General features: G+C 72.0%; 47 protein-coding genes and 1 pseudogene (1 of these 48 only partly in view). 19 read left to right on the top strand and 29 right to left on the bottom strand.

Annotated elements, in window-relative coordinates; all coding sequences use genetic code 11:
* Positions 1–55 precede the first annotated feature (55 nt).
* On the bottom strand, positions 56–580 hold the full coding sequence (locus CHR28_RS22700; protein WP_094055521.1) for a MarR family winged helix-turn-helix transcriptional regulator: 525 nt from the start codon (positions 578–580) through the stop codon (positions 56–58).
* A 106-nt stretch (positions 581–686) separates the two neighbouring features.
* Between CHR28_RS22700 and CHR28_RS22695 the strand changes: the two genes are divergently transcribed.
* A complete protein-coding gene (locus tag CHR28_RS22695) occupies positions 687–1,640 on the top strand; it encodes an EamA family transporter (RefSeq protein ID WP_256984346.1) in 954 nt (317 codons plus the stop codon).
* Positions 1,641–1,740: 100 nt separating this feature from the next.
* Here the strand turns inward: CHR28_RS22695 and pepN (CHR28_RS22690) are convergent, their stop codons facing one another.
* Entirely contained in the window at positions 1,741–4,323 is a 2,583-nt protein-coding gene (gene pepN, locus CHR28_RS22690) for an aminopeptidase N (protein WP_094055520.1), read from the bottom strand.
* A gap of 197 nt (positions 4,324–4,520) precedes the next feature.
* Between pepN (CHR28_RS22690) and CHR28_RS22685 the strand changes: the two genes are divergently transcribed.
* Positions 4,521–5,000, top strand: coding sequence for a DUF1203 domain-containing protein (locus tag CHR28_RS22685; protein WP_094055519.1), 480 nt, complete (start codon positions 4,521–4,523; stop codon positions 4,998–5,000).
* Between the two features lie 83 nt (positions 5,001–5,083).
* Here CHR28_RS22685 and CHR28_RS22680 read toward each other — a convergent pair whose 3' ends face one another.
* Entirely contained in the window at positions 5,084–6,103 is a 1,020-nt protein-coding gene (locus tag CHR28_RS22680; RefSeq protein ID WP_094055518.1) for an aspartate-semialdehyde dehydrogenase, read from the bottom strand.
* A gap of 361 nt (positions 6,104–6,464) precedes the next feature.
* Between CHR28_RS22680 and CHR28_RS22675 the strand changes: the two genes are divergently transcribed.
* Both CHR28_RS22675 and CHR28_RS22670 read left to right on the top strand, forming a co-directional pair.
* A complete protein-coding gene (locus tag CHR28_RS22675; protein WP_094055564.1) occupies positions 6,465–6,995 on the top strand; it encodes an RNA polymerase sigma factor in 531 nt (176 codons plus the stop codon).
* 1 nt (position 6,996) lies between these two features.
* Entirely contained in the window at positions 6,997–7,779 is a 783-nt protein-coding gene (locus tag CHR28_RS22670; protein ID WP_256984345.1) for a hypothetical protein, read from the top strand.
* A 63-nt stretch (positions 7,780–7,842) separates the two neighbouring features.
* Here CHR28_RS22670 and CHR28_RS22665 read toward each other — a convergent pair whose 3' ends face one another.
* Positions 7,843–11,133, bottom strand: coding sequence for a S8 family serine peptidase (locus CHR28_RS22665; RefSeq protein ID WP_094055517.1), 3,291 nt, complete (start codon positions 11,131–11,133; stop codon positions 7,843–7,845).
* A 221-nt stretch (positions 11,134–11,354) separates the two neighbouring features.
* Between CHR28_RS22665 and CHR28_RS22660 the strand changes: the two are divergent.
* Positions 11,355–11,853, top strand: a pseudogene (locus tag CHR28_RS22660) (NUDIX domain-containing protein).
* A gap of 418 nt (positions 11,854–12,271) precedes the next feature.
* Positions 12,272–14,029 (top strand): TIGR03767 family metallophosphoesterase, encoded by a 1,758-nt coding sequence (locus CHR28_RS22655; RefSeq protein WP_094055516.1) that lies wholly within the window; start codon positions 12,272–12,274, stop codon positions 14,027–14,029.
* A gap of 114 nt (positions 14,030–14,143) precedes the next feature.
* On the opposite strand, the gene CHR28_RS22650 is transcribed toward CHR28_RS22655, so the two are convergent.
* Both CHR28_RS22650 and pepN (CHR28_RS22645) read right to left on the bottom strand, forming a co-directional pair.
* On the bottom strand, positions 14,144–15,187 hold the full coding sequence (locus CHR28_RS22650) for a hypothetical protein (RefSeq protein WP_094055515.1): 1,044 nt from the start codon (positions 15,185–15,187) through the stop codon (positions 14,144–14,146).
* Between the two features lie 195 nt (positions 15,188–15,382).
* Positions 15,383–17,959 (bottom strand): aminopeptidase N, encoded by a 2,577-nt coding sequence (gene pepN / locus CHR28_RS22645; protein WP_094055514.1) that lies wholly within the window; start codon positions 17,957–17,959, stop codon positions 15,383–15,385.
* A 137-nt stretch (positions 17,960–18,096) separates the two neighbouring features.
* On the opposite strand from pepN (CHR28_RS22645), the gene CHR28_RS22640 reads away from it, so the two are divergent.
* Positions 18,097–18,732: a mycothiol-dependent nitroreductase Rv2466c family protein gene (locus CHR28_RS22640; protein ID WP_094055513.1), complete on the top strand. Its 636-nt coding sequence runs from the start codon at positions 18,097–18,099 to the stop codon at positions 18,730–18,732.
* 25 nt (positions 18,733–18,757) lie between these two features.
* On the opposite strand, the gene CHR28_RS22635 is transcribed toward CHR28_RS22640, so the two are convergent.
* Genes CHR28_RS22635 through CHR28_RS22590 form a run of 10 tightly spaced genes read right to left on the bottom strand, consistent with a single transcriptional unit; the run spans position 18,758 to position 28,610 of the window.
* Positions 18,758–18,979, bottom strand: a complete 222-nt coding sequence (locus CHR28_RS22635) for a hypothetical protein (RefSeq protein WP_094055512.1) — start codon at positions 18,977–18,979, stop codon at positions 18,758–18,760.
* Positions 18,979–20,025 (bottom strand): glycerophosphodiester phosphodiesterase family protein, encoded by a 1,047-nt coding sequence (locus CHR28_RS22630; protein ID WP_094055511.1) that lies wholly within the window; start codon positions 20,023–20,025, stop codon positions 18,979–18,981. The genes CHR28_RS22635 and CHR28_RS22630 overlap by 1 nt, the downstream gene beginning before the upstream one ends.
* A 26-nt stretch (positions 20,026–20,051) precedes the next feature.
* Entirely contained in the window at positions 20,052–21,476 is a 1,425-nt protein-coding gene (locus CHR28_RS22625; protein WP_094055510.1) for an FGGY-family carbohydrate kinase, read from the bottom strand.
* Between the two features lie 19 nt (positions 21,477–21,495).
* On the bottom strand, positions 21,496–22,527 hold the full coding sequence (locus CHR28_RS22620; RefSeq protein WP_094055509.1) for a 2-hydroxyacid dehydrogenase: 1,032 nt from the start codon (positions 22,525–22,527) through the stop codon (positions 21,496–21,498).
* A complete protein-coding gene (locus CHR28_RS22615) occupies positions 22,524–23,603 on the bottom strand; it encodes an ABC transporter ATP-binding protein (RefSeq protein WP_094055508.1) in 1,080 nt (359 codons plus the stop codon). The genes CHR28_RS22620 and CHR28_RS22615 overlap by 4 nt, the downstream gene beginning before the upstream one ends.
* Positions 23,581–24,405, bottom strand: a complete 825-nt coding sequence (locus CHR28_RS22610; RefSeq protein WP_094055507.1) for a DeoR/GlpR family DNA-binding transcription regulator — start codon at positions 24,403–24,405, stop codon at positions 23,581–23,583. Before CHR28_RS22610 ends, CHR28_RS22615 begins: the two co-directional genes overlap by 23 nt.
* A complete protein-coding gene (locus tag CHR28_RS22605) occupies positions 24,402–25,490 on the bottom strand; it encodes an ABC transporter ATP-binding protein (protein WP_094055506.1) in 1,089 nt (362 codons plus the stop codon). The genes CHR28_RS22610 and CHR28_RS22605 overlap by 4 nt, the downstream gene beginning before the upstream one ends.
* Positions 25,487–26,311 carry a carbohydrate ABC transporter permease gene (locus tag CHR28_RS22600; RefSeq protein ID WP_094055505.1) on the bottom strand — a complete coding sequence of 275 codons (825 nt, stop codon included), beginning with the start codon at positions 26,309–26,311 and terminating at the stop codon, positions 25,487–25,489. Before CHR28_RS22600 ends, CHR28_RS22605 begins: the two co-directional genes overlap by 4 nt.
* Positions 26,308–27,186: a carbohydrate ABC transporter permease gene (locus tag CHR28_RS22595; RefSeq protein ID WP_094055504.1), complete on the bottom strand. Its 879-nt coding sequence runs from the start codon at positions 27,184–27,186 to the stop codon at positions 26,308–26,310. Before CHR28_RS22595 ends, CHR28_RS22600 begins: the two co-directional genes overlap by 4 nt.
* A 2-nt stretch (positions 27,187–27,188) precedes the next feature.
* Positions 27,189–28,610, bottom strand: coding sequence for an ABC transporter substrate-binding protein (locus tag CHR28_RS22590; RefSeq protein WP_094055503.1), 1,422 nt, complete (start codon positions 28,608–28,610; stop codon positions 27,189–27,191).
* A 156-nt stretch (positions 28,611–28,766) separates the two neighbouring features.
* Between CHR28_RS22590 and CHR28_RS22585 the strand changes: the two genes are divergently transcribed.
* Both CHR28_RS22585 and CHR28_RS22580 read left to right on the top strand, forming a co-directional pair.
* Positions 28,767–30,248, top strand: coding sequence for an FGGY-family carbohydrate kinase (locus tag CHR28_RS22585; RefSeq protein ID WP_094055502.1), 1,482 nt, complete (start codon positions 28,767–28,769; stop codon positions 30,246–30,248).
* A gap of 102 nt (positions 30,249–30,350) precedes the next feature.
* On the top strand, positions 30,351–30,974 hold the full coding sequence (locus CHR28_RS22580) for a histidine phosphatase family protein (protein ID WP_094055501.1): 624 nt from the start codon (positions 30,351–30,353) through the stop codon (positions 30,972–30,974).
* 111 nt (positions 30,975–31,085) lie between these two features.
* Here the strand turns inward: CHR28_RS22580 and CHR28_RS22575 are convergent, their stop codons facing one another.
* The 8 genes from CHR28_RS22575 to CHR28_RS22540 form a co-directional block, all read right to left on the bottom strand.
* Positions 31,086–31,733 (bottom strand): superoxide dismutase, encoded by a 648-nt coding sequence (locus tag CHR28_RS22575; RefSeq protein WP_094055500.1) that lies wholly within the window; start codon positions 31,731–31,733, stop codon positions 31,086–31,088.
* A gap of 135 nt (positions 31,734–31,868) precedes the next feature.
* The gene (locus CHR28_RS22570) at positions 31,869–33,251 is read right to left on the bottom strand and encodes an amino acid permease (RefSeq protein WP_094055499.1); all 1,383 of its coding nucleotides are present in this window, start codon (positions 33,249–33,251) and stop codon (positions 31,869–31,871) included.
* 120 nt (positions 33,252–33,371) lie between these two features.
* A complete protein-coding gene (locus CHR28_RS22565) occupies positions 33,372–34,265 on the bottom strand; it encodes a TauD/TfdA dioxygenase family protein (protein ID WP_094055498.1) in 894 nt (297 codons plus the stop codon).
* A gap of 17 nt (positions 34,266–34,282) precedes the next feature.
* On the bottom strand, positions 34,283–35,623 hold the full coding sequence (locus CHR28_RS22560) for an LLM class flavin-dependent oxidoreductase (protein ID WP_094055497.1): 1,341 nt from the start codon (positions 35,621–35,623) through the stop codon (positions 34,283–34,285).
* Positions 35,620–36,393 carry an ABC transporter ATP-binding protein gene (locus tag CHR28_RS22555; RefSeq protein WP_094055496.1) on the bottom strand — a complete coding sequence of 258 codons (774 nt, stop codon included), beginning with the start codon at positions 36,391–36,393 and terminating at the stop codon, positions 35,620–35,622. Before CHR28_RS22555 ends, CHR28_RS22560 begins: the two co-directional genes overlap by 4 nt.
* Positions 36,369–37,226, bottom strand: coding sequence for an ABC transporter permease (locus CHR28_RS22550; RefSeq protein WP_179272527.1), 858 nt, complete (start codon positions 37,224–37,226; stop codon positions 36,369–36,371). The genes CHR28_RS22555 and CHR28_RS22550 overlap by 25 nt, the downstream gene beginning before the upstream one ends.
* A complete protein-coding gene (locus CHR28_RS22545) occupies positions 37,223–38,281 on the bottom strand; it encodes an ABC transporter substrate-binding protein (RefSeq protein WP_094055495.1) in 1,059 nt (352 codons plus the stop codon). Before CHR28_RS22545 ends, CHR28_RS22550 begins: the two co-directional genes overlap by 4 nt.
* Before the next feature lie 231 nt (positions 38,282–38,512).
* Positions 38,513–39,616, bottom strand: coding sequence for an ROK family protein (locus CHR28_RS22540; protein ID WP_256984342.1), 1,104 nt, complete (start codon positions 39,614–39,616; stop codon positions 38,513–38,515).
* Positions 39,617–40,160: 544 nt separating this feature from the next.
* Here CHR28_RS22540 and CHR28_RS22535 point away from each other — a divergent pair.
* Positions 40,161–40,742, top strand: coding sequence for a biotin transporter BioY (locus CHR28_RS22535; RefSeq protein ID WP_094055494.1), 582 nt, complete (start codon positions 40,161–40,163; stop codon positions 40,740–40,742).
* A gap of 136 nt (positions 40,743–40,878) precedes the next feature.
* Here the strand turns inward: CHR28_RS22535 and CHR28_RS22530 are convergent, their stop codons facing one another.
* Positions 40,879–41,604 (bottom strand): hypothetical protein, encoded by a 726-nt coding sequence (locus CHR28_RS22530; RefSeq protein ID WP_094055493.1) that lies wholly within the window; start codon positions 41,602–41,604, stop codon positions 40,879–40,881.
* A gap of 241 nt (positions 41,605–41,845) precedes the next feature.
* On the opposite strand from CHR28_RS22530, the gene CHR28_RS22525 reads away from it, so the two are divergent.
* Positions 41,846–44,092 (top strand): serine/threonine-protein kinase, encoded by a 2,247-nt coding sequence (locus tag CHR28_RS22525; protein WP_256984341.1) that lies wholly within the window; start codon positions 41,846–41,848, stop codon positions 44,090–44,092.
* Positions 44,093–44,189: 97 nt separating this feature from the next.
* Here the strand turns inward: CHR28_RS22525 and CHR28_RS22520 are convergent, their stop codons facing one another.
* Positions 44,190–45,668, bottom strand: a complete 1,479-nt coding sequence (locus CHR28_RS22520; protein WP_094055491.1) for an amino acid permease — start codon at positions 45,666–45,668, stop codon at positions 44,190–44,192.
* A gap of 277 nt (positions 45,669–45,945) precedes the next feature.
* On the opposite strand from CHR28_RS22520, the gene CHR28_RS22515 reads away from it, so the two are divergent.
* Together CHR28_RS22515 and CHR28_RS22510 are read left to right on the top strand one after the other, a co-directional pair.
* Positions 45,946–46,431 (top strand): ribose-5-phosphate isomerase, encoded by a 486-nt coding sequence (locus CHR28_RS22515; protein ID WP_094055490.1) that lies wholly within the window; start codon positions 45,946–45,948, stop codon positions 46,429–46,431.
* A 319-nt stretch (positions 46,432–46,750) separates the two neighbouring features.
* The gene (locus CHR28_RS22510; RefSeq protein ID WP_094055489.1) at positions 46,751–47,560 is read left to right on the top strand and encodes an Fpg/Nei family DNA glycosylase; all 810 of its coding nucleotides are present in this window, start codon (positions 46,751–46,753) and stop codon (positions 47,558–47,560) included.
* Positions 47,561–47,651: 91 nt separating this feature from the next.
* On the opposite strand, the gene CHR28_RS22505 is transcribed toward CHR28_RS22510, so the two are convergent.
* Positions 47,652–48,944 (bottom strand): GNAT family N-acetyltransferase, encoded by a 1,293-nt coding sequence (locus tag CHR28_RS22505; protein ID WP_094055488.1) that lies wholly within the window; start codon positions 48,942–48,944, stop codon positions 47,652–47,654.
* 162 nt (positions 48,945–49,106) lie between these two features.
* Here CHR28_RS22505 and CHR28_RS22500 point away from each other — a divergent pair, with 162 nt between their 5' ends.
* Together CHR28_RS22500 and CHR28_RS22495 are read left to right on the top strand one after the other, a co-directional pair.
* Positions 49,107–50,285 carry a PP2C family protein-serine/threonine phosphatase gene (locus CHR28_RS22500; RefSeq protein ID WP_094055487.1) on the top strand — a complete coding sequence of 393 codons (1,179 nt, stop codon included), beginning with the start codon at positions 49,107–49,109 and terminating at the stop codon, positions 50,283–50,285.
* A 32-nt stretch (positions 50,286–50,317) separates the two neighbouring features.
* Positions 50,318–50,779, top strand: coding sequence for an HD domain-containing protein (locus CHR28_RS22495; RefSeq protein ID WP_094055486.1), 462 nt, complete (start codon positions 50,318–50,320; stop codon positions 50,777–50,779).
* 21 nt (positions 50,780–50,800) lie between these two features.
* On the opposite strand, the gene CHR28_RS22490 is transcribed toward CHR28_RS22495, so the two are convergent.
* Positions 50,801–52,015, bottom strand: a complete 1,215-nt coding sequence (locus tag CHR28_RS22490) for an acyltransferase family protein (RefSeq protein WP_094055485.1) — start codon at positions 52,013–52,015, stop codon at positions 50,801–50,803.
* Positions 52,016–52,637: 622 nt separating this feature from the next.
* Here CHR28_RS22490 and CHR28_RS22485 point away from each other — a divergent pair.
* The 3 genes from CHR28_RS22485 to CHR28_RS22475 all read left to right on the top strand — a co-directional run bounded on the left by CHR28_RS22485 (position 52,638) and on the right by CHR28_RS22475 (position 56,126).
* Complete coding sequence (locus CHR28_RS22485; protein ID WP_010041885.1) at positions 52,638–52,832, top strand: hypothetical protein; 195 nt, start codon at positions 52,638–52,640, stop codon at positions 52,830–52,832.
* 109 nt (positions 52,833–52,941) lie between these two features.
* On the top strand, positions 52,942–55,392 hold the full coding sequence (locus CHR28_RS22480; RefSeq protein WP_094055484.1) for a protein kinase domain-containing protein: 2,451 nt from the start codon (positions 52,942–52,944) through the stop codon (positions 55,390–55,392).
* 446 nt (positions 55,393–55,838) lie between these two features.
* Positions 55,839–56,126 (top strand): hypothetical protein, encoded by a 288-nt coding sequence (locus CHR28_RS22475; RefSeq protein ID WP_094055483.1) that lies wholly within the window; start codon positions 55,839–55,841, stop codon positions 56,124–56,126.
* 492 nt (positions 56,127–56,618) lie between these two features.
* Here CHR28_RS22475 and CHR28_RS22470 read toward each other — a convergent pair whose 3' ends face one another.
* Positions 56,619–57,377 carry a GntR family transcriptional regulator gene (locus CHR28_RS22470; protein WP_094055482.1) on the bottom strand — a complete coding sequence of 253 codons (759 nt, stop codon included), beginning with the start codon at positions 57,375–57,377 and terminating at the stop codon, positions 56,619–56,621.
* 192 nt (positions 57,378–57,569) lie between these two features.
* On the opposite strand from CHR28_RS22470, the gene CHR28_RS22465 reads away from it, so the two are divergent.
* Positions 57,570–57,671: the beginning of an SCO3933 family regulatory protein gene (locus CHR28_RS22465; protein WP_094055481.1), read on the top strand. It continues 228 nt past the right edge of the window; only the first 102 of its 330 coding nucleotides appear in the window; its start codon is at positions 57,570–57,572; its stop codon lies beyond the right edge, outside the window.

Genomic DNA, 57,671 nt, shown 5'->3' with positions numbered 1-57,671 from the left:
AGGGGTTTTTCACCGAGGGCGCCGTCGCGGTCACCGCGACGGCGCCCTCGGTGTGTCAGGGGCGGTCCGCCCCGGTCAGCAGGGCGCGCAGCAGGCCGGCCAGCAGGCCGGCCTGTTCGGCGTCGAGCGCGGACAGCGCCCGCGTCTGCACCGCCAGTCCCGCCCCGACCGCCTCGTCGACCAGCGCGAGGCCCTGGTCGGTGAGCGTCACGTGCAGTCCGCGCCGGTCGTGCGGGTCGGGGGAGCGCCGCAGCAGCCCGGCGCGCTCCAGCTTGTCCAGCCGTCCCGTCATGCCGCCGGTGGTCAGCATCAGCGTCGCCGACAGCTGCCGGGGCGAGAGCGTGTAGGGCTCACCGGAGCGGCGCAGGGTGGCCAGGACGTCGAACTCGCCGCGGGAGATCCCGAACGTCGCGTAGACCTTCGTGGCCCGTTCCCCCATGGCGTGCGCGATGCGGTTGATCCGGCCGAAGACCTCCATCGCGGTGGTGTCGAGGTCGGGCCGGACCTTCGCCCACTGCTCGACGATCGCGTCGACGGGGTCCCTGTGCTGCTCCGTGTGCTGCTCCGGGCGTTCGCTCATGGCACGAGTATCGGCGCGCTCTCGGTCACCCGCAAGAAAGTAGCTTGACGGAAAGTTGCTTAGCGCTAAGCTAATTAGCGCCGACCTACTTCGAAGGGTGCCTCCCATGGCCGTCTCCCGCCCGGCTCTCATCGCCCTCACCGCCCTGGCCCCCGTCTCCTGGGGCACCACCTACGCGGTCACCACCGAGTTCCTCCCGGCCGACCGCCCCCTGTTCACCGGCCTGATGCGCGCCCTGCCCGCCGGGCTGCTCCTGCTCGCCCTCGCCCGGACGCTGCCGCGCGGCGCCTGGTGGGGGAAGGCGGCGGTGCTCGGCGCGCTCAACATCGGCGCCTTCTTCCCGCTGCTGTTCCTCTCCGCGTACCGGCTGCCCGGCGGCATGGCGGCGGTCGTCAGCTCGGCCGGGCCGCTGTTCGTCGCCGGGCTCTCGGCGCTGCTGCTCGGGCAGCGGCCGACCCGGCGCACGCTGCTCACCGGGGCCGTGGCCGCGTTCGGCGTGAGCCTCGTCGTGCTGCGCGCGGCCGGGGCGCTGGACGCGCTCGGCCTGCTCGCGGCCCTGGCCGCCACGGTGTCCATGTCCGCCGGCACGGTCCTCACCCAGCGGTGGGGGCGCCCCGAGGGGGTCGGGCCGCTGGCGCTCACCGGATGGCAGCTGACCGCGGGCGGCCTGCTCATCGCGCCGCTCGCCTTCCTGGTGGAGGGCGCGCCCCCGGCACTCGACGGCCGGGCGGCGGGCGGCTACCTCTACCTCGCCCTCGCCAACACAGCGGTCGCGTACTGGCTGTGGTTCCGCGGCATCGGCCGCATGACCGCCACGCAGGTCACCTTCCTCGGGCCGCTCTCCCCGCTGACCGCGGCCGTCGTCGGCTGGGCGGCGCTCGGCCAGGCGCTGACGCCGGTGCAGCTGGTGGGCATGGCGCTGGCCCTCGGGGCGACGGTGGCGGGGCAGTTCGCCGGGCGGGGCGGCCCGGGCACCCGCGGAGTCACCGGAACGAAGCCCCGCCACGCCCCGGCCGAGGGGGAACGCCGGGGCGTGGCGGCCGGGGCGGCGCGGCGGTAGCGGAGGGGCGCGCCCGGTGAGGCGTGGCGTACGACAGTCGAAGGGGCGTCCGGCACAGGCCGGACGCCCCTTCTCGGTGCTGCTGGTGGAGCCGGAGCCGCTACTGCCCGGCCGCCGCCGCGTCCGCGCGCTGGGCCCGCAGGGCGCGTTCGACGCCCGCGCGGGACTCCGAGACCAGGCGGCGCAGGGCCGCGTTCGGCTCGGCGGAGGCCAGCCACGCGTCTGTCTTGTCCAGGGTCTCCTGCGAGACCTGCACGGTCGGGTAGAGGCCGACCGCGATCTGCTGGGCCATCTCGTGGGAGCGGGACTCCCAGATGCCCTTGACCACCTCGAAGTACCGGTCCGCGTACGGGGCGAGCAGCTCGCGCTGGTCGGTCTGGACGAAGCCGCCGATGACCGCCTCCTGCACGGCGTTCGGCAGCTTGTCGGAGTCGACGACCGACGCCCACGCCTCCGCCTTGGCCTCCGGGGTCGGCCGGGCGGCCCGGGCCGTGGCGGCGTGCCGCTCACCGGCCGCCGTGCGGTCGCGCTCGTACTCGCTCGCGATCTCCGCCTCGTCGAACCGGCCGACCGCGGCCAGCCGCTGCACGAACGCCCACCGCAGCTCCGTGTCCACGACCAGGCCCTCGATGGTCTGCGAGCCGTCCAGCAGCGCGTCCAGCAGGTCCAGCTGCTCGGGCGTGCGGGCGGTCGCCGCGAACGCCCGGGCCCACGCCAGCTGGTGGTCGCTGCCGGGCGCGGCCGAGCGCAGGTGCGCCAGCGTCGCGTCGGTCCAGCGGGCCAGCAGCGTCTCGCGGGCGCCCGGGTCGGCGTACAGGTCGATGGCCAGCTTCACCTGCCGGTGGAGCGACTGCACGACACCGATGTCGGACTCCTTGCCGATGCCGGAGAGCACCAGCGACAGGTAGTCGCGGGCCGCGAGCTGGGCGTCGCGGGTCATGTCCCAGGCCGAGGCCCAGCACAGGGCGCGCGGCAGGGAGGACTCGAAGTCGCCCAGGTGCTCGGTGACCACGGCCAGGGACCGCTCGTCCAGCCGGACCTTCGCGTACGACAGGTCGTCGTCGTTGAGCAGGACCACGGCCGGGCGGCGGCGGCCGGCCAGCTGCGGCACGGCCGTCAGTTCCCCGTCGACGTCCAGCTCGATGCGCTCGTCGCGGACCAGCTTGCCGGTGGCGTCGTCGAGCTCGTACAGGCCGACGGCGATCCGGTGCGGGCGCAGCGTCGGCTCGCCCTGGGCGCCGGCGGGCAGGGCCGGAGCCTCCTGACGGACGGCGAAGGAGGTGATCACGCCGTCGGCGTCCGTCTCGATCTCGGGCCGCAGGACGTTGATGCCGGCCGTCTCCAGCCACTTCTTCGACCAGGTCTTCAGATCGCGGCCGGAGGTCTCCTCCAGCGCCCCCAGCAGATCGGACAGACGCGTGTTGCCGAAGGCGTGCGCCTTGAAGTACGCCTGCACGCCCCGGAAGAACTCGTCCTCACCCACGTAGGCGACGAGCTGCTTCAGCACGGAGGCGCCCTTGGCGTACGTGATGCCGTCGAAGTTGACGAGCACGTCGTCCAGGTCGCGGATGTCCGCCATGATCGGGTGCGTCGAGGGCAGCTGGTCCTGCCGGTACGCCCAGGTCTTCATCGAGTTCGCGAACGTCGTCCACGAGTGCGGCCAGCGCGAGCCGGGCGCGGCGGCCTGGCAGGCGATCGAGGTGTAGGTGGCGAACGACTCGTTCAGCCACAGGTCGTTCCACCACTCCATGGTCACGAGGTCGCCGAACCACATGTGGGCCAGCTCGTGCAGGATGGTCTCGGCCCGCACCTCGTACGCCGCGTCCGTCACCTTCGAGCGGAAGACGTACTGGTCGCGGATGGTCACCGCGCCCGCGTTCTCCATCGCGCCCGCGTTGAACTCCGGCACGAACAGCTGGTCGTACTTCTCGAACGGGTAGGCGTAGTCGAACTTCTCCTGGAACCAGTCGAAGCCCTGCCGGGTGACCTCGAAGATCGCGTCCGAGTCGAGGTACTCGGCCAGCGAGGGACGGCAGTAGATGCCCAGGGGCACGCTCTGCCCGTCCTTCTCGTACACGCTGTGCACCGAGTGGTACGGACCGGCGATCAGCGCCGTGATGTACGTCGAGATGCGCGGCGTCGGCTCGAAGGCCCAGACGTTGCCCTCGGGCTCGGGGGTCGGCGAGTTGGAGATGACGGTCCAGCCCTCCGGCGCCGTCACGGTGAACCGGAAGGTCGCCTTGAGGTCCGGCTGCTCGAAGCTCGCGAACACCCGGCGGGCGTCCGGCACCTCGAACTGGGTGTAGAGGTACGCCTGGTCGTCGACCGGGTCGACGAACCGGTGCAGGCCCTCGCCGGTGTTGGTGTACGCGCAGTCCGCGACCACCCGGAGGATGTTGCGGCCCCGGAGCAGGCCGGGCAGGGCGATCCGGGAGTCCGCGAAGACGTCGGCCGGGTCGAGGGAGTCGCCGTTCAGCGTCACCTCGTGCACGGCCGGAGCGACCAGGTCGATGAACGTCTCCGCGCCGTTGTCGGCGTCCACGTCGAAGCGCACCGTGGTCACGGACCGGTAGGTGCCGCCCTCCTGCGCGCCGGAGAGGTCGAGTTCGATCTCGTACGAGTCAACGGCGAGCAGCTGCGCCCGCTGCTGCGCCTCTTCGCGGGTCAGGTTTGTGCCAGGCACGCGGTCATCTCCTCGTTATGGGTGGGTTGCGTCATCTTTCCACGGCGGCTCGGCGCGGGGCGACGACCCAGGTGTCCGGTAGGGATACCCCTCGGCTCGCGGGGGTACCGGCGACCGGCTGCCGGGCCGGTGCCCGGGGTGGTGCCACGTCCGGAAACCGCCGGTGATCCCGCCCCGCGCGCACCACCCTGGGGACCATGACGACGACGTACACCGCCCGCCCCATCGACCCGCGGGCCCTGAAGGAGCTGCGCACGACCGACGACGCGGGCCGTGCCACGGCCGGCTTCACCGACCCCGAGGGCGGCGCCCCGCTCCGCTGCTGCCTGCGGCGCAGCGCGCCCGGCGAGCGCATCGCCCTGGTCTCCTACGCGCCCCTGCGCCGCTGGGCGTCCGCCACCGGAGCGGATCCCGGGCCGTACGACGAGCAGGGGCCGGTCTTCCTCCACGCCGAGCCCTGCGAGGGGTACCTCGGTGAGGCCCTGCCCTTCACGAACAGCCACCGCACGGTCCGCCGCTACTCCGCCGACGGGCGCATCCTCGGCGGGCGGCTGGCCGAGGAGCCCGCGGACTTCGGGGCGGCCTTCGCCGAGGCCTTCGCGGACCCGGCCGTGGCGCTCGTGCACGTCCGGGCCGTGGAGTACGGCTGCTTCCTGTACGAGGTGCGCCGGCCCTGACGGGGGCGGGCCCCGGACAGCGCGAGGGGCGGCCACCCCGGCTTGAGGTGACCGCCCCGCTGCGCGTGTGGCGCGCCGTCGCCCTACCGGGCGGACAGTTCCTGGGCCACCAGCTCCGCGATCTGCACGGCGTTCAGCGCCGCGCCCTTGCGGAGGTTGTCGTTGGAGATGAAGAGCGACAGGCCGTGCTCCACCGTCTCGTCGCGGCGGATGCGGCCGACGTAGGACGGGTCCTTGCCGGCGGCCTGCAGCGGGGTGGGGATGTCCGAGAGCTCGACGCCGGGGGCGTCCTGCAGCAGCTCCGTCGCGCGCTCGGGGCTGATCGGGCGGGCGAAGCGGGCGTTTACCTGGAGGGAGTGGCCGGAGAAGACCGGGACGCGCACACAGGTGCCGGAGACCTTCAGCTCGGGGATCTCCAGGATCTTGCGGGACTCGTTGCGGAGCTTCTGCTCCTCGTCGGTCTCGTTCAGGCCGTCGTCGACGATCGAACCGGCCAGCGGCAGCACGTTGAACGCGATGGGGCGCTTGTAGACGCCGGGCTCCGGGAAGTCGACCGCCTCACCGTCGTGGGTGAGCTTGTCCGCGTCGGCGACGACCTTCTGCACCTGCCCGTGCAGTTCGGCGACGCCCGCGAGACCGGAACCGGAGACCGCCTGGTAGGTGGCGACGACCAGGGCCTGAAGGCCCGCCTCGGCGTGCAGCGGACGCAGTACCGGCATCGCGGCCATCGTCGTGCAGTTCGGGTTGGCGATGATGCCCTTGGGGCGGTCGGCGATCGCGTGCGGGTTCACCTCGGAGACGACCAGCGGGACCTCGGGGTCCCTGCGCCACGCGGAGGAGTTGTCGATCACGACGGCACCCTGCGAGGCGACCTTCTCGGCCAGCGCCTTGGAGGTGGCGCCGCCCGCGGAGAACAGCACGATGTCCAGGCCGGTGTAGTCGGCGGTCGCCGCGTCCTCCACCGTCACGCCGTCCAGCTCCGTGCCCGCCGAGCGGGCCGAGGCGAACAGACGCAGCTCCGTGACCGGGAAGTTCCGCTCCGTGAGGATCCTGCGCATGACCGTGCCCACCTGTCCGGTGGCTCCGACGATTCCGACCCTCACGGTGACTCCCTCTCCTGCGTCTTCTCACGTGCTCGTTGCTTGGCCGAGGCTTTTCCATCATGCGGCCGACCACGCCCCGTCTGTCCACTTCTTTCCCCGGTCTGCCCGGAGAGTGGGACGGGGCGTCCCGCCCGATGGTTGCGGACCTGCGGTGTCGACCCCGCTGAGCTGGAGGAATTCGTCCTGCGGGGGTCGCGCGCCGCAAGCTCGCCTGCCCATGTCGCTTCCGGCCACACGGGAGTGTGACGTATGCCTCGGCCGCTCCGCCGGAAAACTCAGGCGCAAACTCATGCGCACCCGGGCGAACGTTCCGGGCCGTGTCCGCGTCGTAGGACAAACACGGTGAGGGGGGTGGCTTGTGCTGCTGCGCGGAAGGGCCCGGCGCGGCCGGGAGGGGCACGCCGACGACGATCCGCTGGACGCGGCACAGGAACGCCGGGTGCGGGCGGTGCTCGCACTCGGCGGAGTACCGCAGGCGGACCTGCCGGACGGGGTACAGCAGGTCCGCCTGCGGCTGCTGGAGCGGGCGGCCGACGGCCGGGAGGCGCCGCGGGACGTCTCGGCGTGGGCGGCGGTCGTCGCCTCCAACCTGGCCATGGACTGGCACCGGGCCAAGCGCCGCCAGGAGCGGCTCGGGGAGCGGCTGGCCGCGCTGCGGCAGCTGGAGCACCCCTCCGGGGAGGACACCAGCGTGCTGTCCGTCGCGGTCGCCCAGGGCCTGGACGAGCTGCCGGCCGCCCAGCGGCAGGTCGTCGTCCTGCGCTTCTACGCCGATCTGCCGGTCCGCTCCATCGCCGAGCAGCTCGGCGTCCCGGAGGGCACGGTCAAGAGCCGGCTGCACACGGCGGTACGGGCCCTGCGCGCCCGCCTGCACGAGGACGAGGTGGTGTGAGGTGTCCGGGTACGACAGCGAGGCGGGCGGTGCGGACAGGGACCCGCTGATGGCCGCCCTCACCGGCGAGCCGCTGCCGCGGGACGCCGGGGCCGGCGCCCGGGCGGAGCACGACGCGGCCCGTGCGGACGTGGCCCTGCTGCGCGAGCAGCTGGCCCTCATCGGGGACGCGCTCGCCGGCCCCGAGCAGGCGGTGCGTCCGTCCGGGGCGCCGGGTGCCGCCCGGCGGCGACGGCGGCTGCGGTCCCGGCGCAGGCCACGGCCGGCGGGAGGGTCCGGGAGGTGGTCCTGGCATCCCGGGATCAAGGCCGCGGCCCTCGGCATGGCCGTCGCGGCCGCCATCGGCTCCGCGACGGTGGGCCTCGGCTGGCTCGCCTCGCACGAGGGGAGCTCCGCCGACACCTCGGCGGCGAGCGGCGAGAGCGGGAGCGCGGCGGACAAGGCCGCCTCCCCGCGCGGCCCGGCCTACCTGGCCTGCGCCGAACTGGTCGTCGAGGGCACGGTTCACTCCGTGACGCCCCTGCCGGGGGGCGACGAGGACCGCGTCACCCTCGACGTGACCCGCTTCTACAAGCCCGCCCGGGGCGAGGACGAGATCACCTTCACCCTGACGGAGGGCTCCTGGCCCCGGCCCGCCGAGGGCGACCACCTGCTGGTCGGCATCCGGCCCGGCGCGGCCACCCCGGACCTGTGGGCCCGCGGGGAGGCGCAGATCGCGCGCGAGCGGGCCTGGATCACGCCCGCGCTGCGGGAGCCGGACCGCACCGGCTGCGGCGAGGGGTGAGGGGGCACGAGAAAGGGGCGGGTGTCCGGCCGGACACCCGCCCCTCCTACGTCGTCCCGGGTGTTACGGCACGACCTTCTCGATCTTCACGCTGCCCAGACCCGCGACAGTGCCGCGGGCGGTGACCAGCTGGACCCGGCCGAAGAACTCACGGCCCTCGGGAGCGGCCGCCGCGGCGGTGACGCTGCCGGAGACCGTCGCCGAGTCGCCCGTGCCGAGCTTCACCGCGGCACCGTCGACGCTCACGCTGCCGAGGGAGGCGGAGAAGAACACGTCCCGGTAGTCGTAGGCGGTGGTGCCGGCGGGCACGCCGTAGCCGACGACCTGGATCGTGTAGGTGCCGGCGGCCGGGGAGGGCACCGAGACCGACTCCTCCGAGTCGCCGTCGGCGGAGCTGCCGACCTGCTTGCCGGCCGCGTCGTAGACCGCGAGGTCCAGGTCGGCGGCGGCGTCCGAGACGTTGCCGATGACGACGTCCAGCGACTTGGCGCCCGCGGGCACCTCGACCTTGGTGGTCTGCGTCTCACCCTGCTTGATCGACGGGCGGGCCGTCTTGGCGGAGCCCAGCGGGCCGCCGGCCAGCTTGCCGTCGATCGCCGCGAAGCCGTTCGTCACCTTCCAGGAGGCGGTGGCCGGGGTGCCGACCTTCGCCTCGGGCACGGTCACGGTCTCCGGCTCGAAGGCCGCGCCGAGGACGGAGACGTCCAGCTTGTACGGGTTGTCCAGCAGCGGCGACGTACGGCGCGACTCGACCTCGATCTCCCAGACACCGGGCTGCGGGTCGGCGTAGGACCGCACGTCCGGACGGCAGGTGTTCGCCGGGTTCGGGTAGTTCGGGTAGCAGTTGATCGTCGACGTCGGGTCGGCGGGGGTGCCGTACGGGTGGATGGAGATGAAGCGGGTCTGGCTCTTGTCCTGCAGACCGCTCAGCGCCACCTCCAGGGACTTGGCGCCCTCGGGGACCGTGACGAAGTAGTGCTGCGAGCTGTTGCGCTGCACCGAACCCGCCGCGGAGAAGGCGTACTTCAGCGGCTCGGAGACGACCACCGTGTGCAGGACCTGCTTGTCGATGCCCTCGGTGCGCGGGTCGTCGACCTCCAGGATCGCGCTCTTGATGCCCGCGGACTTCGGCGCGGCCTGGACCTTGACGGTCACCGGCTGGTTCAGCGGCAGCTTCACCTCGTCGGAGCCGACGATCCGGAACGTGCCGCCCGCGTTGTTCTCGAAGTGCAGCTCGTGCCGGATCGCCTTGTCGGCGCCGGACGTACGGGTGATGGTGACCTCGTAGGTCTTCTTCTGGCCGGCCTTCAGACCGCCCTCGCGGTCGTACAGGCCCGTGCCGGAGCCCGGGGTCTTCAGGAACTGGTCGATCGCGGTGTCGACCGGGGCCTTGACCGTGTACGCGTGGGAGGTGGCGCCGTCACGGATGGCGTCCCAGGCGTCCGGGATGTTCATCAGGCCCGCGCCCTCCTCGTACGCCTGCACACCCTTGATGTGGTCGGCGGTGGAGGTGAGGGCCGTGCGCAGGGTCGCCGGGGTGAGGTCGATCTTCTTCTGCTGCGCGGCCGACAGCAGCAGCGCGGCGGCACCGGCGGCCTGCGGGGAGGCCATCGAGGTGCCCTGCAGCATGCCGTAACCGGCCGGCAGGGAGTAGCCCGCCTCGGCGACCGGGGCACCCGGCAGCCAGGTCTGGATGGTGTTGATCGCGGCGCCCGGGGCGACCAGGGTCGGGGTGAAGCCGCCGTCCTCACGCGGGCCGCGCGAGGAGAACGGCATCATCGCGTACTTCTTCTCCACGACCGAGCCGTAGTTGGCGGCCCAGGTCTCCCTGGAGACGGACGCGCCGACCGAGATGACCTTGTCGGCCAGGGCCGGGTCGCCGATGGTGTTGGCGCCGGGGCCGGAGTTGCCCGCGGAGATCACCAGCTGGACGCCGTAGGTGTCGATGAGCCGGGTGTACAGCTCGGCGCGCGCGTTGTTGCCGTCGTTCAGCGCCGGCAGGCCGCCGATCGACATGTTGATGATGTCGACACCGCGCTTGGTGACGAGGTCGATCATGCCCTCGGTCAGCGCCACGTTGGTGCAGCCGCCCGACCAGGTGCAGGCGCGCGAGGAGACCAGCTTGGCGCCGGGCGCCGCACCGTTCATCTTCCCGCCGAACAGGCCGTTGGCCGCGGTGATGCCGGCGACGTGCGTGCCGTGCTCGGACTCGATGACGCCGATGTTGACGTAGTCGGACTTGGCGCCGGCCGCGTTGTGGACGACGTCCTTGCGGATCTCGACGACGAACGGCTGGCGCTCGGCGACGTCCGTCTTCGGGTCGTCGGTGCCGAAGTACCCGACCTGGAAGCCGTCCTTGTACGGCTTCATCGCGGTGTCGTCGGTGAAGTCGTGGTTGTCGTTGAGGTCGACGCGGACCGTGCCGGCGGCCGGGTCGTACAGCACGCCCCAGTCGTCGGTGGTGTCGCCGTCGCGGTTGGCGTCACCGGCCGCGTCACCGCCGGTGGTGTACGACTCCTTGAAGGTGCTGACGCGGTAGGAGCCGGCCGGTGCCGTCCAGGCCGTGCCGTCGTGCGTGAACGTGGGGCCCGCGACGGAGGTGTCCATCCGGCGCCAGGTGTTGTCGTTGTCGACGACCGGGTCCGTCGCCGTCACCCAGTCGACGATCTTGCGCTCGCCGGTGGTGGTCTTCTGCAGCGCCGGGTGGCCGAGGTCGACGCCGGAGTCCAGGATGCCGATGGTGACGCCGCGGCCGTCCGCCTTGGGGTGGTCCTCGACGAAGTCGACCGCGCCCGTCTCGAAGGACGGGTTGTACGGGTTCTCGGCCGGGGTCTTCCTGCCCGGCGCCGGGTACGTGCCCGTGGCCCGGGCGCCCTTGGCGGCGTCCGCGCTCGGCGTCGGGTCGTCCAGCGGGATCTCCTCGCGCAGGTCGATGCCGTGCACGGAGGAGAGCTTGGCGGCGGCCGCGATGGCCGCGTCGGCCCGGGAGGTCGGGACGGTGGCGCGGACGTAGCCCAGCTTGTCGTCGGCCCGGCCCACCGTGCCGCCCTTGACCGCGTCCAGCTGCCCGGATACCTGCTCGGTCTGCCCGGGCGCGGTGGCGATCATCATCGTGACGGTCTTGTCGCCGTCGGCCTTGGCCTCGGCGAGCAGGTCCGCGTCGTCCGAACCGAGCTTGTCGTGCGCGGACTTGACGTCCGGGTCGGCCGGGGCGGCGGCACCGGGACCGTCCGCGGCGAGGACCATGGGCACCGGCCCGGCCGCGGAGAGCGCGGCGACGAGTCCGGCGGCCACGGCGATGCGTGCCACGCGTCTCCGGCCCGATATCGGGTCACGCTGGGGGGTGAGGCTCATCGGCATCCCTTGGTGGTAAAGGAACGAGCGGGAACGACCGGGGCCGATCGGCACCTGGTCGTCACGGTCCGGAACGGCAGGCCCGGACGATCGCACAGCCTTACGCAAGGGGATGTTGTTTGGGGAGGGTTGACCGAAACGAAATGGATGTATGGGGAAAACCCCCGGTGCGTTTTGCGGGTATCAGTCCCGAAGGCGGCGAAATCGGTTAACGTCCCGGAGTGCGACAGAAGTTGAGGGTGGCGGCCTACGCCATATGCGTCCGCGACGGACAGATCCTGCTCGCCCGCTCGCCCGCCTTCGACGGCACCCCCGAGTGGGTCGTGCCCGGCGGCGGCATGGAACACGGAGAGGATCCCTACGACACCGTCCGGCGCGAGGTCGAGGAGGAGACCGGCTACCGGATCGAGGTGACCGGTCTGCTCGGTGTGGACTCCTCCCGCCGCGTCTTCCGCGACGGCTTCGGGCGCACGGTCGACCACCACGCCGTCCGGCTCGTCTACGAGGGCCGCGTCACCGGCGGCGAACTGCTCCCCCGAGCTCTCGGCTTCGCTCGAGCAGGGAGGTGCCCCCATCGAGGTGAACGGCTCCACCGACCTCGCCGCCTGGCAGGACCTGGACGCGGTGCCCGGCCTGACCCGGGTCTCGCTGGTCGACACCGCCCTGCGCCTGTGGCGGGAGCGTCCGGTGACCGGCAGGGCGGCCGGCGCCCTGGAGTAGGGCCTGTCGTTTGGATCATGGCGCAGGGCATCGGCAGCACCTGTCGAACGCCGGTGAGCGGGGCCTGGTGCGTGCAGCTGCAAGGCGGAGGAGGGAGTCGATGCGGAGCATCGGCGAGTGACGACAACGCGGCAGATGTGCGTGCCAGGCCCCGCGTCTGCGTCGTGATCCATACGACAGGCCCTAGGTGGAGTACCCCGGTAGATGAACGCCGCGTGACCGGCTCCGGGCCGTTCCCGGAGCGGCCGGCGACGCGCTCGGTAGTCCAAGATCCACGTACGGTGATCGGCGCTGCGCGTTGCCGCCTTGTTCACACGCAGGTCATTCCCGGTGCCAACGATCCAGTACGAGCGGGGTGTTCGAGTCGTGAACGTCCCGCGACCACTGCCGACGCGTTCGCACTCGGGGAGAGAAGCGCATGTCGCGCACACGCTCAGTCGCCGGCTCCGGCCAGGGCATCCACCGTCGTTCCGTCCTCGCCGCCACCGGAGCGGTCGCCCTCTCCGGGGGCGTCGGCTACGCCCTGCGGCCCAGCGACAGTCAGGCCGCCACCGCCGGGGAGGCCACCGAGGCCGTCGCCGCCTCCTCGCGCCAGGCTCCGGCCGCACCCCTGGCCCCCTACACCAAGGGCACGACGGTGGCCTCCGTCGCCACCCCGCGCGCCGGATCCGGATACCGGCGCCTGGGCGAAGGGCCCGGCTGGCAGCGGGTCGTGCGCTCCGAGCTGGCCGCGCCCAAGTCCGGCCGCGCCGGCCGCCGTACCGCGCTCGCCGCGTTCGTGCAGCTCACCGACCTGCACATCATCGACGCCCAGCACCCGCTGCGCCTGGAGTACCTGCGCTCGGCCGACGTGCACGCCTGGCGGCCGCACGAGGCGCTGACCGTGCAGGGCGCGATCGCCCTGGTGGAGCGGATCAACGCGCTGCGCGGCGCCCCCGTCACCGGCGCCCCCCTGCACTTCGCGATGACCACCGGCGACAACACGGACAACAACGCCAAGTCCGAGCTGGAGTGGTTCCTGAAGGTCATGAGCGGCGGGCGCATCACGCCCAACACCGGCGACCCGCGCCGCTACGAAGGCGTCCAGAACAGCGGCCTGAAGCTGTACTGGCAGCCGGACGCCGCCCTCCGCGACGCCGACAAGCAGGCCGGCTTCCCCCGCCTCGACGGCTTCCTGAAGGCCGCCGTCCGCGAGGTGCAGAGCCCGGGCCTGAACCTGCCCTGGTACTCGACGGTCGGCAACCACGACTCCCTGCCCATGGGCTGCTACGCCTCGCACCGCGACTCCTACCTCACGGACCTGGCCGTCGGCGGCCGGAAGCTGATGGATGTGCCGGCCGCGCAGGCGAAGCAGCTCCAGACGCTCATCAAGAAGGCCCGGGACCCCCAGGGCGTGCGCTACCACGACTTCCTGAAGTCCCACGCCCGCGCCATGCGTCCGGTCACCCCGGACGAGCGCCGCGCCCCCTTCACGACCGCCGAGTACCTCAAGGCGCACCTGGACCCGGCCTTCCGGGGCGTCGGCCCGGCCGGCCACGGCTACTCCTCGGCGAACCTGGACGCGGGCACCCAGTACTACGCCTTCCGCATCTCCGACGACGTCATCGGCATCAGCCTGGACACCACCGACGCGGGCGGCCACTACGAGGGCTCCATCGGCTCGGCCCAGCTCAGGTGGCTCGACCGGACACTGCGGGAGAACAAGGACTCCTACGCGGTGATCTTCAGCCACCACACGAGCGGGACGATGACGAACACCCGGCCCGACCCGGCCCGCCCGCACGAGCGGCGCCGCACCGGCCAGGAGGTGCTGGCCCTGCTCGGCAGCCACCGCAACGTGCTGGCCTGGGTGAACGGCCACATCCACAAGAACGTCATCACCCCGCACTCCGCGCCCGACGGCCGTTCCTTCTGGGAGATCTCCACCGCCTCCCACGTCGACTTCCCGCAGCTCGCCCGGGTCGTCGAACTGGCCGACAACAAGGACGGCACGATCTCCCTGTTCACCACGCTGGTGGAGTCCTCGGCCCCGCACCGCACGGACTTCTCCGACCTCTCCCAGACCGGCCTCGCGTCGCTCTACCGCGAACTGTCCCTCAACGCCCCGGGAGCGAGCACGACCCTCGGCGGCAACGCGAAGGACCGCAACACCGAACTGGTCCTGAAGAAGGGCTGACACCCGGCATCAAGGGCGGCGCCCGGACACCACGAGCGGCGCGCGGACACGAGGAGGGGCCGCCGGTGCGTTCCGGCGGCCCCTCCTCTCCCCTCCTGGTCCCGCACGCGTCCGTCACTGACGGGGCAGGACCACGACATACGCGGCCGGTTCACGGTCGGCCGACGCCATCAGCGCCGTGCGCACCACCGTCGCCTGCTGCTCCGGACTGTCGCGCAGCTTCCTCGGCGTGATGTGGACGACCGTGATCCCGAGCCGCTCCAGGTGCTCGCGCTTGCGGGCGTACTCGGACCACAGGGCGTCGTCGTGCTGCCGGGGCGCCCGGGTGTCCAGTTCGACCGCCACCGCCTGGTCGGGCCAGTAGGCGTCGAGGCCGCCCAGATAGGGGCCGCCGGGCAGGCGCAGGTCCACGTTCCAGACCGGGTCGGGCAGGCCGTGCTCGCGCACCATCCGGTACAGGCGGTCCTCGGCGATGGCGCGGCCCTCGGCCAGCAGCGAGTCCACCGCGTCCACCACGTGCGGGCGGCTCAGCAGCCGCGCCTGGTTCAGCTCGCGCACCACCGAGGCCGGGTCGCAGTGGCCGCCGCGCACCGCCTCCGTCATCAGCCGGCGCACCACGCCCGCGTCCGCCAGGCCGGCGACGGCGTCCGCCAGCGCCCGGGCCACCGGGGCCACCGGGACGCCCGTGACCTGCTCCGGGGCGGGCAGCGCGGAGGTGCGGACGATCCGCGCGCAGCCCGTGGAGCGCAGCCGCCGCATGCGCGGGACCAGGACGTCGAAGGCGTCCAGGGACGGCAGCGGGGGCGTGGAGGAGAAGCCGTGCAGGGTGAGGGCGGCCAGCCCCGTGATCATCACCTCCGGGTAGGCGGGGGCGTGTGCCGTGCTCGCGCCGGGCTGGGCCGGAACCCCGGTGCCGCGCTCCCGTGCCGCGTACATCAGCACCGCGTGCAGCCGCTCCTCGCTGGTCGGCGGGCCCGGGTGGAGCAGGACCACGCCCGGCAGGAGCTGCTGCCAGGGGCCGCCCGGGCGGCACTGCGCGTTCGTCTCGGCCGGGGAGACTCCGTGCGAACGGAGCTGGGCGGTCGTCATGACGCGGGGCCGGCCGCCACCGGTCAGGTCGTGCAGCGGGCGGGGGGAGAGCGGCGTGTTCTGGGTCATGACCCGCAATTTCCCGTGTCCGGGGCGCTCTTGAACCGCTGTTACAGGTCCGTCGACAAAGACGGACAACCCGACACTAAAGGACGGGTGTTCGGATGCCGAAAGCCCCTGGTCCGTTCGGGTGCGGACCAGGGGACACGGCTCGGCGGGCACCATCTCGTAACGAAGCCGGAACGCCCGAATCTCAGGCCAAAGCTACTGGTCAGCGGCCTCGTCGCACGCCTGTCCGCGCAGCGCCCGGGCCAGATCGTCCCGGGCCTCCAGCACCAGCCGGCGCAGCGCCGGCGCCGCCTCCCGGTGGGAGTCAAGCCAGGCGTCCGTGGCGTCCAGCGTGCGCGGGGACTGCTGCAGCGACGGGAACATGCCCTGCACCACGTGCATCGCGATCTGGATCGACCGCTCGGCCCAGACCCGCTCGATCGCCGCGAAGTACTTCTGCGCGTACGGCGCGAGCAACTCCCGCTGGGAGCCCTGGGAGAAGCCCGCGATGGTCGCCTCGACCATGGCGTTGGACAGCGCGTCCGACTCCACGACCTGCGCCCACGCCTGGGCCTTGACCGCCTCCGACGGGCGCGCGGCCAGGCAGCGCACCTGGTGCCGCTTGCCGGAGGCCGTGTCGTCCCGGGCCAGCTCCTCGGCCAGCACCTTCTCGTCCACCACCCCGTGCGCGGCCAGCGGCTCCAGGAACGCCCAGCGCAGTTCCTGGTCCAGCTCCAGGCCCTCGACCGTCGCCGTGCCCGCCAGCAGGTCGCGCAGCAGGTCGAAGTCGGCCTCGGCGGTGGCCGTCCGGGCGAAGAAGCGGGCCCAGGCCAGCTGCTGCTCGCTGCCGGCCCCGGCCGCGTGGAGCTCGCGCCGGGCGCCCTCGGCGAGCAGCCGCGCGGTCGTCTCGCGCCGGGCCGGCGCGGAGTAGTGCGCGAGCGCGGACTCGGCCCACGCGTGCAGCATCTGCAGGACGCCGATCTCGGACTCGCCCCCCGCGAACCGCAGCACCAGGTCCACGAAGTCCCGCGCCGGGAGCAGCGCGTCGCGCGTCATGTTCCACAGCGCCGACCAGCACAGGGCGCGGGCCAGCGGGTCGGTGACGGACCCCAGGTGCTCGCGCAGGGTGGCCAGTGACGTCTCGTCGAAGCGGCTCTTGCAGTACGTCAGGTCGTCGTCGTTGACCAGGACCAGGTCCGCGGCGTCGCTTCCGGCCAGCTCCGCGATGACCGTCCGGGCGCCGTCGACGTCGGTCTCCACCCGCGCGTACCGCTCCAGCGTCCCGTCCGCCACCCGGTACAGGCCCACGGCCACCCGGTGCGGGCGCAGTTCCGGGTGCGACTCGGCGGCCTCCTGGAGCACCGCCAGCTCCTGGACGCGGCCGTCGGCGCCCAGCAGCACCTGCGGCGTCAGCGCGTTCACCCCGGCCGTCTGCAGCCAGGACCGCGACCAGGCGCTCATGTCGCGGCCGCTGGTCTCCTCCAGCACCGACAGCAGGTCACCGAGGCGCGTGTTGCCGTACGCGTGCCGCTTGAAGTAGCGCCGGGCGCCCTCCAGGAACGCCTCCTGGCCGACGTAGGCCACGAGCTGCTTGAGCACCGACGCGCCCTTGGCGTACGTGATGCCGTCGAAGTTCAGCTTGGCGTCCTGCAGGTCGCGGATGTCCGCGGTGATCGGGTGCGTGGAGGGCAGCTGGTCCGCGCGGTACGCCCAGGCCTTGCGGCGGTTGGCGAAGGTGACCCAGCCGTTCTTGAAGCGGGTCGCGCCGACCAGCGAGAACTCGCCCATGAAGTCCGCGAACGACTCCTTCAGCCACAGGTCGTCCCACCACTCCATGGTGACCAGGTCGCCGAACCACATGTGCGCCATCTCGTGCAGCACGACGTTGGCCCGGCCCTCGTAGGACGCCTGCGTCACCTTGCCGCGGAAGATGAACTCCTCCCGGAACGTCACCAGCCCCGGGTTCTCCATCGCGCCCAGGTTGTACTCGGGCACGAACGCCTGGTCGTACTTGCCGAACGGGTACGGGTAGTCGAAGTGGTCGTGGAAGAAGTCCAGGCCCTGCTTGGTGACCAGGAAGACGTCGTCGGCGTCGAAGTGGGGCGCGAGGGCCTTGCGGCACAGCGCGCCGAGGGGGATCTCCAGCGTCGTGCCGTCCGCGAACGTGCGCGTGTAGGCGTCCGTCACGTAGTGGTACGGGCCCGCCACCACGCACGTGATGTACGTGGAGATCGGCCGGGTCTCCGCGAACCGCCACACCCCGTCGGACCGTTCACCGGTGCCGTTGCTCCACACCGTCCAGTCCTCCGGGGCCCGCACCTCGAAGCGGAACGGGGCCTTGAGGTCGGGCTGCTCGAAGTTGGCGAAGACCCGGCGGGAGTCGGCCGGCTCGTACTGCGTGTACAGGTAGACCTCGCCGTCCTCCGGGTCGACGAAGCGGTGCAGGCCCTCGCCCGTGCGGGAGTAGGCACACTGGGCGTCGACCACCAGCTCGTTGTCCGCGGCCAGGTCCTCCAGCGTGATCCGGGAGCCGTCGAAGACCTCCCCGGGGTCCAGATCACGGCCGTTCAGTGAGACGGACGTCACACTCGGGGCGATCAGGTCGGCGAAGCTGCTCGCGCCGGGCTCGTTGCAGCGGAAGCGGATCGTCGTGACCGAGCGGAACGTGCGGGGCCCGTCGCCGCTGTCCTCGCCGACCGCGGACCGCAGGTCGAGGGACACCTCGTACCCGTCGACGCTCAGCAGGGCGGCCCGCTCCCGGGCCTCGTCGCGGGACAGATTCTCACCGGGCACGGGCGGAACTCCTCAAGCGTCGTGGATACGGCTGAACAGCACCGATCCTGCCACGGGCCCCTGACGCCGGTCAGCCGGGAATGGCCGGGGAGCGCCGGGGCGTTTCCCGGGGAAACGGTTTCCTCACGAGGAGAGACATGTCGGACAAGACCCCCGTCGACTTCTGGTTCGACCCGCTGTGCCCCTGGGCGTGGATGACCTCCCGTTGGGTGCTGGAGGTGGAGAAGGTCAGGGACATCAAGGTCCGCTGGCACGTCATGAGCCTCTCCGTGCTCAACGAGAACAAGCTCGACGAGCTGCCCGAGAAGTACCGCGAGCTGCTGGAGACGGGCTGGGGTCCGGTCCGGGTCGCCATAGCGGCACAGCAGGAGCACGGCGCCGAAGTCCTCGGCGACCTCTACACCGCGCTCGGCACCCGCATCCACAACCAGGGCGAGGGCCACGGCAGGGAGACCGTCGCCGCGGCCCTGAAGGACGTGGGCCTGCCCGACTCCCTCATCGACCACTGGGACTCCACCCCGTACGACGCCGAGCTGCGCGCCTCCCACAAGGAGGGCATCGACAAGGTCGGCCAGGACGTGGGCACGCCCGTCATCGCGGTGCCCGGTGCCGACGGCGAGCAGATCGCCTTCTTCGGCCCGGTCGTCACCCCGGCCCCCAAGGGCGAGGAGGCCGCCCGCCTGTGGGACGGCACCCTCGCCGTGGCCTCCGTGCCGGGCTTCTACGAGATCAAGCGCACGCGCACCAAGGGTCCGGACTTCTCCAACCTCTAGGACCCGCAGAGGACTCACAGAGGACTCACACCGCGGCGTCGGCTCCCGGGTTCTGCAGTTCCTCCGGGAGCCGGCCCCCGCCCGCCCGATGGCTCCAGGGCTGGTACCACCGGCAGCCCGGAGCGGTGCATCGCCACAGGTCGGTGCGGTCCGTCCCCAGCGCCCTGCGCTCCTCGGGCGTGAGCGGCGTGAACACCTGTGTGCCACCGCCGCCGCAGGTCGGGCAGTGCTTGTCCTTGAAGAACATCAGTCCCCCCTCGCCGTCACCGCCAGGTCCGGGAAGTCGGTGACGACCGCATCGACCCCCATGTCGTAGTACAGCGCGTATTCGGCGAATGCGTCCCCGAAATCGTTCGGTCCGCTGCCGCGCCGGAACCGGGCGGGCAGGTACTGGTTCTCCGCGCGGAAGGTGTACGGCCCGATCCGCAGCCCCGCCGCGTGCGCGTCCGCGACGAGCGAGGAGCCGGCGACCGAGGACTTGTCCGGCCCGATCCAGTCGGCGTACGCGGCGATCCGGGCGAGCCCGGCCGGGGTCATCATGTCCCGGTACGTCGTCGGATCGCCGGAGGAGACCAGGTCGTACGGGCCGCCCGTGGTCCCCAGCGCCTGCCACAGCGGCACGCCCAGCCGCTGCGCGGCGATCCGCTGCAGGCTCGTCGGCTCGAAGGACTGCACGACGCACTCGCGCCGCCCGAGCCGGTTGCGGCGGACGGCCGAGGCCAGCCTCGGCTCCAGCGGCAGTCCGATCGAGCGGAAGTACGTGGGGTGCTTGGTCTCGGGGAAGACGGCGATCGTGCGGCCGTGCGCCTTCGACAGCCGCCGCGCCAGGTCCACGACCTCCTGGAAGGTCAGGATCCGCTCCCGCCCGTCGAAGACGGTGTTGCGGTTGCGCACCGCCGGCAGCCGCTCCACCGCCCGCAGGGTCTTCAGCTCGGCCAGGGTGAAGTCCTCCGTGAACCAGCCGGTGACCTGCCGGCCGTCGACCGTCTTCGTGGTGCGCCGGCCGGCGAACTCCGGCCGGGCGGCCACGTCGGTCGTCTGGGAGATCTCGTTCTCGTGCCGGACCACCAGCTCGTGGTCCTTCGTCGGCACCAGGTCCGGTTCGATCCAGTCGGCGCCCGTCTCCACCGCGTGGGCGTACGAGGCCGCCGTGTGCTCAGGGCGCCAGCCGGCCGCGCCGCGGTGGCCGATGACGACCGGGCCGCGGGGACGGGACAAGGCCGCCGCCGGGTCGGCCGCGGCGGGGGCGGTCGCGGCCGCCGCGAGCAGGAGGGATCTCCGTCCGAGCTGCATGCGATTCCCCTTCGTCGACGGGACGTTCAGGCACGTGCCCGGGCCCGCGCCCCGGCCAGCCGCTCCAGATGCTCCGCGTAGCCCTCCGTGTAGGCCGCGGCCCGTTCCGGGTCCGGTTCGACGACCGCCGTGGGCCTCGTCCACGCCCGGGCGTCCAGCCCGGCCCCGAACCGCTCGGCCGCCGCCAGCACCGCCCCCCGCGCCCCCACCTCGCCCTCGACGACCCGCAGGGGCCGTCCGAGCACGTCCGCCAGCAGCCGCATCCAGGCGGGGCTGCGGGTGCCCCCGCCGCAGACGGCGAGGCTCCCCGTCAGGCCCGCCGCCTCCAGGCAGTGCCGGGCCGCGTACCCGATGCCCTCGCAGGTGGCGCGGACCAGATCGCCCCGGGTCGACTCCAGGCAGACACCGGTGAGTTCGGCGCGCAGCCGCGGCTCGACGAAGGGGGCGCGTTCGCCGGAGGGCGCGAAATAGGGCAGCACGCGCACGCCGTGCGCGCCGGGCGGAGTCCGCGCCAGCAGGCCGTCCACCTCGTCGTGCCGTACGCCGGTCGTCGAGAGCACCCAGTCCAGCGCGGCCGTGCCCACCATCGCGGGCATGGCGCGCAGCCAGTGCCCGGGCCGGTCCGTGGAGATGTACAGCCCGGCCGGTTCACCCGTCAGGTCGAGCTCGGTGGTGGCGACCAGACTGGCCAGGCAGGTGCCGACGATCAGCAGCCCGTCGCCCGGGGAGGTCACCCCGGCGCCCAGCGCGCAGGCCGGCAGATCGTAGGGGCCGTCGGCGATCGGCGTGCCGGCCGGCAGACCCTCGCCCCGGCTCCCGGCCGTGGCGACCGGGTCGCTGACCGGGGCGAGCAGACCCCGCCGGTGGGTCAGCCCGAGCAGTTCGACGACCCGGTCGTCGTAGGTCCGGGTGCGCGGGTCGAGGAACGGCATGGACGCGTCCGACACGTCCGTCGTCGGACCGGCCCCCGTCAGCCGCTGGAAGACGACGTCCTTGCAGTACAGGGCGGCCCGCGCGGTGTCCAGCGCCTTCGGCTCGTGGCGGTCGAGCCAGGCCAGCAGCGGCCCCGGGCACCCGGGGAACATCGCGCTCCCGGTCCGCCGGAACACCGCCTCGAACGTGCCGTCCGCGAGCCACCGGTCGACCAGTTCGTGGGCGCGCCCGTCCATCCAGGAGGCCGCCGCCCGCACCGGCCGGCCCCCGTCGTCGACCAGCCACACCCCGTCGCCCTGCCCGGTCAGCCCGGCGAACTCCACCGGCTCCGCCGCCGCGGCGGTCAGCGCCCCGAGCACGCCGGTGACCGCCCCGTACACCTCCTCCATGTCCTGCTCGACGACCCCGCCGTGCAGGGACAGGCCCACCGGCCGTGCCTCGACCGCCAGTTGGCGGCCCTCCGCGTCGAAGGCCGCCGCCTTGACCACGGACGTGCCCACATCGATCCCGACGTACATGCGGCTCTCCTCAGGGTCGTCAGGTCAGACAGTGCGCGAGCGGCTCTCCCCGCACCCAGCGGCCCACCTCCTCGGCGGCGATCCGCGCGGCCTTCTCCGCCACCGCGCGCGAGGCGCCGCCCAGGTGGGGCGTGAGCACCACGCGTCCGGTGAATCCCCGCAGCCGGGACTCCACCGGCAGCGGCTCCTGGGCGTACGTGTCGAGCGCCGCCGCCGAGACCTGTCCGCTGTCCAGCGCGTCGCACAGCGCGTCCTCGTCCAGCAGCGGGCCCCGGGCCACGTTCACCACCACCGCCCCGCGCGGCAGCAGGCCCAGCTCGCGTGCGCCGATCAGCCCCCGGGTCTCGGGGGTGAGCCGGGCGTGCAGGGTGATCACCCGGGAGCGGCGCAGCAGGTCGTCGAGCGAGGCGATGCGCAGGCCGTGGATCTCGCCGTGCACATACGGGTCGTACACCATCACCCGCGCCCCGAACGCGCACAGCACGCGCGCGACCCGGCTGCCGACGGCCCCGTACCCGACCAGCCCGACGGGCAGGTCCTCCAGCTCGTGGCCGCTCTCCTCGTACGTGTAGTACGACGCCCCCTCCCAGCTGCCCCGCCGGGCGAGCGGCTCGTGGGCCTGGGGAATGCGGCGCAGGGCGCAGAGCATCAGGGCGAGGGTGAACTCGGCGGTGGCGGCGGCGTTGCGGCCGGGCGCGAAGCACACCCGCACGTCGTGCTGGATCGCCGCGTCCAGGTTGACGTTGACCGGCCCGCCCCGGCACACCACGACCAGCCTCAGGTCCGGGCAGGCGGCCAGGACCTTCTCGGTGACCGGCCCCATCTGCGTGACGAGGACCTGCGCCCCGGCCAGCGCCTCGATCATCTCGTCCTCGGCGTCACTGGCCTCGCGCACCTCGGCGACCGGCCCGAACGGCTCCAGCGGCCAGCCGAGCCGCAGTTCCCGCACCTCGGCCCGCTCGACATCGCGCTGCACCGCCCGGGTGATCAGCGACGGCAGGACGAAGTGGTCGCCGGCGGCCACGACACGCACGCTGTTCTCGGCAGTCATCGCAGGGAGTCTCCTGTCTCGGCGTCGAAGACATGGGTGTGTGCCCGATCCGCGGCGACCCGGACCCGGTCGTCGTGGGCGAGCCGCACCTCGGGGTCGGTGAGGACGACCAGGTGCCGGTTGACGCCGTCGAGGGCGAGGGTCGCCAGGCCCGACTCCAGCAGCGGCTCGTGCGCGACGACCCGGGCGGGCAGGCCGCCCTCGGCGGTGAGCCGCACGTCCTCGGGGCGGATGCCGACCACCACCGCGCGGCCTTGCTCCACGGGCACGGGCAGGGCGAGCCGCACCGCGCCGGACAGGCGGGCGTGGCCGTCGCCGTCGGCGACTCCGGGCAGCAGCGTGATCGCGGGTTCGCCGACGAAGTCCGCGACGAAGACGTTGGCCGGGCTGTCGTAGATCTCGTAGGGAGTGCCGAGCTGCTGGATGACGCCGTCCTTCATGACGGCGATCCGGTCGGCGAGGGAGAGGGCCTCCTCCTGGTCGTGGGTGACCAGGATGGTGGTGTGGCCCAGGTCCTGCTGGATGCGCTTGAGTTCACGGCGGGTGGTGTCGCGCTGGGCCGCGTCCAGATGGGAGAGGGGCTCGTCGAGCAGCAGCACGTCCGGTTCGCGGATCAGGGCCCGGGCGAGCGAGACGCGCTGCTTCTGGCCGCTGGACAGACCGGCCGGGCGGGCGTCCAGCAGCTCGGTCAGGCCGACCCGCTCGGCGATCTCCCGCACCTTGCGGTCGACGTCACCCCGGGCGGACCTGCGCCGGGCCCTCAGCCCGAACGCCAGGTTCTCCGCGACCGACAGCGGCGGATACAGCGCGTAGTTCTCGAACGCGACCCCGATGTTGCGCCGCTGCGCCGGCCGTTCCACCACCGAAGCGCCGCCGACCAGGATGTCCCCGCCGGTGACGGACTCCAGCCCGGCGATCATCCGTAACGTGGTCGACTTGCCGCAGCCGGACGGCCCGAGCAGCCCGAGCAGTTCCCCGGACCGCAGACTCAGGTCGATCCCGCGGACGGCGTCCACCGCGGGCCGCCCCCGGGCCCGGTAGGTCTTCCTCAGCTCACGGAGCTCCAGTCCCGTCATGGCCGCCCTTCATCGCGCAAACCTCGTAACGGACCTTGTGCTCGTCCAGGTCCCGCAGCGCCTGCGCCGACGCCCCGTCGTCCACGAGGACCGTGTCGAAGCGGGACAGCGGCACGACCCGGTGCAGGGCGACCCGGCCGAGCTTGGTGTGGTCGATCAGCAGCACGTTCCGGGCGGCCGCGTCGAGCATCGCCCGCTTCACGGACACGATGTGCTGCTCCTGGTGGTACGCGTGACCCCCGTGCACGGCCGACGTCGACGCGAAGCACACGTCCACCCGCAGCTGCTGGACCGCCTCCACGCACGAGACCCCCAGGAACGAGGAGTGCAGCGGGTCGTAGTCGCCGCCGAGGGCCATCAGATGGATGCCCCGCTGGTCGGCCAGGAGGTTGATCGCCTCCAGGAAGTTGGTGACGACCGTCAGGGGCGTGACCTCGCCCGTGCGCAGCCGCCTGGCTATCTCCAGGGTGGACGTGGAGTCGTCGAGCAGGATCGCCATGCCGGGCTCCACCATCCGCAGGGCGTGCTCGGCGACGGCGGCCTTCTCGGCCCGCATGGTCTTCAGCCGGTACTGCACGTTCGACTCGAAGACACCCGACGGCTGCGCGGTCACCCCGCCGCGGAACTTCCGTACGATGCCCTGCCGTTCGAGCTCGTCCAGGTCCCGGTGGATGGTCATCAGGCTCACCCCGAACCGCTCGGCCAGCTCCGCCGCCGTCGCCGAGCCGTCGGCCAGCACCCGCTCGGCCATGGCGGCCTGCCGCGCCGCGGGCCCCTGCTGTCCACCGCTGCTGTTGCTCATGGCTGTGTCTCTATCCGTCGTCCCGGTCGTTCCGGCCGGTCGGCCTCGAACAGCAGCAGGTTCTCAGGCCGGACCACGAGCCGTACCGGATCGTCCGGACGAAGGCGCGCCGCGTCGGCCCGGGGCGCCACGAGCGAGACCCGCCGCTGCCCGGTCCCGAGGCGGACGGTGACCTCCACGGACCGGCCGAGCACCTCGGTGATGTACACGGTCCCGGTCAGTTCGTGGCCCTCGCCGCCGAGGGCGAGGTCCCGGGGGCGGATGCCGACCAGGACGTCCGTGCCCGCCGCGGCCCGCGTACGGACCGGCAGTTCCACCCCGCCGTCCGACCGCACCCCGCCCTCCGCCACCACCCCCGGCAGCAGGTTGATCCGGGGCCGGCCGAAGGCCCGCGCGACCTCGGTGTCGTGGGGCCGGTACCAGATCTCCTCCCGCGTGCCCGTCTGCACGATCCGCCCCTCGCGGATGACCCCGATCCGGTCGCCCAGTGCCAGTGCCTCGACCGAGTCGTGGGTGACGTAGAGGGTCGTGGTGCGCTGCACGGCCCCGATGGCCTTCAGCTCCGCCCGCATCTGCTGGCGCAGCTTGGCGTCGAGGTGGGACAGCGGCTCGTCGAGCAGGAAGGCCCGGGCCGGGCGGACCAGCACCCGGCCGAGGGCGACCCGCTGCCGCTGGCCGTTGGACAACTGGCCCACGGGCCGGTCCAGCAGCCCGGAGATGCCGAGCAGTTCGGCGATCGCGCCGATGCGCTGCCGGGCCTCGGCGGCGGGCAGCCGGTGCCGGGGCGAACGCAGGGGCGAGGCGAGGTTGTCGTAGGCGGAGCGGTGCGGGTAGAGGGCGTAGCTCTCGAAGCACATGGCCACGCCCCGGTCGTACGGTTCGACGCCCCGCATGTCCTCGCCGCCGAGCAGAACCGTGCCGGAGTCGGGCCGTTCGAGTCCGGCGACGGTTTTCAGGGTCGTCGTCTTGCCCGCGCCCGACGGGCCCAGCAGACAGAAGAACTCGCCTTCCCGCACCTCCAGTTCGAGCTCGTCGAGGGCGAGGGTCTTCCCGTACGCCTTGCGTATCCCGCTCAACCGGATCACGACTTCACCGCCCCGAACGACAGGCCCCGCACCAGATACCGCTGGATCGTCAGCGCCAGCAGCAGCGGCGGGACGACCGACACGAGCGCGGCGGCGGCCGTGAGGTTGTACTTGGGCCGGTCCCCGCCGAGGAAGGACAGGGCGCCCACGGTCACCGTCTGGGCCTCGTTGGAGGTGAGGATCAGCGGGAAGACGAAGTTGTTCCAGGCGAAGATGAACGCCAGCAGCGACACCGCCGCGATGCCGGGCTTGACCAGGGGCAGGGCCACCTTGAAGAAGGCCTGCTTGCGCGTGTAGCCGTCCAGCAGGGCCGCCTGTTCCAGCTCGGGGGTGAGGTCGGCGAAGTAGGACCGCATGATCCACACGATCAGCGGCAGCGTCACCAGTTGCAGCACCCACACCATGCCGACGTACGTGTCGAACAGACCGAGCTTCTGGTACAGCACGAACAGCGGGATGATCACGGTCAGTTCGGGCGCGAAGCGGAACGACAGCAGCGTGAACATCAGGTTCTCGGAGCCCTTGAACCGCCACCGGGCCGAGGCGTACGCCGCCGGCAGCCCCACCACCAGCGACAGCGCGACCGCGCCGACCGACACCACCAGGCTGTTGACGAAGAACCGCACGAACGGGATGCCCTCGCTGTCGCCGAGGACCGTCCGGTAGCCGTCGAGGGTGGGGGAGAAGGAGAAGTAGGTGGAGAACAGCTGGTCCGCCGGCTTCAGCGACAGGATCACCATCCAGGCGATCGGGAACAGCGCGAAGACGAAGTAGAGGATCAGGGCGGCGTCCCCCAGCCACCCCAGGGCACGTTTCCTCATGTGGTGACCTCCGCGGCCTTCCGCTGGATCTTCCCCAGGTGCTTCACCAGCACCATCGCCGCCAGGTACACCACGGCCCACAGCACGATCGTGTAGGAGATCCCGAAGGAGTAGCGCTGGAAGCGGATGGCCTCCAGGTACGCCCGGATCTGCAGCACGACCGTGGAGTCGCCCGGCCCGCCCTCGGTCAGGGCGTAGATGATGTCGAACACCTTCAGCGAGTCCATGAACCGGAAGATCACCGCCACCAGGACGTACGGCCACAGCATCGGCAGGGTCAGCCGCCGGAAGGTGTACCACCACCCCGCGCCGTCCACGGCCGCCGCCTCGAACGGGGAGGCGGGCAGCGACCGCAGACCGGCCAGGGCGAGGATCGCCACGAACGGCGTGTAGACCCACACGTCCACGGCGATCGACGACAGCAGGGCGCCCGTCGGGGTGTCGGTCCACTGCACCCCGCCCAGACCGAACGGCTTCAGCAGGTGGTTCACCACCCCCACCGAGGGCTGGAGCATCAGCTTCCAGATGATCGCCGCGATCACCGGGGCGATCATCAGCGGCAGGATCAGGATCTTCTCCAGGACCCGCCCGACGACGGTCGAACGGTGCAGCAGCAGGGCGACGGACACGCCCAGCACGGTCTCGGCGAGCGCGGCGCCGACCGCGTACAGCACGGTCACCCACGCCGAGTTCCAGAACGCCTCCTGGGTGAAGACGGCTCGGTAGTTCTCGAGCCGCACCATGTCCGGCTGCGGTTTGCTCGCCGAGAAGTCGAACAGCGTGTAGTACAGCCCGAGCCCGAAGGGGTAGAGGATCCCGCCGGTCAGCAGCAGGGCCGGGACGATCAGGAGGTACGGGCGCAGCGCCGGCCGCACGGCTAGCCCACCTTGGCGGCGAGGTCGTCCGCCAGCCCGTTCAGCACCGACTGCGCCCCCTTGCCGCCGTAGATCTCCTGGAGGGCCGCGGCCCAGCTGGTCGTCGCGTCGAAGAACTGCGCCTGCGGGGTGAACTGGATCCTCGTCTGGTCGACGACCGTCTCGAAGGTCTCCAGGAAGCCCGGCAGGTGCCGCATCTTGTCCTTGTAGGCGGCGTCCTCGGCGACCGACTTGCGCACGGGGTCGATGTGGTTGTGGGTGATCGCGCTCTTGCGCAGGTGCTCCTTGCCGGTGGCCCACTGCAGGAACAGCCAACTGGCGCTCTTCTTCTTGCTCTTGGCGTTCATGCCGAGCGACCAGATCCACATGTTGGTGGCGAGGGAGCCGTCAGGGCCCTTCGGACCGGGGTGGAAGGCGATCTTCCCGGAGGCGGGGCTGGCGCCCTTCACCGCCTGGAAGTAGGCGGCCGTGTCGGCGTCGAACAGCATCCCCGCCTTCTTCGCGCCCAGGTCGCTGGAGCACTGGTACCAGGTGTAGGAGGTCCAGGACGGCGGCCCGCCGCGCTTCACCATCCGGGCCCAGTCCTCAGTGAAGGCGACGGCCTCGGGGCTGTTCATGGCGGGGGTGAGCTTTCCGCCGTCGACCGTGAAGTCCTTCAGGCCGTTGCGGGCGTACATCGTCATGAAGCCCGGGTGGATGGTGGCCCAGCTCCGGGAGCCGCGGACGGCGATCCCGTACATGCCGTCGAAGCCCGCGCCCGGGGCCTTCCGCTTGATGGTCCCGGCCAGTTCGGTCAGTTCGTCGAAGGACTCCGCCGGTTTCAGGCCGAGCTTGCCGAACACCTCGGTGTTGTAGGCGACGACGTTGGTCTCCCAGCCCCACGGCAGCGCGTACTGCCCGCCCCGGCCGAGCGGCGCGCCCGCCTTCAGCGACCACTGGTCGGCCTGCAGCAGGTTCGGGAAGAAGTCCGCCCGGTCCCATTCGTCGCCCGTGGCCGCGGAGTTGCGCATCCAGGGACCGAGGTCCTCCAGCCAGCCGGGCGGCCCGTACTGCCACACCATGTACGCGCCCAGCATGAAGACGTCGTAGGAGGCCCGCCCGCTGGACAGGTCGACGGTGAGCTTGTCGAAGTAGTTGTCCTCGGGGAAGACGTCGTACTCGACCTCGATGCCGGTCCGCGCGGTGAAGGACTTCAGGTCGGCGATGAGGGCGTCCGTGTACGGGTGCTTGTTGAGCAGCGCCTTGACCGTCGTGCCCTTCTCCCGCTTCCAGTCGAAGGAGCCGGTGATGTCGTCGGCGGCGGACCCGTCGCTCTTGCTGTCGTTCCCGCCGAAACCGGCGCCGCAGGCCGTGAGCAGCGGGGCGGCTGCGGCCCCGGCGGCGAGGGCGAGGAAGCGCCGGCGGTCGTGCACGTGCGTGTCCATCCGTACCTCCGCGTGGAGCCTGGTTAACACGTCGAGTCGACTCGCTAACAGAGGGTGGAACGGCTGAAGTTGGGCGTCAATCCCTCGCGCACCGGAAAATATCGGGGCACAGTGAGAAGTTCACAGATCCGGCTGCGACGGCGTGGGAGGTTCCGGATGGTGAACGACGGTGCGGACGAGGGCGCGGCCTGGCTGGGCGTCGACCTGGGCACGCAGAGCGTGCGCGTGCTGCTCGTCACCGCCGACGGCACGGTCCTCGGCAGCGGCTCGGCCCCGCTCACCGGGCGCCGTGACGGGGTGCGGCACGAGCAGGACCCGCTGCGCTGGTGGGCGGCCCTGTGCACGGCGTCCCGGGCGGCCCTCGGCGCCGCGCCCCCGGGCAGGCCGGTCGGCGGCCTCGCGGTGTGCGGCACGTCGGGCACGGTGCTGCTCACGGACGGCTCGGGCCGGCCGGCCGGCCCGGCGCTGATGTACGACGACGGACGCGCCGCGCGGGAGGCGGCCCGGGCCCGGGCGGCCGGGCTCGCGGTCCAGGACACCTGGGCGCTGCCCAAGGCCCTGCGGCTGCTCGGGGAGTACGGCCCGGGCCTGCGGCTCGCCCACCAGCCCGACCTGATCGTCACCCGGCTCACCGGCACACCGCCCCCGGCCGACTCCAGCCACGCCCTCAAGACGGGCTACGACGTGGAACGCGAGGCCTGGCCGGAGGCCGCCCTGGCCCGACTGGGCGTTCCCGAGGACCTGTTGCCCGAGGTGGTGCGCCCGGGCACGCTGCTCGGCGAGGTCGTCCCGGCCGCCGCCGACGCCACCGGCATCCCCGCCGGCACGCCGGTGCTCGCCGGGATGACCGACGGCTGCGCGGCCCAGATCGCCTCCGGCGCGCTGCGGCCCGGCTCCTGGAACTCGGTGCTGGGCACGACCCTCGTCCTCAAGGGCGCGGCCCGCGATCCGGTCCGGGACCCGGCGGGAGTGGTCTACAACCACCGTGCCCCGGACGGCACCTGGCTGCCCGGCGGGGCCTCCAGCGTCGGGGCCGGGGCGCTCGCGGCGCACTTCCCGGACGCCGAACCCGCCGTGATGGACGAGCGGGCCGGGGCGTTCGAGCCGTCGAGTGCGGTCGCCTATCCGCTGGTCTCGCCGGGGGAGCGGTTCCCCTTCCGGGCCCCGGAGGCCACCTCGCTCCTGCTCGGCGACCCGGTGGACGACGCCGACCGGTGGGCCGCGCTGCTCCAGGGCGTCGGCTTCGCGGAACGGCTGTGCCTGGACTACCTGCACCACCTGGGCGCCCCGCTCGACGGCCCGCTCACCTTCACCGGCGGCGGCGCCCGCAGCCCGTACTGGAACCAGCTGCGCGCCGACATCCTGGGCCGCCCGGCCCGCGTCCCCGAACAGACGGAACCGGCCCTGGGGATGGCGGCGCTGGCCGCGTACGGGGCGTCGGGGGCCGGCTCGCTGGCCGGCGTCGCCGAGCGCATGGTCCGCGTCCGCACCGTCCTCGAACCCCGCCCCGCCCGCACGGCGGCCTTCGCCGAGCCGTACGCCCGCCTCGTCGACGCCCTCCGGGACCGCGGCTGGCTCCCGGCCCCGGTGGCGGAACACGCCCGGGCCCGGCTGCACCTGGACGCGGGGCGATCATGACGAGGACCGACGGGACGCGGGGCGAGCATGACGAGGACCGACGGGACGCGGAGCCATCATGACGAGGACCGACCACCCCACCGCACGCGAACGGACCAGTCCATGACCACCACCCTCCTGCTGGCCCGTCACGGGCAGACCGTCTGGCATGCCGAGAACCGCTACGCCGGGGTCAGCGACATCGCCCTCACCGACACCGGCCGCGCCCAGGCCGAGTCCCTCGGCCGCTGGGCCGCCGCCCACCCGGTCGACGCGATCCGCACGTCCCCGCTGTCCCGGGCCGTCGCCACCGCCGACCCCGCCTGCCGCGCTCTCGGCCTCACCCCACGGATCGAACCGGACCTGCGCGAGTGCGACTTCGGCGTCGTCGAGGGCCGCACGCTCGCCGAGTTCGAGGCCGAGGACCCGGAGTGGGCCGCGGCGTACCGGGCCGACCCGGTGGCGCACTCCTTCCCCGGCGCCGAGGACCCGACGGCGGCGGCGGCCCGGGGCGTGCGCGCCCTGCGGGAGATCGCCGCGGCCCATCCCGGCGGACGCGTCCTGGTCGTCGCCCACAACACCCTGCTCCGCCTGGTGCTGTGCAACCTGCTGTCGATCCCGGCGCGCGAGTACCGCAGGGTGTTCCCGCGGCTGCGCAACGCGGCGATCAGCGAACTGGGCCTGCGTCCCGACGGTTCCGCCGCGCTCCTCTCCCTCAACGTGCCGTGCGAGCCGGATCTGCCCTAGCACCGGAAGACCCCCGCGAGTCCTGTCCTCGCGGGGGTCTTCCTCTCATCGCCTGCCGTTCGTGAAGGGTGAGAAGACGATCACGAGGCAGGACGCTTCACGGGGGCGGCCTCAGGGGGCCAGGAGCAGCACGTCCGTGCGGGACTTCGCGGCCGCGTGGCGCCGGGCCACGTCCTGCCAGTTGACGACCTGCCACATCGCCTCGATGAAGTCCACCTTCTGGTTGCGGTACTGCAGGTAGAAGGCGTGCTCCCAGGCGTCGAAGACCAGGATCGGAATGGCGCCCTGGCCGACGTTGCCCTGGTGGTCGTAGACCTGCTCCACGATCAGCCGGCCGCTCAGCGGCTCGTGGGCGAGCACGCCCCAGCCGGACCCCTGCGTGGTCGCCGCGGCCTTGGACAGCTGGGCCTTGAAGCGGGCGAAGGAACCGAAGGACTCGGTGATCGCGTCCGCGAGCTCTCCCACGCCGTCCTGCGCGAGCGGCTCGCCGCCGCCGTCCTTCGGACCGGTCATGTTCTGCCAGTAGATGCTGTGCAGGATGTGCCCGGACAGGTGGAAGGCCAGGTTCTTCTCCAGCCCGTTGATCGACCCCCAGGCCTCCTTGTCCCGCGCCTCGGCGAGCTGCTCCAGCGTGTCGTTGGCGCCCTTCACATAGGCCGCGTGGTGCTTGTCGTGGTGCAGCTCGATGATCTCGGGGCTGATCACGGGGGCGAGTGCCGCGTAGTCGTACGGCAGGTCGGGCAGCGTGTAGACGGGCATGGGCGGGTTCCCCTCCGAACCTCTTATTGCAACTAGCTTGCAACTGCACGCTAGCAGCAAGAGGGCCCGAGGGGTGCCCCGGGCACGCGAAAAGGCCCCCGCGTGTCCCGCGGGGGCCTGCTCGACGTCAGGGTGCTACTGCCGGGCGCGCGCCTTCTGCCAGGCGTAGCCGACGGCCGCGAGGACCAGCGTCATCCCGCCCGTCGAGTACAGCTGCACCCGGGTGTCCGGCTCGCGGGCCATCAGCACGAACACCGCGGCCATGCCGGCCAGGGCGAGCCACGTCAGCCACGGGAAAGCCCACATCCGCACGACCAGCTGCTCGGGCGCCTCGCGCTCCATCCGGCGGCGCAGCCGCAGCTGGGAGACGGCGATGAAGATCCACACCACGAGGATCACCGCGCCGATCATGTTCAGCAGCCAGGCGAAGACATCGTTCGGCCGCCAGTAGCTCAGCAGCACGCACAGGAACCCGAACACGGAGGAGGCCAGGACCGCGATCCGCGGCACCCCGCCCGAGACCCGGCCCAGACCCTTCGGGCCCTGGCCGCGCTCCACCAGCGAGTAGGCGATGCGGGAGGCCCCGTAGATGTTGGCGTTCATCGCCGACAGCAGCGCCACCAGCACGACCACGTTCATCAGCTGGCCGGCGCCCGGGATGCCGAGCTCGTCGAGGGCGGCGACGTACGGGCCCTTCTCGACGACCTCCTTCGAGTCCCACGGCACGAGCGTGACGATGACCGCCATCGAGCCGATGTAGAACAGCGCGATGCGCCACATCGCGGTGCGGACCGCGCGCGCCACGCCCTGGACGGGGTTCTCCGACTCGGCCGCCGCGATGGTCACCGTCTCCAGGCCGCCGTAGGCGAAGACCGAGGCGAGCAACCCGATGACCAGGCCTTCGGCGCCGTTGGGCAGGAAGTCGGTGAGGTGGCTCGCGCCGGGGGAGTCCGTGCCGGGCAGGACGCCCAGGATCGCCAGGACGCCCAGCACCAGGAACAGGGTGATCGCGGCGACCTTCAGCGCGGCGAACCAGAACTCGAACTCGCCGAAGTTCTTCACCGCCGCGAGGTTCGTGCCGCAGAAGACGACCATGAACAGCGCCACCCACGCCCACTCCGGCGTGCCCGGCAGCCAGCCGCTGACGATCTTGGCGGCGCCGATGCCCTCCAGGCCGACGGCCGTGCACAGCAGCACCCAGAAGGACCACCCCGCGGTGAACCCGGCCCAGGGGCCGATCGCCCGCTCGGCGTGCGCCGAGAACGAGCCCGACGAGGGATACGCGGCCGACATCTCGCCGAGCATCCGCATCACCAGCATCACGAGGAGACCGGAGAGGGCGTAGGCGACCACGATCGACGGACCGGCGGCGGCGATACCCGCGCCGGAGCCGACGAACAGACCGGCGCCGATCACCCCGCCGAGGGCGATCATCGACAGGTGGCGCTGCTTCAGGCCGTGGGAGAGGGAGACGCCGTCCGTGCCGGTCGGGGTCTCCTGGGTGGTGCTGCTGGGCATGGGCGCGGCTCGTCCAATGCGTGAGGTGCGTACGTGGGCAAAACGCCGCCAGTCTCGGATGCCTCCCCGCCCGGACGGAGAGGCATCCCACGATGTGGACGTCCGCGTCGCTCAGTGTGGCTAGGCGGCGAGCGGGGTGTAGTGGGAGGCGTCGCCCTCGATGACGTAGCTCTCCTTGCCCTCGATCCCGGCGGGGACGTCCCCGGCGACGGTCACCCGGTGCAGCCGGCGCGGCAGGCCGTCGTAGTTGTCGACCGCGTAGTGCTGGGTGATCCGGTTGTCGAACAGGACGAGCTGGTCCGGCGACCAGCGGTGGCGCAGGACGTGCTCCGGCCGGGTCACGTACGCCTGCAGCAGATTGAGGATCCTGCGGGACTCGCCGGGTGAGAGGCCCACGATCCGCTGGGCGAAGCCGCCGATGAACAGCCCCCGCTCGCCGGTCAGCGGGTGGACGCGGACCACCGGGTGGACCGTGCGGTACTTGATCGACGTGAACTCGGCGCGCCGGGCCGCCTGGTCCTCGTCGACGTCCTCGTCCGGCACGGCGTAGTCGTAGTCGTTGGTGTGCTCCGCCCACAGCGTGTCCGCGAGGCTTCGCAGCGGCTCGGGCAGGGCCCGGTAGGCGGCGGCCGAGCTGGCGATCAGCGTCTCGCCGCCGTAGGGCGGGACGGTGATGCTGCGCAGGCTGGTGGCCTGCGGCGGGTTCAGGACGAAGGTGACGTCGGTGTGCCAGTGGTTGGCGGCCCGGCCGCCCCCGCTGTCCACGGGCAGCACGTTCGGGGCGCCGTCGACGGCGGCCACCGTCGGATGGGCGGTGGTGATGTCGCCGAAGTGACGCGCGAAGGCCTGCTGGCCCGCGTCGTCCAGGCCCTCCGCGTCCAGGACGAGGGCCTTGTGGGCGTTGAGCGCCTCGCGCAGGGCCGTGACGGTCTCCTGGTCGAGGGGCCGGGTGAGGTCGACGCCCTCGACGCGGGCGCCGATGTGCGCGGTGATCTTGTGGATCTCGATGGCCATGACGGTTTCCTTCCGGATCAGACGAGGGCGGGAGCGGTGACGTGCTGGTTGGCGGGGCGCGGAAGGCCGTAGCGCTGCCGCAGGGTGGTGCGGGCGCCGTACTCGGTGCGCAGCAGACCGCGGGCGCGCAGCAGGGGGACGACGTGGTCGACGAAGGCCTCCAGGCCCGACGGCAGCACCGCGGGCATGATGTTGAAGCCATCCGCCGCGCCCGACTCAAACCAGAGCTGGATCGTGTCGGCGACCTGCTCGGGCGTCCCGGCGAAGGTGAGGTGCCCGCGCCCGCCGCCGAGCCGCCCGATCAGCTGCCGGACGGTGAGCCGGTCGCGCCGGGCCAGTTCGACGATGAGCGTGTAGCGGCTCTTGGCACCCTCGATGGCGCTCTCCGGCGGCAGGTCGGCCGGGAGCGGGCCGTCCAGGTCGAGCGTGTCCGGCTCCAGGTGCAGCAGCCGTTCCAGGTGGCGCACGCCGTGCGTGTGCACGATGTGGTCCTCCAGGACCCGCTCGTGCGCCCGTGCCTCGGCCTCGGTCGAGCCGATCACCGGGACGATCCCCGGCAGCACCTTGACGTGGTCGGCGTCCCGGCCGGCCGCGACCGTGCGGGCCTTGAGGTCGGCGTAGAAGGCGCGCGCGTCCTCCACCGTCTGCTGCGCGGTGAACACGGCCTCCGCGTAGCGGGCGGCGAACCGCTTGCCGTCCTCGGAGGAGCCGGCCTGCACCAGCAGCGGGTACCCCTGCGGTGAGCGGGGCACGTTGAGCGCGCCCTCGACGCTGAAGTAACGGCCCTTGTGCCGGGGCGGGTGGATCTTCGCGTCGTCGCCCCACACGCCCGCCGCCTTGTCGGCGACGACCGTGTCGTCCTCCCAGCTGTCCCACAGCTTCAGCGCCACGTCGAGGAACTCGGCGGCCCGCGCGTACCGTTCGGCGTGCGCCGGCTCGGCGTCCAGACCGAAGTTGCGGGCGGCCTCGGCACCGGCGGTGGTGACGATGTTCCAGCCCGCCCGGCCACCGCTGATGTGGTCCAGCGTGGCGAACTTGCGGGCCAGGTTGTAGGGCGAGTTGTACGAGGTGGAGGCCGTGGCGATCAGGCCGATGTGCTCGGTGGCCGTCGCCAGCGCGGTCAGCAGCGTGATCGGCTCCAGCGCTCCGGCGGGCCGCTGCGCCACACTGCTCCACAGCTGCGGGCCGTCGGCGAGGAACAGCGAGTCGAAGGTGCCCCGTTCGGCGATCCGCGCGAGCCGCACGTAGTGGGCCAGGTCGACACTCGCGTACGGGTCGCTCTCCGGCAGCCGCCACGACGCCTCGTGGTGGCCGGTGTTCATCAGGAACGCGTTCAGGTGCAGCCGTCCGCGGGTCATCGGTGATCCTCCGTGACACCGAGCGCGGCCAGCAGCCGCTCCCGGTACTCGCCGAGCAGGGGGTCGCGGTACGACCGCGGGTGGGGGCGGTCGATGGCCAGGTCGAGGCCGATCCGGCCCTGGTCCAGGACGAGCACCCGGTCGGCCAGCACGATCGCCTCGTCCACGTCGTGGGTGACCAGCAGCACCGAGGGCCGGTGGCGCTCCCACAGCTCCCGCAGCAGCCCGTGCATCCGGATCCGGGTGAGCGCGTCGAGCGCCCCGAACGGTTCGTCGGCCAGCAGCAGTTCCGGCTGCTGCACCAGGGAGCGGGCCAGGGCGGCCCGCTGGGCCTCCCCGCCGGACAGCTCGCCCGGCCAGGCCCGCTCGCGGCCCTTCAGCCCGACCTCCTCCAGGGCCGCCCGGCCCCGGCGCCCGGCGTCCTTGCCCTCCGCACCGAGGAGCACGTTGTCCAGGACCCGCCGCCAGGGCAGCAGCCGGGAGTCCTGGAAGACGACCGACACCCGCTCGGGCGCGGTGAGCTGCCCTCCCCCGAGCTCTCGGCTTCGCTCGAGCAGGGGGGACCCCCATCCGGTCACCCCGTGGTCGAGCCCGGCGATCGCCCGCAGCAGCGTGCTCTTGCCGGAGCCGCTGTGCCCGAGCAGGGCCGTGAGCTGCCCGGCGGGCAGGTCGAGGTCGATGCCGTCGAGGACCGTACGCCCGTCGAACGACCTGGTCAGGCCGCGCAGTTGCACGGCGGGGCGGGTCAGCTGCTCAGTGTGCGGCGCCATGACAGCACCCTCCGTTCGATGATGCGGACCGCGCTGTCGGAGATCAGGCCGAAGACCCCGTAGACGACCAGGCCGACGAGGATGACGTCCGTCTGGCCGTAGTTCTGCGCCTGGAACATCATGTAGCCGAGCCCGCTGGTGGCGTTGATCTGCTCCAGCACCACCAGGCCCAGCCAGGAGCCGGTCACCCCGAGCCGCAGCCCGACGAAGAAGCCGGGCAGCGCGCCGGGGATGACGACCTCGCGGATGAACCGCAGCTTCGACAGGCCCTGCACCTCGGCCAGTTCGACGAACCGGCTGTCGATCCCGGACAGCGCGGCATGCGTGTTCAGGTAGATCGGTATGTAGACGACGATCGCGATGATGGCGATCTTGAAGGTCTCGCCGATGCCCAGCCACAGGATGAACAGCGGGATCAGACCCAGCGTGGGGATGGCCCGGTTCAGGTTCACGGTGCCGTCGATCAGCGCCTCGCCGGTCCGGGTGAGCCCGGACACCAGCGCCAGCAGGATCCCCACGGTCAGGCCGATCACGAACCCGCTCGCCGCGCGCTGCAGCGAGGTCAGGATGTCGTCCGGCAGCGTGCCGTCCGTCCACAGCCGCGTGCCGGTCTCCAGCACCGTCCAGGGCGCGGGGATCGCGCCCGGGTCGAGCAGCCCGGCCGCCGAGGCGGCGATCCACAGGACGAGGACGACGACGGGCCCGACGAGCCGGGTGGCCGGCAGCCGCCGGCCGGGGGCCAGCCGCCGGCGCCTGCGCACCTGGTGCGCCTCCTCGACCGGGGCGAGCGGGGCGGCGGCGGTCGTGTGCGTGGTCGCGGTCACGGCGGTCACCTCCGGTACTCCGCCGGCACGGCCTTGGCCGCGAGCGACTCGAAGCGGTGGTCGAACAGCTCGGAGACGTCGAACTTCTTCACGAAGCCGCCCTCCGCGAGCAGATCCGCGGTCTCCTGCTCCCACCGGATCGCCTCGTCCCAGCGCGGCGGGAACAGCGGCTTGTTGGCCAGCGCGGTCACCGCCTTCGCCTGCGCGAGGGTCAGGTTCTGCGTCCCCACGTAGAACTGCTCGTTCCACTCCTCGGGGTGCTCGTACGTCCACACCTGGGCCTTCGCCCAGTAGGGGATGTACGCGGCGACCGCGGCGGCCTTCGCCCGGTCGTTCAGCACCGACACCGGCGCCCACAGCACGCTGAGCAGGTCCACCACGTCGGTCTTGATGGTGCGGGCGGACTTGTACTGCGTCAGGTACGCGGGCACCTGCGTGTTGGCGAGCGGCGCGATGTCCACCTGCCCGGACTGCAGCGCGGTGAGGAACTGGTTGCTGGTCAGCGGCACCAGCTCCACGTCGTCGTACGCGAGCCCGGCCTGCTTCAGCGCCCGCAGCAGGACGACGCCCTGCGCCTGCCCCTGGGAGAAGGCGAGCCGCTTGCCCCGGAAGCCGGCGACCGTGCGGATGTCGCTGCCGGGCTTGGTCGCGAAGAGGTAGTTGGGCTTGCGGGTGATGTTGACCGCGACGATCTTCGCGTCGAAGCCCTGGTAGTGCGCCTGGATCGGCGGGATGCCGGCGTTGTTGGCCACATCCAGGGACTTGGCGCGGAAGGCGTTGATGACATCCGGTCCCGCGCCGATGTTCAGCCAGTTGGACACCGTGAACGGCAGGTCGTCGAACCCGGCCAGCCGGAACTGGAGTTGCTGCGCGTTCTGGTACGAGGCGATCTTCAGGCTCGTTCCCGCGGGGACCTTCGTGGCCAGGGGAGCGTCGGCCGCCGTCTCGTCGGCCGCGGCGCTGCTGTCCGCGCAGCCGCTCAGTCCGGCCGCCGCGGCGGTCACGCCGAGCAGTGAGGTCAGGAACAGACGCCGGTCGAGTCCGGAGACAGGGGGAGAGGACATGGGTGGCTCCCTGGAGATGGAAGAGGGCACAGCGCACGGAATTCCGGGCAGGAAAAAATGACGCGAGGGAATTCACGCGAATGTCACAAAGAAAGGAGAAAGCGCTCCGTGAAGGGGCGCCGGGGGCGCGTCAACGGGTCAGCAACAGAGGGTGCGACAGCTCGTGAGCGGGCTCATGAACAGGATGTTCCTGGTCAGCGGCCCGCCCTGTCAACATTCCGAGTTTCTGAATTAAATAACCTCAGGTGATGCGGCCAGCGGATCCCGGTAGAGCACGTCGAGCGCCACCGCGCCACCGGCCACGGCCAGGACGGAATCCGGGAAACTGATCGGCGAGACGGTTCCGGCGCGGCCGGATCCGACCTCCTCGCGCACGGCCGCGAGGCAGTCCTCCCGGTGCATGACCCCGATCTCCGTCACGACCACCCGCTCCGGATTGAGCACGTCCAGCAGCAGCCCCACCGCGCGCCCCACCCGCCGTGACCGCTCCAGCAGCAGCCCGGCCGCCACCGCGTCACCGGCCGCCGCCGCACCGACCACGTGCATCGGGTTCGCCCCGTCGGCGACCCCCGCCGCACGGGCCCGCCGGCACAGGGTCCGCTCGCTCAACTCCGCCTGCAGGCAGCCCGTCCGGCCGCAGTCGCAGCGCTCCGTGCCGCCCGGCACCGGCAGATGGGCGATGGCCCCGGCCTGGGAGCGCGGCCCGTGGTGCACCTCGTCATGGGTGGCGAACGCCGCGTCGACCACGTTGCCCGCGAACAGGTGCAGCAGACTCCGGCTGCCCCGGGCCCGCCCGAACAGCCGCTCCGCGTTGACCAGCGCCCGCGCGTGCCCGTCCACATGCACCGGCAGCCCGGTGCGCGCGCCCAGCAGTTCGCGCACCGGCACCTCGCGCCAGCCCAGCAGCGGATGCTCCACGACGGTGCCCGAGTCCCGGTCCACCCAGCCGCCCGCCGCGAAACCCACGCCCAGGGCCGTGCTGTGCACGGCCCGGCCGAGCAGCGCCGCCAGCCCTTCGGCGGCCCCGGCCAGCACCCGCGCGGGTTCGGTGCCCTCGTGCTTCAGCTCGCGCCGCGCCACCACGCGCCCGCGCAGGTCCAGCAGCGCGACCGTGGTGTGCGGCACCGCCACGTGCACCCCGCCCACGACGAACCGGGAGTCGTCCAGGTCGACCGGCAGGTGCGGCCGCCCCACCCCCTTGGAACGCCGCAGCACGGCGGACTCGCGGATCAGGCCCAACTCGGCGAAGCGGGCGCAGTAGTCGGTCACCGACGCCGGCGACAGACCGGTGAGCCGGGCGATGGTGCTGCGGGCGACCGGCCCGTGCTCCAGCACGGACCGCAGGACGACGCTCGCACTGGTGCGACGCCGGTCGCTGTCGGCGACACGGGGATGGGGGACGTCAGAAGGGGAGCCGCGGTACGAGGCATGGGAGTCTTCCTGGGGCCGGTCCGACACTGCGCCGTCTCGTTCGGCGAGCCGGATCCGCTCCGCCCCGCCTCACACCGGGCGGCGACAGGTGGCCGTGCCCTGGCGGCGCAGGTCGACATACCGACGCTGCGAGAAGAACCGGGCCTGGGCAACCATGTCCGCGACGCTAGCAAAACGGCCCGCGGCTGCCCAGACGGCGACCGACGGGCGAGACGGCGGGCCGGGCACCTTTGGGGGAAACCTACAGACGGCTTCCGTGCCCCTCCCGTGCCCCACGGCACCCGAGCACCGTGACCGGCGTCACGCCGTACTCGGTGTAACCCCCACTCTTTGTACGGAGCCGACCAACCGCCGGTTCGTGCCTTTGTCGAGCGCTGACGGTGATCGGGCCGTGGGCGCTGGGATAGCGTCACGGTGTCCCACCAGCCCTCACCCTCGCGGAGTCCCCATGAGCACCGCTGCCGCCACACCCGCCCGCACCGGACAGGTCCTCGCCGACCTGCTCCCCGCCTCCCGTGTCCGGGACGCGGCCCTCGTGCTCGGCGGCGCCGCGCTCACCGGACTCGCCGCCCAGCTCTCCGTGCCCGTGCCGGGCTCCCCGGTGCCGGTGACCGGCCAGACCTTCGCCGCGCTGCTCGTCGGCACGTCCCTCGGCGCCGGCCGCGGCTTCCTCGCCCTCGCGCTGTACGCGCTGGCCGGCCTGGCCGGCGTGCCGTGGTTCGCGGGCGCCTCCTCCGGCGTCGCCCCCTCCTTCGGCTACATCCTCGGCATGATCCTCGCCGCGACCGTCGTGGGCGCCCTGGCCCGCCGTGGCGCCGACCGCTCGGTGTGGCGCATGGCCGGCACGATGCTCGTGGGCGAGGCGATCATCTACGCCATCGGCGTGCCCTACCTGGCCCTGGCCACCGGCATGTCCGCCACCGCCGCGATCGCCGCCGGCCTCACGCCGTTCCTCATCGGCGACGCGCTGAAGGCCGCCCTGGCGATGGGCGCGCTGCCGACGGCGTGGAAGTTCGCGAACAAGCGCTGAACGCGGCGAACGAGCGCTGAACGCCGCAGGCAAGCGCTGAACGCCGCGAACAAGCGCTGAACGCGCGGGAGTCGAGGGAGGCCCGCCGGGACGAACCGTCCCGGCGGGCCTCTTTCCGTGTGCGCGCGTGGCCGGATCAGCCCTCCCGCACCGCCGGCCGCCGCCGCTGCGACCACCACAGACCGGCCACGCCCGCGGTCAGCAGCGAGGCACCGGCCGCACCCAGCGGCAGCAGATCACGCGCCGGTCCCGTCCTGGGCAGCTCCTTGCCGCCCGGGCCCGCCGGTTCGTTGTCCGTTCCGAGCAGCAGGGGAGTGGCCGGGGCGTTCGGCGACGGGTTGGTGGTGCCGAACGGCACCGGCCCCTGCTGCCAGAACGTCTTCGACCCGTCGCTCGTCTGAACGGGCAGGCAGATCTTCCCGGTCTTGCCCAGGTCGTACGTCGCGTCGACCGCGTACGACTTCGACTCACCCGCCGCGAGATTGTCGAGCGGGCAGGCGAAACCGCTGTTCGAACCCTCCGGAAGGTCCTTTTCGGCAATCGCGGAACACCCGTCGACGTTCTTGACCACGAGCCCGTCGAAACCCACGACCAACAGCCGCATCTTTCCGCTGTCCTTGGTCCCCTCGTTCTTCACCGTGGCGGTTATCGCCGTCTTTTCGGAGTCGTTGTCGACCGAGATCTTCCCGGGCAGCAGCGTGGTGAGCTTCACCCCGGCCGGTGCTTCGTCGACGACCTTTCCCCCCTTGCTGCTTGCGGGCCCTTCGTCCTCCGCCCCGGCGGTGCCGGAAAGGATCAGCACCGCTGAGAATGATGCCGCGACCAGCGGTCCCACGACCACGGCCGTACGACGAGAACTCATGTTCGTCCCCCTTGCGTCCCCCTGGGCTGCGCCTGAATTCGCAGCACTGAAAGAGGTACCACAAGATTTCTCCGCACTATCCTGGTGCGGCACGAAGTGTGACCGTTGTGTTTCACTGGAGTCGGTCGCGGCGTCGTGGAGGGGGTGCAGCGGATTGCCGGGGAATGCGAACAGCGGCGGTGTTCCAGGGATATTGGTGACGGGACGCTATCGGTTGGTCGAGAGTATCGGCCAGGGGGGAATGGGGCGGGTGTGGCGAGCCGCCGACGAAATACTCGACCGGCAGGTCGCCGTCAAAGAGATGAGGATCGACGGACTCGACGCGGAGGACAGCAGGACGCGCCGCGAACGGACCCTGCGCGAGGCGAGGGCCACGGCCCGTATCGACCACCCCAACGTCGTACGGATCTACGACGTCGTCGACGAGGGCGAACGGCTGTGGATCGTCATGGAGTTGGTGGCCGGCCGCTCCCTGGAACGCGTCCTCGCGGAGGAGGGCGCCCTCGGGCCCTGCGAGACCGCCCGGATCGGACTCGGCCTGGTCGCGGCGCTCCGGCAGGTGCACGAACGGGGCGTGCTGCACCGGGACATCAAGCCCGGGAACGTCCTGGTGGAGAACGCGGGCACGGTGGCCGGATCCGGACGGGCCGAGGGCAACGTCTCGGCCACCCGCGCCCGTTCGCGAGCCCGGCGCGTGGTCCTCACGGACTTCGGCATCGCCGCGATCCAGGACGCCAAGGCGCTCACCATGGTCGGCATGCTGGTCGGTTCACCCGACTACATGGCCCCCGAGCGCATCTCCGGCCGCCCCCAGGGCCCGCCGTCCGACATCTGGTCCCTCGGCGCGACCCTCTGCGCGGCCCTGGGCGGCCGCTCCCCGTTCTCCCGCGACACCACACTGGCGACCCTGCACGCGGTCCTCTACGAGGAGCCGGACCTGCCCGCCACGGCGGGCCCGCTGCGCGAGATCCTCGCGTCCCTCCTGGAGAAGGACCCGTCGACCCGCCCGACTCTGGAGGACCTCGAAACGGCCCTGGAACCGGTGGCGTTCCCCCTCCCGACACCGACGGTGGCGGTGGGAGCGCCGGGCGGAGGGACGGCCGAAGCGGCACCGGAGGCCCGGGAGCCGGACTCACCGGGGCCGGACATCGGGGCAGGACGGTACCCGCGAACGGCACCGGGCCCGGTCCTGGGACCCGCGTCGAGGCCTCAGGTTGCCGAGGAGGGGGAGGAGGAGCGGGAAGAGAGGCGGAGGCCGCAGGGCAACCAGGTGCAGGAGCCGGTCCCGGAGACTGACCCGGACCGGCCGGAGCGGCAGCCAGAGCAGCCGCAGCGTGCAGAGCAGCCGGTGCAATCAGAGAATGCAGAGCAGCGGGAGGGCGTGCCCGGCCCAGCAACCGGGCCGGACCACCAGCCCCCGCCGAGTCCGGCTCCGATCCCTGCCCCAACTCCGCAGGACTCGCGGCCCCCCACCCCACCGGACCCTCGCAGCCCCGCACCGCCCCCGCAACCGCCGCCCCACCCAAGCCCGGACCACCCCGCTCCCGTTCACGTCACCGCGAACCTCAACCCGCAAGCGCAAGCACAGGCCACCGCCACCGCCCAACCGCCCCCAGCCCGTTCCCCCTCCCCGCCCCTTCCGCACAGCAACAGCAGCAGCGACACCCCCGGCACCCAGCCCGTCGCCCCGAGCCCCGTCTCCCTCATCCGCGCACAGGCGGAGACCGAACGCCGCCCGCACCCCGCGCCGCACCCCGCGCCGCACCCGGACCCCGACCCCATGCCGCCGGGCGAGCTCCCCGGCCCCGCCACACCCCACCCCCGCCTCACCCGGCGCCCCGGTGCGCGCCGCCGCCGGACGGTGTTCGCGGCCACGGCGGCCACCGTCGCCACCGCCGGAACCGTCGTGGCCATCCTGCTGGCCACGTCCTCCACCCCGCCGGACGACAAACCCACCCGCGCGGGCGCCACCGCATCCGCGTCCCCGACCACACCGGGCACACCCACCACAACGGCCACACCCACCCCCTCACCCACCGTAGAGGGCACCGCCAGGCCGCAGAGCCCGCCACCCGGCACGCGCCGGGAGGCGGGCGGCTTCGCCTGGGCGCCCCCCGACGGCTGGCGCAGGGACGTGAAGACGGGAGCGGAGGTGCACTACACCTCCCCGGACGGCTCCCAGGAACTGGTCGGCAAGTCGTCCCTGGCCCGCGGCGACCTTCTGGAGACCTGGCAGACCTCGGAACGCAACGCCCAACAGGGCCAGGACTACCGCAAGATCCGCCTGGAGGAGACGACGTTCCGCGGCCACCCCGCGGTCGTCTGGGAGTACACCTTCACGCTGAAGGGCGTCCACTGGCACGCCCGTCTGCTCGGCTTCAACGTGAAGGGGAAGTCGTACCAGGTCAACACCTGGTACGACACGGCCACCGAAACCGAGGCCCTGCGCGTCTACGAGAAGGTCAAGGACAGCTTCACGGTGCTCTGAGGGGGGCCCGGGCAGCGAAAAGGGCCTGCGGTGCGTGCGCCGGAGCAACACGCGCCGCAGGCCCTGCCGTTCACGGGGACGGCGAGCGCCTCAGGGCTCAGCCGGCGGAGACCTTGTCCCGGGCCTCGGCCTCGGCGGCGGCCCGCCGACCGCCCCGCAGCTTCTCCTTCACGAAGGCGATGGCGAGCACCACGGCCGCGACGAGCAGCGACAGCGAGATGGTGGTCCGGCCGTCGTGCTCGGTGTCGGTCAGCATGTAACCGAGGATGAACACGATCAGCGCGGCCGTCGCCCAGGTCAGGTACGGGTACAGCCACATCTTCACGACGAGCTTCTCCGGCGCCTCGGCCTTGATGATCTTCCGCATGCGCAGCTGCGAGAAGCAGATCACCAGCCACACGAAGAGGGCCACCGCACCACTGGAGTTCACCAGGAACAGGAAGACGGAGTCCGGGAACTTGTAGTTGAAGAACACGGCGACGAAACCGAACGCGACCGACGCGAGGATCGCCGTGCGCGGCACGCCGTTGGAGGTCGTCCGGGCGAAGGACTTCGGCGCGTCCCCGCGCTGGCCGAGCGAGAAGGCCATGCGGGAGGCGGTGTAGAGGCCGGAGTTGAGGCAGGACAGCACCGAGGTCAGCACGATGAAGTTCATGATCTGACCGGCGTGCGGGATGCCCAGCGAGTCGAGGGCCGCGACGTAGGAGCCGTCCTCGGTGATGGACTTGCTGTCCCACGGCAGCAGGGCGACGACGACGAAGATCGAGCCGAGGTAGAAGACGGCCACACGCCAGATGATGCTGTTGGTCGCCTTGGTGACGGCCTGCTGCGGGTTCTCCGACTCGCCCGCCGCGAGGGTCGCGATCTCACTGCCCATGAAGGAGAAGACGACGAGCAGCACACCGGTGAGGATGGCCCCGGGCCCGTTGGGCAGGAAGCCGCCGTGCTCGGTGAGGTTGCTCAGTCCGGCCTGCTCGCTGTCCACGCCCGGCAGCACGCCGAACACGGCCAGTCCGCCGATGACGATGAACGCGGCGATGGCGACGACCTTGATGCCCGCGAACCAGAACTCGAACTCGCCGTAGGAGCCGACGGAGACGAGGTTGGTGGCGGTCAGCACGACCATCACGATCAGGGCCCAGGCCCACTGCGGCACGGCCGGTATCCAGCCCTCCAGGATCACGGCACCGGCGGTCGCCTCGACCGCGAGCACCACGACCCAGAAGAACCAGTACAGCCAGCCGATGGAGAACCCGGCCCAGGGGCCGAGCGCCCGGTCGGCGTGGGCGGAGAACGACCCCGAGGTCGGATTGGCGGCGGACATCTCGCCCAGCATCCGCATCACCAGCACCACGAGCGTGCCGACGAGGGCGTAGGAGAGCAGGATGCCGGGTCCCGCGGTGGCGATGCCGGAGCTCGACCCCACGAAGAGGCCGGCGCCGATCACACCGCCGATGGCGATCATCGAAAGGTGCCGGTTCTTGAGTCCGGCCTGCAGCCCGGAGCCGTGCGCCCCGGGTTCTCCGGGGCCTTGGGGTTCGTTTCCGGTTGTGTTCATCGTCGGCTGCGAGGTCATGGAACGGATTTCCTTTGCGCCGGGGAGCGGTACTTCCGTACGAACCGCACACGCCGTACGAACGGGGTGTGTCGCGGCATGACGGTGTACGGGGACCCGTACGAGCGGTGTACGAGCCGGTCCAGTGAATCGGAGGTGAACGTTGAGGAGAACCTTTGAATCCAGATTGTTACTTGAGGTTTTCCTGATCTTCCGTAATGCGGCTCACATTTTCCTGGCCTTTTCCGGAGCGCCACCCCGCGCGCCTGCCCCGAAACACCCGTGTCACACTCGTCCCATGCGCGTGTACCTCGGCTCGGACCATGCCGGCTACGAACTGAAGAACCACCTCGTCGAGTGGCTGAAGGAGGCGGGCCACGACCCCGTCGACTGCGGCCCGCACATCTACGACGCCCAGGACGACTACCCGCCGTTCTGCCTGCGCGCCGCGGAGCGCACGGCCGCGGACCCCGACTCCCTCGGCATCGTCATCGGCGGCTCCGGCAACGGCGAGCAGATCGCCGCGAACAAGGTCAAGGGCGTCCGCGCGGCCCTCGCCTGGAGCGAGGAGACGGCGTCCCTCGGCCGCCAGCACAACAACGCCAACGTCGTCGCCGTCGGCGCTCGCATGCACTCCCAGGACGAGGCGACCAAGTTCGTCGAGGTGTTCCTGAACACCCCGTTCTCCGGTGACGAACGTCACATCCGCCGCATCGACATGCTGTCGTCCTACGAAACGACCGCAGACCTCCCCCCGATCCCCCCGCACCACCCCCAGCAGTAACAACGGCCGGGCAGACCCCGGCCCGGGTCCGGGGCGGAGCCCCGAGAGGGGTGCAGGGGACGAAGTCCCCGCCGGGGCCCGGGGCGGAGCCCCGGAACGAGCCGGACCCACCCCCCAACCGTGTCGGGCGGGTGGGTGGGCGAACCCGGGGCCCGGGGCGGAGCCCCGAATCGAGCCGGGCCCATCCCCAACCGTGTCGGGTGGGCGGGTGGGCAAAACCGGGGTCCGGGGCGGAGCCCCGGGTCGAGCCGGGCCCCTGACCCGACCGTGTCGGGCGGGCGGGTGGGCAAAACCGTCACACACCACAGAAAGCCACACCGTGCCCGAAGGCCACACCATCCACCGCCTCGCCCAGGACTACGCCACAGCCTTCCGCGGCACCACCCCCCACGTCACCAGCCCCCAGGGCAGATTCACCCCCGCCGCCACCCTCCTCACCGGCACGGAACTGACCGCCACGGACGCCCACGGCAAACACCTCTTCCTCGGCTTCGGCGAAACCCACTGGGTCCACATCCACCTCGGCCTCTTCGGCAAGGTCACCGCGGGCCCGGCCCCCGCACCCCCGCCCACCGACACCGTCCGCCTGCGCCTCGCCGGCGACACGGCCTACGTCGACCTCCGCGGCCCCACCACCTGCGCCCTGATCACACCCCCGGAGAAGCGGGCGATACACGACCGCCTCGGCCCCGACCCCCTCCGTGACGACGCCGACCCGGACATCGCCTACCGCCGCATAGCCCGCAGCCGTACGACGATCGCCGCCCTCCTCATGGACCAGAAGGTCGTCGCGGGCGTCGGAAACGTCTACCGCGCGGAGGTACTGTTCCGGCACAACATCGACCCGTACCGGCCCGGCAAGGACATCACCCCCGCCGAGTGGCACGCGATCTGGACCGACCTCGTCGCCCTCATGCGCGAGGGCGTCCGCAACAACCGCATCGACACGGTCCGCCCGGAGCACACCCCGGAGGCGATGGGCCGTCCGCCCCGCGTGGACGACCACGGCGGCGAGGTGTACGTCTACCGCAGGGCCGACTTGCCCTGCCACATCTGTGGCGGCGAGATCCGCACCGCCGACCTCGCCGCCCGCAATCTCTTCTGGTGCCCCACCTGCCAGCGCCCCTGACCTGCCACGAAGCCGAGCCGGCCCGGAGCCGGGAGGGCCCGGGAGACGGCCGCCGCACTCACGGCCGCCGCCACCCGGAACCCACCGCCTCTCAGAACCCGTGCGGCAACCACGGCGCCAGGCCGGCACCCCCGCCGACCCCGCCGACCCCGCCGCCACCGCCGAACCCCAGTGACGCCTCGGCCAGCGCCCCCCGCCGTACCTCCCGCACCCGCCCCGCCGCCCCCAGCGAGGCCAGCGACACGCCCCCGAGATACGCCGCCCCCAACTCCCGCACGGACAGCACGACATCCGCCGCGTCGGCCGTGCGCTCGCAGGACGCCCCCTTCTGGTCCCCGCTGAGCCGCCAACGCCCGGCGTTCCAGGGGCAGAACGCGTCCTCCACCTCGAACACCACGTCCACCGGCGTCTGATACGTCCGCGCCTCCAGCGCGGCCCCCACCTCGACCGGACGGACGTACAGCGAGTCCCGCAGCCGCGGCAGGCACCGCCGTATGTCGGACACCAGGTACTGCCACGCGTCGTCGACCGGCCGTCCCCGCGCCACCACCTTCGACGTCAGGTCGACGTCGAACAGGAAGCGCCACAGCGCCGCGTCCGCCGCGGGGTCCAGCGCGGCCAGGCTCTCCACGATCACCGTGCCGTTCGGCCCGGCGGTCTCCCACTCCGGCTTGATCCGGTACCGGGCGTACCCGACCGTCTCGCCGTCCCGCTCGGCGACGACGCACAGCAGCGGAGAGGCCCCGCCCCGCTCGCTCTCCGGATCGAGCACCCCGAGCCGCTCCCAGCCGGGCCGCCGCGCGAGCATCCCGGGCCGCGTCGGCACGAGCCGGGCGTACACCGCCTCGCACGCGTCGAGCACGTCGGCCGGGGCGGCGTACCGCAGCCGTACGTCGTCCGTGCCGGGCGGCACCGACAACCGCACCCGGCTGGTGTCGATCTCGGTGTTCAAGTGGAAGGTCGCGTTGCCGTACCCGAACCGGCCGTAGATCGCCGGCTCGCTGGCCGTGAGCACCGCCAGCGGCTCGCCCCAGGCGCGTACGTCGTCCAGTTGCCGGCGCATCATCGACGTCAGCACCCCGCGGCGGCGGTGCGTGGCGGCCACGCTCACCATCGTCACGCCCGCGGCCGGCACCGACGCCCCTCCGGGCACGGTCAGCCGGAAACTGAACGCCCCGGCCGTCCCCACGCACTCGTCCCCGACCCACGCGCCGAGTGAACGGTCGTACTCGGTCAGCGCGTTCCACAACTCCCGCTCCTCCGCGGACTCCGGCACTCCGCCGAAGCCCCGAAGCAGGGTGTCGTACCACTTGTCCCATTCGTCCTGCCGGAGCACCCGTAGCTCGGCCGAAGAGCCGGTCGCTGCCGTCGCGTCAGTCGCCATGGGCCATGCCTACCAGGGCAATGCGGGACGAGCGAGGGAATTTCTCCCGGGCGACGACGGGCCGGCGCGCGGTGACGTTCACTGTGAAGTGCGCCCTCGGACGGGGGACAAGTGGGACCTCCCGTGCCAAGGGGCAGGTCCGATGGATAGGGTCCCGAACTAATGGCATCAGGACGAGAGCGGCGCGCGGAAGCCGAGACGTTCACGGCCCGGTTGAAGAAGCAGTGGCACCGGGCCCGCGTCGGCGTGCGCCGCGCCGCCGTGGACTACTTCCGCGGGGACGGCTCGGACTGGATCGCCCTGGCCGGTCTGCTCCTGATGGTCCCGGTGATCGCGGCGGCGACGCTGGCCAACTCGGTGTGGTTCTCCCCGGCCGCGCTGGTCCTGCCGGTCGTCGTGGGCGGCCTGCTGCTGCGCCCGGCGAGCCTGCTCGGCCTGTATGCGGCGGCCGCCACGGCGCTGATCGTGGAGTCGGTGCAGCTCGGCCCCTACACGGAGGGCCCGTCCCGGGTCACTCCCGGCGTGGTGCTGGTGGTCGCGGCCTGCGGCTTCTTCGGACTGCTGCTGGCGCAGTTCCGCAGCCGGGTCGGCGTGCCCTGGCGGCGCGGCGGCACCATGCTGTTCGACCTGCGAGAACGCATCCGGGTACAGAGCAAGCTGCCCGGCCTGCCGGACGGCTGGCACCGCGAGATGGCCCTGCGCCCGGCGGGCGGCCAGTCCTTCTCGGGCGACTTCGTGGTGGCGGCCCGGACCAACGGCGGCCGCACCCTGGAGGTCGTCCTCACCGACGTCTCCGGCAAGGGCATGGACGCGGGCTCCCGCGCGCTGCTGCTGTCCGGCGCCTTCGGCGGTCTGCTCGGCTCCCTGCCGCCGCACGCCTTCCTGCCGGCCGCCAACGGCTATCTGCTCCGCCAGGACTGGGACGAGGGCTTCGCCACCTCCATCCACCTGGTCCTGGACCTGGACTCCGGCGACTACGAGCTCTACTCCGCGGGCCACCCGCCGGGGCTGCAGCTCAGCGCCGGCACCGGCCGCTGGGAGGAGAAGGCGGCGGAGGGCCCGCTCCTCGGGGTCTACGACGGCGCCCAGTTCGACCCGGTGAAGGGCTCGCTGCGCCCCGGCGACGTGCTGATGCTGTTCACGGACGGCCTGGTGGAGACCTCCGACCGCGACATCGTCGAGGGCATCGACCGCCTCACCGGCGAGGCCGACCGCTATGTGGCCGGCGGCTTCCACGGCGCCGCCTGGCACCTCATCGAGGCGGTCGCCAAGGACGTCAACGACGACCGGGCCCTGCTGCTGATCTGCCGTGAGGGCCCCACGGCCGCCGCGACCCGCTGAGGCGCCGTCGCCCCTCGGGGCACACTGGAGCCGTGACGGACTCACCCCGAACCCCGCTGACCACGGCCGAGGTCGAGGCCACCGCCCGTGCCGCGCACCGCGGCCAGACGGACAAGGCCGGACGGCCGTACGAGGAGCATCTGCGGGCCGTCGCCGAGGGCGTCCGGGCCCGCGGCGGCGACGAGGAGCAGATCGCGGCGGCCTGGCTGCACGACGCTGTCGAGGACGACGCCCTGCCGGCCCAGTGGCTGCGCGAGGCGGCGCTGAGCAGCCGGACGAAGGACATCGTGCGTGCGCTCACCAAGCGGCCGGGCGAGCCGCCCGAGGCGTACGCGGCCCGCATCCTGGCCACGCCCGGCGCGCTGCTGGTGAAGGAGGCGGACCTGGCGCACAACGCGGACCCGGCGCGCCTCGCGGTCCTCGACGCGGCGACCCGTAAAAGACTGACCGAGAAGTACGCGCGGATGCGCGCACTTCTCGGTCTGGCCGGCTGAGCGGGGTGAGCCGGGTGAGGGTCAGGCGTCGACCTTCTCGCGCTCACCCTCGCGCTCACCCTCGCGCTCACGCTCGCGCTCGCGCCGCTCGGCGCTCTGGCGCTCGCGGGCGAGCTCGGCCGCGTCCCGCTTGAAGGCCCACTCCATCTTCGGTTCCATCGCGAACCGGAACATGCGCTGCACCGGCTTGGTGCACAGCACCGTGACGACGGCGGCCGCGAGGACGGTCACGGCGATCTGGCCGGCCGGGTGCTGGAGCCAGGAGGCCTCGAACCAGCCCTGGTAGTCGCCGGCCTTCACCAGGAAGCCGTGCAGCAGGTAGCCGTAGAGCGTGCCGGCGCCGAGGGCGGTGAACCACATGTGGCGGCGCGGCACCCAGGCGAAGAAGCACGCGGTCAGCACCAGGGAGCAGCCGAACAGCGCCAGCACCATCACCGGGCCGGTCCACCACGGGGCGCCCAGCTCCTGCGCGGAGTCGCGGTGGTAGAACCACGCGGTGTTCATGCGCGGCACCGCCCACCAGCTGACGGCCAGCGCCGCCGCGAACACGGGCACCGAGGCGATCCGCACCGAGCGGCGGCGCACCATGTGGAAGTGCTCGGGCTTCATCGACAGGCCCAGCACGAAGAACGGCAGGAACTGCAGCACACGCTGGAGGTCGAGGTCGTCCCCGATCGAGGGGCTGACGGTCGCCAGCATGGCGAGACCGAGCGCGAGCGGCAGGGGCCAGCGGGCCAGCTTCCAGACGGGGGTGGTCAGCCGCCAGACGAACAGCGCGACCAGGAACCAGGTGAGGTACCAGGGATCGAGCAGGCTGATGTCCTGGCCCGGGTCCTCGTCGATCCAGCGCTTGAAGAGCGGGTAGGCCGTCTCGAAGACGATGTACGGCACGGCGACGCCGGTGATCAGGCGCTTCAGCCGGTCGGGCCGCATGTCGAAACTGCGGGAGAAGTAGCCGGAGATGATGATGAACGCCGGCATGTGGAACGCGTAGACGACCTGGTACGCGGCCTCGAGTATGCGGCTGTCGCCCTTGAGCGGTTCCCAGGCGTGGCCCATGGCCACCAGCACGATCGCGAGGTACTTGGCGTTGTCGAAGAACGCGTCGCGCTGCTTGCCGTTCTGCTTCTTCTGCGGGCTGTGCGGCGAGCGCGGGCTCGGCACTCCGTCGGCCGGTGGCCGGGCCGGGGGAAGTGGCGCCTTGCGGTCGCCGTTCGGTCGCAGCGAGTTCGTCACAGACCCTCCCACCAGGAGCTCGGGGAGACGATCCGGGACCTCGCTGCGCTTACGGGGGACGAGGCAGCGTGGAACATCTGAGGCACCCTAGCGTTCCCTGCAGCTATTCGTAAAACGCCGGATGTGAATCCTGGCTATTCGCTCCGGGTACCCCGGATTTCGGGTAGTTGACATCGCCACCGGAGTGATGGCCAACACACCGCCCAGTGACGGATGGTGTCCACCGTGCAGGTCCAGCTTGTCGGGATACTTCCGGACTAAGCAGTGCATAAGACCAGCAGGCGACTCTGGTGGAATGTCCGCTTCGGTGCTCTTCGGGGTTGCCTCACAGGGGCGTTGATGAGGCCCTGGCAACAATTCGAATTAATGGCGAACGCGTTGTGTGGAGACGGAAACGATCCGGTCGAATTCCCCGCGCGGGTGGCGCATCGAAATGCCGTACGAGCACCCGTCGTTGAGCCCTCGCCCCCGGGCGGCCCGGACGCGTCCGGACAACACGGAGGTGGTCGATGCGTCAGCCGCCGCATAGCCCGGCCGGGTTGGTGGCACGATGGTTCTGGCGGGGTGCGCGGGGTCGCGTCCCCGGGCCGGGAGAGCGGACCGACCGAGGGTGTGATCAGTTGTGGCCATTTCACTGTCTGTGGTGCTGCTGTTGGCGATCATCCTTGTGGTGTTGCTGAGAGGGGGATCCATCAAGGCAGGTCCCGCGATCGTGGCGATCCTCTTCGGCTTCTTCCTCGCCTCGACCGGCATGGCCCCGTCGATCAACCGTTTCCTCAACTCGATAGCGGAGACGATCAACTCCATCAGCTTCTGACGCACGGGACGGACCCCCGCCACCCGAGCCCCGCGCCGCAAGCCCGCGGCGCGGCCGGATACGCTCGCCCCGACCACTGGACGGTACGTGACGGGGGGAACGTACGGGGATGGCGCTGCGCGACTCCGACCCGCCCGAGGTGGGCGGCTACCGCATCGAGGACCGCCTCGGCTCCGGCGGCATGGGCGTGGTCTACCTCGCCCGCTCGGCCTCCGGCCGGCGCCTGGCCATCAAGGTGGTGCACGGCCAGTACGCCGACGACGACGAGTTCCGCACCCGCTTCCGCCGTGAGGTGGCCGCCGCCCGCCGGGTCAGCGGCGCCTTCACCGCCCCCGTCGTGGACGCGGACGCCGGCGCGCCCCGCCCCTGGATGGCCACCCTCTACATACCGGGCGCGGACCTCGGCACCCATGTCCGCCGGCACGGCCCGCTCCCACTGCCCCGGCTGCGCGAACTCGCTGCCGGACTCGCCGAGGCGCTGCGCGACATCCACCGCGCCGGAGTCGTCCACCGCGACCTGAAGCCGGCCAACGTGATGCTCGCCGACGACGGCCCCCGGGTCATCGACTTCGGCATCTCCCGCGCCGCCGAGTTCGCCGCCTCCGACGCCCTCACCCAGACCGGCCGTGTCATGGGCACGCCGCCCTTCATGTCCCCGGAGCAGTTCGCCTCACCGCAGGACGTCGGCCCGGCCGCCGACATCTTCTCCCTCGGCTCGGTCCTCACCTACGCGGCCACCCGCCGCGGCCCCTTCGACAGCCCGAGCCCCTACGAGACGGCCCTGCGCGTCGTCGAGGGCGAGCCGGACCTCTCCGGCGTCCCGGCCGAGCTGCTCCCCGTCATCCGCCTCTGCCTGGAGAAGCACCGGAAGTCCCGCCCCACGGCGGACGACCTGTTCACCCTCCTGCGCGAGGGCACGTCTCCCGCCACCGCCCCGCCCCACCGCGCCCCGGGCACCCGTCCGCCCGGCCCCGCACCGGCCCCCCGGCCGGACGCGCCCGCCACCGACCGGGACACGGCACCGCTCGGTCCGCGAGCCGAGCCGGACGCCGAACGGCAGGACCCCCGTCACCGGCCCGGCGCGACACCGGCGAAGCGGAACGATCCGCCGGGCGACCCGGCCGGAAAGCAGAAGCCAGAGACCGGGAAGCAGAAGGCGGAGACCGGGAAGCAGAAGGCGGACGCCGGGAAGCCGAAGGTGGAGACCGGGAAGCAGAAGGCGGACGCCGGGAAGCCGAAGACAGAGGCCGGGCGCCCCCGCCGCCGCGTCCCGCGCCGCCTGCTGCTTGTCCCGGCGGCAATCATCGCCGTCCTGACCGCGGTCATCGCCAGCGCGCTGACCATGACGCGCGACGGGAACCCCGCCTCCACCGCCCCCTCGGACAGCGACCTGCCCGAGGGCTGGAAGCCCTGGGCCAACACCGCACCGGCCCCGGCGGGCAGCGAGAACGTCCTGGGCGGCCCCGACAGCGCCCTCACGGGCTGCGCAGCGCTCGACACATCCCTGGTGTGCGCCGGGGCCGACCTCATGGCGACCCGCTTCGCCCTCGCCGACGGCCGCACCACCTGGTCCCGGCCCGTCGACCCCACGCCGGAGGGCGGCTCCGGCGACGAGGGCGCGCTCATCGGGACCGGCGACGGCCGCGTCTACGCCTACGAGGCCGACGACGGCGAGGCCCAAAACGGCCCCCGGAGCACCTACACCGTGCACGCCCTGGCCCCCGACACCGGCAAGGTGCTCTGGCGGACCCCGACCGGCACCGGCGAGAGCGCGTCCGTCCCCGACAGCACGCAGGGCGCCGCGGTGGCGGTCCCCGAGGGCGTCGTCACCTTCTACGGGGACCAGGGCGACCAGTACGCCCTGCTCGACGCCGACACCGGCGAGGTCCGCTGGAAGCAGCCCAAGCCGGACCTCATGGACTGCCTGCTGCACTCGGTGGCCGGCCAGGCCTACCTCGTCTGCGCGACCCCCACGGACGAGGGGATGACCGGCCGCACCACGGTCACCCGCATCGACCCCGCCACCGGAAAGTCCCGCTGGACCGTCGAGGTCGAGGGCACCGCGTATCTGCTCGGCCGGCACGACGGACGCCTGGTCCTCGCGGACACCGTCGACACCGACCGCCCGCTGACCCTGATCGACGTCTCCTCGCACGTGCTCACCGTGCGCCGGCTCGCCCAGCCCCGGCCCGCGGACGCCGGTGCGCACCTGGTGCGCGGCACGCTCTACTTCACGCGGGCGAGCGGCGGCGTCCGCGCGGTGTCGCCGGACACCGGCCGGACCCTGTGGGAGGCGAACTCCTCCGTGGAGCAGCCGGGCCCCCCGGCCGCCTCCGCCACCCACGTGTACCTGGCGTCCCCCAGCGGCCGTCTCGCCGCCCTGAACGCGCGCACCGGCAAGCCGGAGGGCACCCGCCCCGGCCGCGACGACGGCGGCCGCGTCGACAGCATGTTCGTCACCGGAGGCGCCCGCCCCGTCCTGGTCGGCGACGCCCTCTACGTCCCCTACGGCATCCGCTCCGTCTACACGGTCGACACCCACGCCCTCGTGACCCGCTGAGAAGACACCTCGGGCCTGTCGGAAAACACCTCGGCCCGGTTCCGAGGAACCGGGCCGAGGATCATGGAGCGGGCGACGGGAATCGAACCCGCGTAGCTAGTTTGGAAGATCGCGTATACGGATCGGGGCTGAGCTGGCGAGACGGTGACCAGGGCGTTCCTGAGATACTCGCCGACGTTCTCCGCTGTTCCCCGCTCAGCACTGCGGAATCGGGCACACAGAGGGCACGCGTGACTTCTCTCAGGCCCGTCCAGGGGTCGTTGGCGCCTGCGCCCCTTGCGAGGTCCCTTCGGCGTTCATGCGGCATTCCAAGTCCTCTTCTAGTAGAGTCTCCGGTGGCCGGAGGCACCTGACAGCATCCGGAGGACGGCCGGGAGTGAGGAACGTGCCCGGGACAGCCCGCCTGCAGCACGCGGGACGGTTTTCTGTCCCCCGAAGGGCCTCCCGTGGCGAAGAAGAAGTCCCGCAACATCGAGTCTCAGATCACGCAGGACAGCGTCGCATCACGCTCCGGTATCCGTATCCCTCACCTGGCGGTCGGGACCCGGGTTGCGCTATCACAAGGGATCGTCACCTACATCAGCCCCACCTTCGCACTGGTGATAGCAGGTTCTGAACTGGTGCTGGCAGTATTGGTCCTGTTCGCGGCGATGTTCGGGTCGGAGACGATCAGTGAGCGAGCCTTCCGCCTGATGCGCATGGTGCTGAACCGGCCTGAGCCGCCCACTCACTAGGCGATCACCTATTTCTTGCGGACCGCTACGCATCCGCGTTCCTCAACCACCACTCACCCAGCTCCCATCCCGTCTGCCGTCGACCCACACACCGTGGAGCGGGCGTGGTCCCTGGCGTCCAGGTGGAGCGCGCCACTGTACGAACGACCTGGACGCCAGGGGCCGCGTCTGCTCGGCTCTGCCTGGGTCGACGGCAGACGGGATGGGAGCTCCCCGCGCACGCCACTACTCCGGCCGGCACTCGCGGACGGCGCCCCCGCCATCTCGGAGCCTGAGCGCCCCCGCCGGAGGCATGCTTTGAGCGTTGCCCGCGCTCCGCGGTTCTCGACTCCTGACCCGGCCTGTTCACATGTGGGCGCGCGTCGGCGCAGCCCGGGCGGAGCGGGCCGGAGGCAGGAGCGGCGCCCGGAGCGGAGCCGGGAAGCGCGCCCGGCGGAGCGGAGCGCAGCCGGGGCTTGATGAGGTAGAGAAACCTGTAACAGCCGCGCAGCGTCACGCGTCGAAGTCGTACTCCAGGATGTACGAGGCGGCGTCAAGCGTCATCTCGTTGATCTCGACGGGGCGGCCTTCGTCCGCGAATGCGGTGCGGCAGATGAGGATCACGGGCGTGCCTGCGGAGATGCTCAACTGATCCGCCTCTGCCTTCGTGGGCATGCGCGAGCGGATCTCTTCGCGGAAATGCACTGGCTTGCAGCCGAGTTCGGCAAGACGTGCATAGGTCCCGCCTGGCCCGGTGTCCTCCTGCGTGATAGCTGACCCAGCCACCACCGACGTGGGGAGATAACTCGTCGCGAGCAGAACGGGCTTCCCATCCAGGACGAACCGCCGCCGCCGCACGCACACAGTCTCCCCTTCGGCCAGGTCCAGGACCTGACCGACGCCTTCCGGGGCGGCTTCCTCGGACACCGTCACCCGATCGACCACAAGCGTGCGGTCCTCGATGTCGGCGGACCAGATGGATCGACCGCTGCCCCATTGCTCCTGGGCAAGCCGCTGGATGCCTCGGCGCCGCAGAGGGCGGAAGGATCGCACGAACACGCCGGCACCCTTGCGGGCCTCGGCGACGCCTTCGTCCTTGAGCACACTCAAGGCCTGCCGGGCAGTCATGCGTGCCACGCCATGCGCGGCCATCAGCTCGTTCTCCCCCGGAAGCCGATCACCGGGACCGTACTCGCCCGACTGGATCGCCTCGCGCAGAGAATCCGCGATCCGCTGGTACTTCGGCCGACGGTCGTCGTCGGTGTTGGTCATTCCGGAGCCTCCTTCCTGTCTTCTCTAGACAGCCTAGGCCATGTACAGGACGCCTGCCCTGTTGCGTGTAGCCCCAATGGGACCCCCGGAACCTCTCTAGACATCCCCCTTGACGTCTCTAGAGATGTTCGCTTCCATGGAGATGTCTAGAGAGGTCGCACACGGTGGCCTCCCGAGCGCAAGGGATGACTCATGCCGTCGTTCAAGATCGACACTTCGACCGCTGTGGTGTTCGTGGCGACCGCGCCGACGCCGAAGCTGGCCAACGCGAAGACCGGTGAGCGGGCCATGGAC

The organism is Streptomyces sp. XY006 (assembly GCF_002237655.1).
Lineage (GTDB): Bacteria > Actinomycetota > Actinomycetes > Streptomycetales > Streptomycetaceae > Streptomyces > Streptomyces levis.
Note: the sequence above shows the minus strand (reverse complement) of the source record. Positions and strands in the feature narration are given on the sequence as shown.

Coding starts and splice junctions, on each gene's coding strand:
- CHR28_RS22525 (WP_256984341.1), top strand. CDS start 41,846: ATGGGGCGGGTGTGGCGAGCCGCCGACGAAATACTCGACCGGCAGGTC.
- CHR28_RS22470 (WP_094055482.1), bottom strand. CDS start 57,377: ATGACCAACACCGACGACGACCGTCGGCCGAAGTACCAGCGGATCGCG.
- CHR28_RS22640 (WP_094055513.1), top strand. CDS start 18,097: ATGTCGGACAAGACCCCCGTCGACTTCTGGTTCGACCCGCTGTGCCCC.
- CHR28_RS22560 (WP_094055497.1), bottom strand. CDS start 35,623: ATGACCCGCGGACGGCTGCACCTGAACGCGTTCCTGATGAACACCGGC.
- CHR28_RS22610 (WP_094055507.1), bottom strand. CDS start 24,405: ATGAGCAACAGCAGCGGTGGACAGCAGGGGCCCGCGGCGCGGCAGGCC.
- CHR28_RS22585 (WP_094055502.1), top strand. CDS start 28,767: ATGGTGAACGACGGTGCGGACGAGGGCGCGGCCTGGCTGGGCGTCGAC.
- CHR28_RS22515 (WP_094055490.1), top strand. CDS start 45,946: ATGCGCGTGTACCTCGGCTCGGACCATGCCGGCTACGAACTGAAGAAC.
- CHR28_RS22480 (WP_094055484.1), top strand. CDS start 52,942: ATGGCGCTGCGCGACTCCGACCCGCCCGAGGTGGGCGGCTACCGCATC.
- CHR28_RS22655 (WP_094055516.1), top strand. CDS start 12,272: ATGTCGCGCACACGCTCAGTCGCCGGCTCCGGCCAGGGCATCCACCGT.
- CHR28_RS22590 (WP_094055503.1), bottom strand. CDS start 28,610: ATGGACACGCACGTGCACGACCGCCGGCGCTTCCTCGCCCTCGCCGCC.
- CHR28_RS22570 (WP_094055499.1), bottom strand. CDS start 33,251: ATGCCCAGCAGCACCACCCAGGAGACCCCGACCGGCACGGACGGCGTC.
- CHR28_RS22630 (WP_094055511.1), bottom strand. CDS start 20,025: ATGCAGCTCGGACGGAGATCCCTCCTGCTCGCGGCGGCCGCGACCGCC.
- CHR28_RS22685 (WP_094055519.1), top strand. CDS start 4,521: ATGACGACGACGTACACCGCCCGCCCCATCGACCCGCGGGCCCTGAAG.
- CHR28_RS22615 (WP_094055508.1), bottom strand. CDS start 23,603: ATGACGGGACTGGAGCTCCGTGAGCTGAGGAAGACCTACCGGGCCCGG.
- CHR28_RS22620 (WP_094055509.1), bottom strand. CDS start 22,527: ATGACTGCCGAGAACAGCGTGCGTGTCGTGGCCGCCGGCGACCACTTC.
- CHR28_RS22625 (WP_094055510.1), bottom strand. CDS start 21,476: ATGTACGTCGGGATCGATGTGGGCACGTCCGTGGTCAAGGCGGCGGCC.
- CHR28_RS22500 (WP_094055487.1), top strand. CDS start 49,107: ATGGCATCAGGACGAGAGCGGCGCGCGGAAGCCGAGACGTTCACGGCC.
- CHR28_RS22545 (WP_094055495.1), bottom strand. CDS start 38,281: ATGTCCTCTCCCCCTGTCTCCGGACTCGACCGGCGTCTGTTCCTGACC.
- CHR28_RS22665 (WP_094055517.1), bottom strand. CDS start 11,133: ATGAGCCTCACCCCCCAGCGTGACCCGATATCGGGCCGGAGACGCGTG.
- CHR28_RS22555 (WP_094055496.1), bottom strand. CDS start 36,393: ATGGCGCCGCACACTGAGCAGCTGACCCGCCCCGCCGTGCAACTGCGC.
- CHR28_RS22505 (WP_094055488.1), bottom strand. CDS start 48,944: ATGGCGACTGACGCGACGGCAGCGACCGGCTCTTCGGCCGAGCTACGG.
- CHR28_RS22650 (WP_094055515.1), bottom strand. CDS start 15,187: ATGACCCAGAACACGCCGCTCTCCCCCCGCCCGCTGCACGACCTGACC.
- CHR28_RS22530 (WP_094055493.1), bottom strand. CDS start 41,604: ATGAGTTCTCGTCGTACGGCCGTGGTCGTGGGACCGCTGGTCGCGGCA.
- CHR28_RS22565 (WP_094055498.1), bottom strand. CDS start 34,265: ATGGCCATCGAGATCCACAAGATCACCGCGCACATCGGCGCCCGCGTC.
- CHR28_RS22520 (WP_094055491.1), bottom strand. CDS start 45,668: ATGACCTCGCAGCCGACGATGAACACAACCGGAAACGAACCCCAAGGC.
- CHR28_RS22575 (WP_094055500.1), bottom strand. CDS start 31,733: ATGCCCGTCTACACGCTGCCCGACCTGCCGTACGACTACGCGGCACTC.
- CHR28_RS22700 (WP_094055521.1), bottom strand. CDS start 580: ATGAGCGAACGCCCGGAGCAGCACACGGAGCAGCACAGGGACCCCGTC.
- CHR28_RS22635 (WP_094055512.1), bottom strand. CDS start 18,979: ATGTTCTTCAAGGACAAGCACTGCCCGACCTGCGGCGGCGGTGGCACA.
- CHR28_RS22580 (WP_094055501.1), top strand. CDS start 30,351: ATGACCACCACCCTCCTGCTGGCCCGTCACGGGCAGACCGTCTGGCAT.
- CHR28_RS22695 (WP_256984346.1), top strand. CDS start 687: ATGGCCGTCTCCCGCCCGGCTCTCATCGCCCTCACCGCCCTGGCCCCC.
- CHR28_RS22535 (WP_094055494.1), top strand. CDS start 40,161: ATGAGCACCGCTGCCGCCACACCCGCCCGCACCGGACAGGTCCTCGCC.
- CHR28_RS22600 (WP_094055505.1), bottom strand. CDS start 26,311: ATGAGGAAACGTGCCCTGGGGTGGCTGGGGGACGCCGCCCTGATCCTC.